The 50449-nt window shown below is 36.9% G+C and carries 45 protein-coding genes, 2 pseudogenes and 1 riboswitch (1 of these 48 cut by a window edge); of the genes and pseudogenes, 15 read left to right on the forward strand and 32 right to left on the reverse strand.

The window, feature by feature from the left end; genetic code table 11:
• The 3 genes from ACQKMD_RS03575 to ACQKMD_RS03585 form a co-directional block, all read right to left on the reverse strand.
• Nucleotides 1–86 carry the beginning of a thiolase family protein gene (locus tag ACQKMD_RS03575; RefSeq protein ID WP_427749536.1) on the reverse strand. Its footprint begins 1069 nt before the window's first position, so only the first 86 of its 1155 coding nucleotides appear in the window; its start codon is at nt 84–86; the stop codon falls past the left edge of the window.
• Between the two features lie 11 nt (nt 87–97).
• Entirely contained in the window at nt 98–1609 is a 1512-nt protein-coding gene (locus tag ACQKMD_RS03580; RefSeq protein WP_427749538.1) for a class I adenylate-forming enzyme family protein, read from the reverse strand.
• A gap of 254 nt (nt 1610–1863) precedes the next feature.
• Nucleotides 1864–2811, reverse strand: coding sequence for an L-threonine 3-dehydrogenase (locus tag ACQKMD_RS03585; protein ID WP_427749539.1), 948 nt, complete (start codon nt 2809–2811; stop codon nt 1864–1866).
• Between the two features lie 245 nt (nt 2812–3056).
• Here ACQKMD_RS03585 and ACQKMD_RS03590 point away from each other — a divergent pair, with 245 nt between their 5' ends.
• On the forward strand, nt 3057–3698 hold the full coding sequence (locus tag ACQKMD_RS03590) for a hypothetical protein (RefSeq protein ID WP_427749541.1): 642 nt from the start codon (nt 3057–3059) through the stop codon (nt 3696–3698).
• A 229-nt stretch (nt 3699–3927) separates the two neighbouring features.
• Here the strand turns inward: ACQKMD_RS03590 and ACQKMD_RS03595 are convergent, their stop codons facing one another.
• Complete coding sequence (locus ACQKMD_RS03595; protein ID WP_427749543.1) at nt 3928–4404, reverse strand: RDD family protein; 477 nt, start codon at nt 4402–4404, stop codon at nt 3928–3930.
• A 310-nt stretch (nt 4405–4714) separates the two neighbouring features.
• On the opposite strand from ACQKMD_RS03595, the gene ACQKMD_RS03600 reads away from it, so the two are divergent.
• Nucleotides 4715–5191, forward strand: a complete 477-nt coding sequence (locus tag ACQKMD_RS03600) for a hypothetical protein (RefSeq protein ID WP_427749545.1) — start codon at nt 4715–4717, stop codon at nt 5189–5191.
• A gap of 371 nt (nt 5192–5562) precedes the next feature.
• Here ACQKMD_RS03600 and ACQKMD_RS03605 read toward each other — a convergent pair whose 3' ends face one another.
• On the reverse strand, nt 5563–6432 hold the full coding sequence (locus ACQKMD_RS03605) for a polysaccharide deacetylase family protein (RefSeq protein ID WP_427749546.1): 870 nt from the start codon (nt 6430–6432) through the stop codon (nt 5563–5565).
• A 290-nt stretch (nt 6433–6722) separates the two neighbouring features.
• Between ACQKMD_RS03605 and ACQKMD_RS03610 the strand changes: the two genes are divergently transcribed.
• A complete protein-coding gene (locus ACQKMD_RS03610; RefSeq protein ID WP_427749548.1) occupies nt 6723–8210 on the forward strand; it encodes a WD40/YVTN/BNR-like repeat-containing protein in 1488 nt (495 codons plus the stop codon).
• Nucleotides 8211–8542: 332 nt separating this feature from the next.
• Here the strand turns inward: ACQKMD_RS03610 and ACQKMD_RS03615 are convergent, their stop codons facing one another.
• The 7 genes from ACQKMD_RS03615 to ACQKMD_RS03645 all read right to left on the reverse strand — a co-directional run bounded on the left by ACQKMD_RS03615 (nt 8543) and on the right by ACQKMD_RS03645 (nt 14504).
• Complete coding sequence (locus tag ACQKMD_RS03615) at nt 8543–8890, reverse strand: aconitate hydratase (protein ID WP_427749550.1); 348 nt, start codon at nt 8888–8890, stop codon at nt 8543–8545.
• Entirely contained in the window at nt 8883–9218 is a 336-nt protein-coding gene (locus tag ACQKMD_RS03620) for a YolD-like family protein (protein ID WP_427749551.1), read from the reverse strand. Before ACQKMD_RS03620 ends, ACQKMD_RS03615 begins: the two co-directional genes overlap by 8 nt.
• Before the next feature lie 13 nt (nt 9219–9231).
• Complete coding sequence (locus ACQKMD_RS03625) at nt 9232–10488, reverse strand: DNA polymerase thumb domain-containing protein (RefSeq protein WP_427749553.1); 1257 nt, start codon at nt 10486–10488, stop codon at nt 9232–9234.
• 419 nt (nt 10489–10907) lie between these two features.
• Nucleotides 10908–11726 carry a MetQ/NlpA family ABC transporter substrate-binding protein gene (locus ACQKMD_RS03630; RefSeq protein ID WP_427749555.1) on the reverse strand — a complete coding sequence of 273 codons (819 nt, stop codon included), beginning with the start codon at nt 11724–11726 and terminating at the stop codon, nt 10908–10910.
• 15 nt (nt 11727–11741) lie between these two features.
• On the reverse strand, nt 11742–12413 hold the full coding sequence (locus ACQKMD_RS03635; protein WP_427749557.1) for a methionine ABC transporter permease: 672 nt from the start codon (nt 12411–12413) through the stop codon (nt 11742–11744).
• Nucleotides 12403–13416, reverse strand: a complete 1014-nt coding sequence (locus ACQKMD_RS03640; protein ID WP_427749559.1) for a methionine ABC transporter ATP-binding protein — start codon at nt 13414–13416, stop codon at nt 12403–12405. Before ACQKMD_RS03640 ends, ACQKMD_RS03635 begins: the two co-directional genes overlap by 11 nt.
• A gap of 115 nt (nt 13417–13531) precedes the next feature.
• Nucleotides 13532–13636: riboswitch (SAM riboswitch) on the reverse strand.
• A gap of 79 nt (nt 13637–13715) precedes the next feature.
• Nucleotides 13716–14504 (reverse strand): carbon-nitrogen family hydrolase, encoded by a 789-nt coding sequence (locus tag ACQKMD_RS03645; protein ID WP_427749561.1) that lies wholly within the window; start codon nt 14502–14504, stop codon nt 13716–13718.
• A gap of 179 nt (nt 14505–14683) precedes the next feature.
• Here ACQKMD_RS03645 and ACQKMD_RS03650 point away from each other — a divergent pair, with 179 nt between their 5' ends.
• Nucleotides 14684–15847, forward strand: a complete 1164-nt coding sequence (locus ACQKMD_RS03650) for a pyridoxal phosphate-dependent aminotransferase (RefSeq protein ID WP_427749563.1) — start codon at nt 14684–14686, stop codon at nt 15845–15847.
• A 62-nt stretch (nt 15848–15909) separates the two neighbouring features.
• On the opposite strand, the gene ACQKMD_RS03655 is transcribed toward ACQKMD_RS03650, so the two are convergent.
• The 8 genes from ACQKMD_RS03655 to ACQKMD_RS03690 all read right to left on the reverse strand — a co-directional run bounded on the left by ACQKMD_RS03655 (nt 15910) and on the right by ACQKMD_RS03690 (nt 23994).
• A complete protein-coding gene (locus tag ACQKMD_RS03655) occupies nt 15910–17109 on the reverse strand; it encodes a glycine C-acetyltransferase (RefSeq protein ID WP_427749564.1) in 1200 nt (399 codons plus the stop codon).
• Nucleotides 17110–17380: 271 nt separating this feature from the next.
• A complete protein-coding gene (locus ACQKMD_RS03660) occupies nt 17381–18022 on the reverse strand; it encodes a YczE/YyaS/YitT family protein (protein WP_427749566.1) in 642 nt (213 codons plus the stop codon).
• A 124-nt stretch (nt 18023–18146) separates the two neighbouring features.
• The gene (ybaK, locus tag ACQKMD_RS03665) at nt 18147–18632 is read right to left on the reverse strand and encodes a Cys-tRNA(Pro) deacylase (RefSeq protein WP_427749568.1); all 486 of its coding nucleotides are present in this window, start codon (nt 18630–18632) and stop codon (nt 18147–18149) included.
• A gap of 14 nt (nt 18633–18646) precedes the next feature.
• The gene (locus tag ACQKMD_RS03670; RefSeq protein WP_427749570.1) at nt 18647–19183 is read right to left on the reverse strand and encodes a hypothetical protein; all 537 of its coding nucleotides are present in this window, start codon (nt 19181–19183) and stop codon (nt 18647–18649) included.
• 118 nt (nt 19184–19301) lie between these two features.
• Complete coding sequence (locus ACQKMD_RS03675; RefSeq protein ID WP_427749572.1) at nt 19302–21485, reverse strand: DNA topoisomerase III; 2184 nt, start codon at nt 21483–21485, stop codon at nt 19302–19304.
• Nucleotides 21486–21501: 16 nt separating this feature from the next.
• Nucleotides 21502–22095: a TetR/AcrR family transcriptional regulator gene (locus tag ACQKMD_RS03680; RefSeq protein WP_427749574.1), complete on the reverse strand. Its 594-nt coding sequence runs from the start codon at nt 22093–22095 to the stop codon at nt 21502–21504.
• A 323-nt stretch (nt 22096–22418) separates the two neighbouring features.
• Nucleotides 22419–22982 (reverse strand): NADPH-dependent FMN reductase, encoded by a 564-nt coding sequence (locus ACQKMD_RS03685; protein WP_427749576.1) that lies wholly within the window; start codon nt 22980–22982, stop codon nt 22419–22421.
• A 202-nt stretch (nt 22983–23184) separates the two neighbouring features.
• Nucleotides 23185–23994, reverse strand: a complete 810-nt coding sequence (locus ACQKMD_RS03690) for an NAD-dependent epimerase/dehydratase family protein (RefSeq protein WP_427749578.1) — start codon at nt 23992–23994, stop codon at nt 23185–23187.
• Between the two features lie 146 nt (nt 23995–24140).
• Here ACQKMD_RS03690 and ACQKMD_RS03695 point away from each other — a divergent pair, with 146 nt between their 5' ends.
• The 6 genes from ACQKMD_RS03695 to ACQKMD_RS03720 all read left to right on the forward strand — a co-directional run bounded on the left by ACQKMD_RS03695 (nt 24141) and on the right by ACQKMD_RS03720 (nt 30090).
• Entirely contained in the window at nt 24141–25220 is a 1080-nt protein-coding gene (locus ACQKMD_RS03695) for a PseG/SpsG family protein (RefSeq protein WP_427749580.1), read from the forward strand.
• A gap of 80 nt (nt 25221–25300) precedes the next feature.
• Nucleotides 25301–25489: an SE1832 family protein gene (locus ACQKMD_RS03700; protein ID WP_427749582.1), complete on the forward strand. Its 189-nt coding sequence runs from the start codon at nt 25301–25303 to the stop codon at nt 25487–25489.
• 480 nt (nt 25490–25969) lie between these two features.
• Entirely contained in the window at nt 25970–27532 is a 1563-nt protein-coding gene (locus ACQKMD_RS03705) for an ABC-F family ATP-binding cassette domain-containing protein (RefSeq protein ID WP_427749584.1), read from the forward strand.
• A 620-nt stretch (nt 27533–28152) separates the two neighbouring features.
• Nucleotides 28153–29040, forward strand: a complete 888-nt coding sequence (locus ACQKMD_RS03710; protein WP_427749585.1) for a YitT family protein — start codon at nt 28153–28155, stop codon at nt 29038–29040.
• A gap of 191 nt (nt 29041–29231) precedes the next feature.
• Nucleotides 29232–29636 (forward strand): transcriptional regulator Spx, encoded by a 405-nt coding sequence (spx, locus tag ACQKMD_RS03715; protein WP_053417987.1) that lies wholly within the window; start codon nt 29232–29234, stop codon nt 29634–29636.
• A gap of 25 nt (nt 29637–29661) precedes the next feature.
• Nucleotides 29662–30090 (forward strand): MarR family winged helix-turn-helix transcriptional regulator, encoded by a 429-nt coding sequence (locus tag ACQKMD_RS03720; protein WP_427749587.1) that lies wholly within the window; start codon nt 29662–29664, stop codon nt 30088–30090.
• 203 nt (nt 30091–30293) lie between these two features.
• Here the strand turns inward: ACQKMD_RS03720 and ACQKMD_RS03725 are convergent, their stop codons facing one another.
• Both ACQKMD_RS03725 and ACQKMD_RS03730 read right to left on the reverse strand, forming a co-directional pair.
• Complete coding sequence (locus tag ACQKMD_RS03725) at nt 30294–30866, reverse strand: RNA polymerase sigma factor (protein ID WP_427749589.1); 573 nt, start codon at nt 30864–30866, stop codon at nt 30294–30296.
• A 229-nt stretch (nt 30867–31095) separates the two neighbouring features.
• On the reverse strand, nt 31096–32349 hold the full coding sequence (locus tag ACQKMD_RS03730; protein WP_427749591.1) for a hemolysin family protein: 1254 nt from the start codon (nt 32347–32349) through the stop codon (nt 31096–31098).
• A 161-nt stretch (nt 32350–32510) separates the two neighbouring features.
• Here ACQKMD_RS03730 and ACQKMD_RS03735 point away from each other — a divergent pair, with 161 nt between their 5' ends.
• Nucleotides 32511–33893 carry a dipeptidase gene (locus tag ACQKMD_RS03735; protein WP_427749592.1) on the forward strand — a complete coding sequence of 461 codons (1383 nt, stop codon included), beginning with the start codon at nt 32511–32513 and terminating at the stop codon, nt 33891–33893.
• A 791-nt stretch (nt 33894–34684) separates the two neighbouring features.
• Here the strand turns inward: ACQKMD_RS03735 and ACQKMD_RS03740 are convergent.
• Both ACQKMD_RS03740 and ACQKMD_RS03745 read right to left on the reverse strand, forming a co-directional pair.
• Entirely contained in the window at nt 34685–35257 is a 573-nt protein-coding gene (locus tag ACQKMD_RS03740) for a nitroreductase family protein (RefSeq protein WP_427749596.1), read from the reverse strand.
• A 122-nt stretch (nt 35258–35379) separates the two neighbouring features.
• The gene (locus ACQKMD_RS03745; protein ID WP_427749598.1) at nt 35380–37203 is read right to left on the reverse strand and encodes a sensor domain-containing diguanylate cyclase; all 1824 of its coding nucleotides are present in this window, start codon (nt 37201–37203) and stop codon (nt 35380–35382) included.
• A gap of 96 nt (nt 37204–37299) precedes the next feature.
• On the opposite strand from ACQKMD_RS03745, the gene ACQKMD_RS03750 reads away from it, so the two are divergent.
• Nucleotides 37300–37884, forward strand: coding sequence for a glycerol-3-phosphate acyltransferase (locus ACQKMD_RS03750; protein WP_427749600.1), 585 nt, complete (start codon nt 37300–37302; stop codon nt 37882–37884).
• A gap of 85 nt (nt 37885–37969) precedes the next feature.
• Here ACQKMD_RS03750 and ACQKMD_RS03755 read toward each other — a convergent pair.
• Nucleotides 37970–38461: pseudogene (locus tag ACQKMD_RS03755) on the reverse strand (amidase domain-containing protein); the annotation flags it as partial.
• A 305-nt stretch (nt 38462–38766) separates the two neighbouring features.
• On the opposite strand from ACQKMD_RS03755, the gene ACQKMD_RS03760 reads away from it, so the two are divergent.
• Nucleotides 38767–39789 (forward strand): DUF2804 domain-containing protein, encoded by a 1023-nt coding sequence (locus ACQKMD_RS03760; RefSeq protein ID WP_427749602.1) that lies wholly within the window; start codon nt 38767–38769, stop codon nt 39787–39789.
• A 360-nt stretch (nt 39790–40149) separates the two neighbouring features.
• Here ACQKMD_RS03760 and ACQKMD_RS03765 read toward each other — a convergent pair whose 3' ends face one another.
• Nucleotides 40150–40869, reverse strand: coding sequence for a glycerophosphodiester phosphodiesterase (locus ACQKMD_RS03765; RefSeq protein WP_427749604.1), 720 nt, complete (start codon nt 40867–40869; stop codon nt 40150–40152).
• A gap of 174 nt (nt 40870–41043) precedes the next feature.
• On the opposite strand from ACQKMD_RS03765, the gene helD reads away from it, so the two are divergent.
• Complete coding sequence (gene helD, locus ACQKMD_RS03770; RefSeq protein WP_427749605.1) at nt 41044–43275, forward strand: RNA polymerase recycling motor HelD; 2232 nt, start codon at nt 41044–41046, stop codon at nt 43273–43275.
• 54 nt (nt 43276–43329) lie between these two features.
• Here helD and ACQKMD_RS03775 read toward each other — a convergent pair whose 3' ends face one another.
• The 3 genes from ACQKMD_RS03775 to ACQKMD_RS03785 all read right to left on the reverse strand — a co-directional run bounded on the left by ACQKMD_RS03775 (nt 43330) and on the right by ACQKMD_RS03785 (nt 45238).
• Nucleotides 43330–43467, reverse strand: coding sequence for a hypothetical protein (locus ACQKMD_RS03775; protein ID WP_427749607.1), 138 nt, complete (start codon nt 43465–43467; stop codon nt 43330–43332).
• Nucleotides 43468–43728: 261 nt separating this feature from the next.
• Complete coding sequence (locus ACQKMD_RS03780) at nt 43729–44337, reverse strand: GDSL-type esterase/lipase family protein (protein ID WP_427749609.1); 609 nt, start codon at nt 44335–44337, stop codon at nt 43729–43731.
• A gap of 37 nt (nt 44338–44374) precedes the next feature.
• Complete coding sequence (locus ACQKMD_RS03785) at nt 44375–45238, reverse strand: GNAT family N-acetyltransferase (RefSeq protein WP_427749611.1); 864 nt, start codon at nt 45236–45238, stop codon at nt 44375–44377.
• A gap of 113 nt (nt 45239–45351) precedes the next feature.
• Between ACQKMD_RS03785 and ACQKMD_RS03790 the strand changes: the two genes are divergently transcribed.
• Nucleotides 45352–46419, forward strand: coding sequence for an acyltransferase family protein (locus ACQKMD_RS03790; protein WP_427749613.1), 1068 nt, complete (start codon nt 45352–45354; stop codon nt 46417–46419).
• 56 nt (nt 46420–46475) lie between these two features.
• On the opposite strand, the gene ACQKMD_RS03795 is transcribed toward ACQKMD_RS03790, so the two are convergent.
• From ACQKMD_RS03795 to ACQKMD_RS03805, 3 genes and pseudogenes are all read right to left on the reverse strand, one after another.
• Entirely contained in the window at nt 46476–48299 is a 1824-nt protein-coding gene (locus ACQKMD_RS03795) for an ABC transporter ATP-binding protein (protein WP_427749615.1), read from the reverse strand.
• 13 nt (nt 48300–48312) lie between these two features.
• Nucleotides 48313–50025, reverse strand: coding sequence for an ABC transporter ATP-binding protein (locus tag ACQKMD_RS03800; RefSeq protein WP_427749617.1), 1713 nt, complete (start codon nt 50023–50025; stop codon nt 48313–48315).
• A gap of 209 nt (nt 50026–50234) precedes the next feature.
• A pseudogene (locus ACQKMD_RS03805) lies at nt 50235–50449 on the reverse strand (hypothetical protein); the annotation flags it as partial.

Consider the following 50449-nt stretch of genomic DNA (forward strand, 5'->3'; position numbering starts at 1 on the left):
AGTTCATCCGGTCTTGTATTACTAAGCGCACCTTTTCTGCGTCCAACAGCTGTACGTACTGCTGCAACTATTACTACCTCATTCATAGCTTTCACTCCTATTTCATTTCTTCACGTAATTGATATTTTAATATTTTCCCTGAAGCATTACGTGGTAATACTTTTGTATACAAAAACTTCTTGGGAATCTTATAAGCTGCTAATCTCTCACTACAGAAGCTTTTAATATCTTCTTCGTTTAGAGTTCGGTCATCCTTTGATACGATAATGCCTACAACGATTTCTCCCCATTTTTCATCTGGTATGCCTATTGTTGCAGCTTCTAAAATTTCAGGATGGCTATTTAAAACTTGCTCAACCTCAACGGAATAGACATTTTCGCCACCTGATATAATCATGTCCTTTTTACGATCTACTACGGTGATAAATCCATCATCATCAATCACCGCCATGTCCCCCGTTAATAACCAGCCATCTGAAAATGTACGTTGTGTTTCCTCAGGTTTACGATAATATTCTTTCATAATCGTTTCGCCCTTCATCACAAACTCTCCTATCTCACCTGTTTTAGCATCCTCCATGTTATCCGTAACAATACGGACGTTCGTTAAGTACATAGCCTTACCACCCGCGCCAAGCTTTGTTTTATGAGCTTCAGGTGTTAAGAAGATTCCCCCTGGCCCTGCTTCTGTAAGTCCACATAAATTATAAAATTGATCTGTTCCAAATAACGCAATTGCACGCTCTACAAGTGCTGGTGCCATTGGCGCCGCTCCATATCCACAAACACGTACGGATGAGAGATCATAATGATTTTCTTGTACATGTACCATGGCGTTGTACATAGTCGGTACACCGAAAAACACTGAAATCTTATGCTTTTCAATCTCCTCTAATGTCTTTACTGGATTAAAATCTCGATGAATAACATTAGAGGCACCGAGGTAAATAGCCGTTGTTAAAAATCCATTTAACTGTGCAGAATGGAAAAGTGGTGCTAAATGTAAAAATACATCATCTGATGACATCTTCTTCATCACTAAAAAATTCATGTTCACATTCATGATTCTCTGGTGATCAAATAGGGCCCCCTTTGGTCTACCAGTTGTTCCAGATGTATATAAAATCTCGGCATTATCCGTATTTAGTACAACCACATCCGGTTCAGCACAATTGGCACTAAAAGCTTGATTCCATGATAAATTCCCTTGAAGTTTCGCTTCATTTTGAACAATAATTTGCTCCAGGCCATTATGTCCTTTATTGGCCTTGGCTGTGATTTCTTCTAAATTGGCATCACAGAACAACATTTTGCATTCAGATTGTTCCAAAATATAAGCTACCTCAGGTGTTACTAAATAGAAATTTATAGGAACAACTACTCCACCAGCTTTCCAAATAGCATAGAGAGCAATTGCGAAGTGATCTGAGTTTTTCATAAATAGACCAACTTTTTCATCATGTTTTAAACCTAGTGCAATAAGACCATTTGCTAATTTATTTGCTTCTTCATTAAATTGTTGGTACGAATAAGATCTTCCTTCACAGGTTACACACATTTTATGTGGATGACGGTTTGCATTTAATACTAATGGCGTAGTTAAATTCATAGATTATCCCCTTTCAAAATGCGAATTATCAAACTTTTCTAATAACTTAACTTTACACAATTATACATGTAAGCGCTATTATAAAACTATTAAAAAGGAACATTTTCGAGAGGAAATATTAATTAGAAGAGAATAATTTCAAATCTAGCATCCCATTACAATATGCAGCTTTGTCTATTAAAATTCTTATCTTCACCAATAAAAAAAGCCGTATCTTCAATTAAGAAGATACAGCTCTATTAAATGCCTAACTATTAAGCAGTTTTAGTTTCTTTCTCTTGTAACTTTTTTAACATATCTGCTGTCATCGCATCTAAGTCGTATTTTGCTTTGAAACCCCATTCTTCTTGTGCAGCGCTTGCATCAATAGAATTTGGCCAACTATCTGCAATGGCTTGACGTATTGGATCGACTTCATAAGCCATTTTAAAATTAGGTATATGCTTGCGGATTGAAGCCGCAATTTCCTCAGGCTCAAAACTCATAGCTGTTACATTGAATGCATTGCGATGTATTAATTTCTCAGGATCCGCTTCCATTAAATCTACAATTGCTTGCAACGCATCTGGCATATACATCATATCCATGTATGAGCCCTGTGCGATATATGAAGTATACTTTCCTTCAGAAATCGCTTTATAGTATATATCAACCGCATAATCTGTTGTACCGCCACCAGGAGGAGTTACATAAGAGATTAATCCCGGGAAACGTACGCCGCGAGTATCTACACCAAAACGTTGGAAATAGTAATCACATAATAATTCACCTGCTACTTTGTTTACACCATACATCGTTGTAGGGCGTTGTAAAGTATCTTGTGGTGTATTGTTTTTGGGCGTAGAAGGTCCAAATGCACCGATTGAACTTGGTGTGAAAAATTGTAGATTTTGTTCACGTGCGACTTCTAACGCATTGACCAGTCCACCCATATTCAAGTTCCAAGCAAATAGCGGTTTAGCTTCTGCAGTTGCCGATAATAACGCAGCCATATGCATTAAAGTGTCTGCCCCAAAATCCTTCGCTATGTCATTCATGCGCTCTGCATCCATAACATCCAGCATTTCAAATGGCCCCTTTTGTGTAGCTGGCTTGCGAATATCTGTTGCTAAAATATTTTCTGTTCCATATGCTTCGCGCAGTTTAGATACTAACTCTGACCCAATTTGACCGCACGCACCGGTTATCATAATTTTCTTCATCTAAAAATCCTCCTCACCCAATAAACAATTGTATTTCCAGAAAATACATTCTTCTGTAGATTACAAATGTATTTACAGAGAATACAAATAACAATAAAAATACGTTGATTTATCAATGTTTTAATTGATTTCATTATACAATGTATGTTTCTAAAACACAATAACCGTTTTTTCACACAGGACAGCTAGTTCCCTGATACATTTATCAGTTATTTATTTTATAATGAATAAAAGGAGTGTCATCAATGCATTTATTTAATCTAACTATGATTTATTTAACCGCAATCATCATCTGTACATTCCTACTTATAATGGATGTACCTATAGTCGTTGTCTTCACCTTACTATTTATGTATGTTTTTACTCTTACAATGTTTCCTTACTACAACGCTTCGCTATGGTCCAATAACATTAGCAAAATTGATCGTTTTGTAACAAAGCATAAAACAAAACCTATATTCGCTTACCCATACGCAGTTGCACACGAAACCGTAACAGAACAAAAAATAAGCGTACAGAAAATACTTAGCAGTTATAAACAACAGGACACTCAACACAACTACCGCTCTTTACTAGCTATTCTCAACAAAGATTTCGAAACTGCTTTAGCAGAAGCGAAGCAACTTCAAAAAGAACCCATTCGCAGTTACACTATCGCACACATCGAAACGTTACTCGGCAACTTCGATACAGCAAAAGCACTCATACCTAACCTAAAAAAAGAATGGATGCCACATTCCATTGAAGGACTAATCGCCTATGAACAGCAAGATTTTCGGACATTTGAAAAAGAAGCACACGCCGCCATCACAAAAGCTAGAGGGCTACAAAAACATTTATTGTTTTATTCTTTTAAAGAAATGAAGGTAAGTTTCGAGGCAAAGTAAAAAACCACCCGGGGGAGGGTGGTTTTTTTAGGGATGGAATTTTTACATTCCAATGGGGAGTTGGTATAGTATTGGGCTTTTTGGATGAGTTTTATACATATTGTTTAAATTTATTTGTTTTAGTTGAAATTACCTCGTTAATTATTTTTAACTCCACTTTCTTCGAATGATTTTTAAGATTTTTTCATTTGGTTCTCAATATAACTACAAACAATTTTATAAAACCAACCTATCCATCACTACTTTTCACTAACCGGCAGTAGCTTATCCGCTTCCCAACATCAATTACATAAGTATTTGCAATTAAATCATGTAGGGCTCGTTTTCGCGGGTGGAATGCGGCGATTATGTAACCAAGACCAAGTAGAAGACTACTGAAGATTCGAGCAATATTTCGAATGATGCTGCGGAAAATAGAGATTGCATCGCCGTTTGTATCAACAATTTCTAAGCCGAGTACTTTTTTCCCGACAGTGCCTCTCCATGACGTTGTTGGTAGACCAACGAAATATAAGATACCAACTATGATGAGGAGCAAGCTATATAACGGGTGAGTCGTTAGATATAACTCATCTCCAAATACCATTTCAGATATAACTCCTTTTGGAACTTTTAAAATGACTCCAATTAGCGCTGTTATCACCATAACGACAGCTGTATCGATTATTGTTGCTAAGAAACGGATCCAAAATCCTCCATAATTCACTTCCACTTCCCCCTTATCTTTATTCATCTATGTCGTCGTTACTAACATATTTAAGCAATATTTTAGTTTAATGCACCCTTTGTTATTGCACAAAAAACCTATTATCATCCTATGTTTTTAGGGAATTTATATGAGTAAACATAAAATCATCAACTGGCATTGGAGCTATAATGATTTCAAGAGGAGAAGTTGCATTAATATTAGCTATAAAGGAACTCGAGAGTGATTTATTACCCGTTCAAATGGGGCTGAAGTTGCCTCAAAATGGACTGATATTTTAAACCAAACTCTTGTAGATGAAACTTACCCAGTGATACATCCAATTGGTCAGGAGACATTCTCGTTATATGCAGAGTTCACGACTGGGGTATTTGAGTATACCTTAGACATAGACGGGGCTACTACATTTATAAAAGAAAAAAACATTAAACCCATAAAGACTTCTCCATCGAATATAATTGAAGCTGTTGACCAAGGTAACATAAATAAAGACCCAAACCGAATAAAACCCAATCATAAAAATCCTGTAATGGTACTTCAGAGTCGATATTTAACCAACAACAAACCTTATTGTATCAATGGAAACCATCGTATATTTGAAGCATATAGAAATAATGATGAACAAATAGAAGTTTATGTTTTTAAAGATTTGGAGTTTGTTCCTTTCTTTTATGACGTTCTAAGTAAAGCAACATATTTTTTAGAAATTGATTACCATAATGTAGTTAATGATAAAAGATATTTATTGCATAACGAAAATGGTGCATTTGCAAATGAATTTAAGTAGATACGTTTCTTCAACTAACGAGGGCTTTAGCAAAAGATTATTGAGCTGTTCATACAGCTCATTTTTTCTTGTTCAACTAAATGGGCAGGTTAGTAGAACAAGAACAAGAAAAATAATAATAGCGACTATATAGAGTGTCAGTAATCAGTGATTGGGGTAGTGATATGGGGAAGAAAATATGGTTATTAATTAATGAGAGTTTGAGTGTCTTAAAAAAGAAGACATATTCCCTTTAGCGCGGGGAATATGTCTTCTTTGTCTTTTTTAATGCAATAGATGTGCTTTTTGTAAACATGTTGGTGGTACCCCATATAGTAATACAAAAAAAGCCTTCAAGAAAAAATATTAAAGGTAAATGTAAGAGATACATTCTATTTCTTAAATGGAATATTCAACAATTCTGGAACTGTGACGAATTCATAGCCTTGCTCTTGTAGTTTTGGAATAATTTGGTGAAGTGATTCGATTGTATTCGTTCGATCTCCACCCGATTCTGCCCCATCGTGCATGAGAATAATCGCACCTGGATGAATGTTGTCTACTACATTCGAAGCAATAACTTCCGGCGGGTCTTCCTGCCAATCCAACGAATCAACCGACCAGGCAATCACGTAATAGTTCATTTCCCTAAGCTTCTCGACTAATTCATTGTATAAGAAGCCATATGGTGGTCTAAATAATTTTGTCCGGTAACCAATAATGTCGTTAAGAGCATCTTCCGTTCTAGTTACTTCCCTCTCTAGGGTTCCGAGGTCGGATTCTTTGACAAGGTTAGGATGGGTGTAGGTATGGTTTCCGATTACATGACCCTCGTTTTGCATTCGCTTGACAATTTCAGGGTTAGCAACGGCTTTTGAACCTAACACGAAGAATGTTGCTGGTACATTGTACTGTTTTAATACATCTAATACATCATTTGAAAAACGTGGATCAGGACCATCATCAAAAGTTAAAGCAACTCGTTTTTGATCAGTAGGACCTTGTAAGAAAAATATTTCTGGATACCGTTGTTGTAAAATTCTTAGGTCAACAGGCTGCATAGGATCCCGCCCGGAATTTTCAGATCCTCCTTTAAGGTCAGGTACATCTTCTTTTGGATCATCTCGTAAGTCCGCTTTCAACCATTGCCTCGATACATCTGCCAAGGGTCCCTCATTCGCATAAACAGTCATGATATCTGTTATATGCAAACAAAATAAAAACCCCGTAACCAACAAACACTTGAATATTCGTTCTTTCATCCATTCATCTCCTTTTTATATTGATACCCGTTTTAGCGATGGCTATTCTAACCTGAATGTGTTTTTATTTCTCATAGTTGTTTAGCATAATAAAAACAGCTCTTCTTTCAGCAAATAAGAAGGTGCTTTTTGCTGAATTCCTTATATAAATGAACAATAAAATAGACGTTTTAAAAAAATCAGGTGGCTTTTTATTATTGAATTTAATATTAACAGCCGAATTTGGCTATGGGGTAATATCATTTGAAATGGGCAAACTACTTTAACTATTAAAATTAGGTGGCAAAAACATGAAAAACAAGCCAATTAACTTTATTTTGACTTTATACGTTTTGATATTTGTTTTATTTCCAACAGGGATACTGTTTACCGATACAAGTGCAGCTGGTCGTGAAGTAATCGTTTCAGATGGTGAAATTACGCTAAAAGAAGCGATTAACATTGGATTCCAGAGAGCAAAAGAATGGAATGTAAGCGCAACACTTACAAGTGTAAACAGTGTGGATGAAACGATGGGAGGCTCGAGAGGAGAAACAGGAAAACGCTTTAATTGGTTTATGACCTTTGTGGTTCCAGGTACAGATGATTTTGTACTAATTGGTATCTCAGAAAAGAAAATCACCTTGTTTAGACCGGGTAAACAATCTCAGGATCCAACAATACCCTACGATGAGATTAAGTTTGATAGCTCTGATGTTCTTCAACTAGCGAAGGATAAATACGGACTAAAAAAAGGAAAAAAATGGGCAACAGGATATCATTTTACACTTGATAGTATCGAAGGTAAACCCATTCTAACAGTGGTTGGAAATGATCGAGATAACCGTTTTACTCGAATTTCATTCAATGCCAAAAACGGAGATATAGTCAGTGCCATTCATAAATTGCCATACGGCGGAGGATTAATATCCAAACGTATTGGTACCGATACCGTAACAAAAAAGGGAATGGCGATTATGGGGGTTGTCGCTAGAAATAACAATTTAGTGGTATGGGGAGACAAAAAGCCAACACAATTTAGTACAAGCAAGCAACATTTTATTGAATTGAGTCATAACAATGGAGAAGCATGGACAGAACTCCAAGTTAATAATTATGTAACGCACGCGTGGTTTAATAAGAATGATCAATTATACGCAGCAACCGAAAAAGAATTATGGGCAGGCATTACATCAAAAAGTAAAGGAACAAAAATCCTTTCATTAGACCACAAGATTGAGCGCATTGATTATTCGATCAACAACCATATAGCCGTGATATCAAATGGAAATATTTACCGCACGAACAATCAAGGGGAGAGTTGGAAACAAGCCATTATACCTCAACCATTTTTTGTGGTTCAAATCTCGAATAATGGTGATTTGGTAGGATTAACAGAAGAAAGGAAGGTTTTGCAAAAGACAAATGATGGTTGGAAAGAGATAACTATGCCGAATCGTAATGATGAACCTAGTGATATGATAGTGATTAATAATAGGATATTTATTACAACAAAAAGTGGAATTTGGACCCGAGATCTTCAAGAGGGAAATTGGAGAAAAATTAAAGTTGATGAAGAGATAGTTAATTTCATTAAAAAAGGAGAGAAATTATTCGGATACACATATAGAGATGAAGCTATTTATTCCATCAACATAAAAGACGCAAGAAAACCTGAAAAAGTGTTTGATGCGGTTGATTTAGTCGTTATGGATGTGGATATCATAGGAGATACGTTATGGATTGCAACTATACCAGGTTATTCATGGGAAGAAATGACAATTCCGCAGAGACGATAAAAGTTTGCAGTGTATACCTATGAAAAAAACATTGTGAAGTATTGCACTTTAACTAACGAAGGCTTTAGCACAATAACTAAGGTGTTATTTTTGCAGCTTTTTCTCTTTTCTACTATTCAACAATCGGGCGCGATTGTGAAGGAACACAGATAGAAAATGATCAAACTTTTTTATAAAGCCGATATTTAAATCTGCTGTATAAGAATCCATTTTGATCAATCTTTTTTTCAAAATGGATTCTTTTTATTTATCGTTAAATACTGGTTTGTGGGGTATTTTTGATCAAGCTTTATTTCAAAGCAACATTTTTTAATAAACAGGCCTAATACCCGTCATTTGTTATTTCTTATATGATTAATCAACAACTTTTCCACTTGTGATTTAAGAGCTTGATTTGCATAACGAAGTACTACATCATTACCTGCAGTGGCAACTTGCACGTCACTAAAGTATTCATCTACTAGTTGCCAACCTACTACTCGTATACGTTTTTGTGCAAGTTCTCGTTTGAGGTTAAAATATTCTTGTCTTAGATCCTTTAGCAATGAATCCATCATTGGAAGAAATACCGTTTTCATTTTAAACTGCTCTAATTTACGATAGTCAACCTGCAATGATTTAAGTGCTAATTCCAACAAAAGATACTTATGAAGTAACTGTCTTTCGTCGGCTTTAATCATAATAATCAGCATCCAGTTGAGCTGATTGAATACTTTGGATTGAAATACTTTTCGTTTTAAGTAGTGTTTCAAGTATGAGTTCATTAGTATTAATCGATTTAATTATTCCAGTCCATTGTGTGATTTTGTAGTCCTTCCACACTTCTAACTTTATGTCCAATTGCTGATTAAAAGCTTGATCGATTGTTTTCTGTAGTTCTTCCAGTTCCCACTCAGCCAATTCTCTTGGCTGTTCTGTACGCCGCTCTTGTTTGTACTCTCTAAGAAGCTCCAAATGCTCCGGCAACATCATCGATGCCCATTTAATATTACCTCTGTCTTGTATCATTAATAAATCACTCCTATGCCAAATGACCACCAACTAAGCGGTCTCGATTAATAGCTGTACCAGCCTTCGTGAAAGAAACTGCTCTTAATATTGAGGTAGCTCCAAACCTGTTGCGTATTGCATCCATTGTAGGACCGATTATTTGACGCTGTGGCTTACGTTCATCAAATAAATCCAATTGAATGCTATGCTCTTTCTCTAAGTTGGATATTCGGACAGATAACTGCCGAGCTGGTTCACCTGCAAAATGTTTATCCAGCAATTCAATACAAGTTTTATACATCACAAGGGTTTCGCTTGTTGGTACTGCAATCGTTTTAGATCGATGGAATCCTTTGGTCATAGCGTTTCGACTATAAGAAAGACCAATACTAATTGTACGGCCAACATAACCTGCATCCCGTGTTCGCTTCATTACGTCCTCACACATTTCAAGGAGTACTACAGAGATTTCTTTACGTGTGTGGTAATCCCTCATCAGCATTTGGCCCTTCCCAAAACTTAAAGTTCCGTTTGTTAATAACGGCTCCCCTAATGTGGATAAATCGATTCCCCATGCATGGTGATAGAGTTGATTGCCCATTACACCAAAGCGCTTTTCTAATTCTTTTAGATCTGTATTAGCCAAACCACCGACTGTTTGTATCCCCATAGCATTTAGATTCACTTCCATCTGTTTACCAATTCCCCACATTTCAGAAAGGGGTCGAACTGGCCATAATTTCTTTGGAATATCTTCATACGTCCATTTAGCAAAGCCTGTTTTCTTTGCTTCAAGGTCTAAAGCTAATTTGGCTATTAACATATTTGGTCCCATACCTACTGCACTAGGTATATTAAATTGGTCAAGAATAGCCCTTTGTATTTCCTTAGCCGTTTCTTCAGGTGAACCCCAAAGCTTTTCAGTGCCGGTCAAATCAACAAAACTTTCGTCTATACTATACACATGTATAGCATCAACTGGGACGTAATTAGAGATCAATTTTGTAATCGTCATCGATATTTGAATAAAGAAACTCATTTTCGGCTCAAACAATCTAATGTCAGGATGTTTAGGTATTTCATAACGACGACTACCAGTTTTGATACTAAATTTTTCTTTCATTAAGGGGGAGGCAGCAAGCACTACGCTACCTGGTTGGTCAAAATTTGCTACTACTGCAACTGGAGTTTTTAAAACATCTAGTCCATGTAACATCGCTACGATACTGGCATAAAAGCACTTCATATCAATACATATAATGGAACGTTCAGGAAGGTTTTCATACATTAAATGATCCCTCGCTCTTTATAGACAACTGGAACAACAACAAGAACATTATCGAGAATAAAAGTACGCTATTGGCTACCTTAATTATTTTGATACACCTTTTCGTGATGACTCCAGACTTTGAAATGTACATCATATTTAATAACTGATTGTGTTGCATCGCTTTTATTAACTGATCTTTCATTTTTTTCACTCTCCCTCCACAACGAAAAAGAACGTTTGTTTGTATATATTATACGCACAAACGTTCTTTTTAGAATTGGTAATTTTTACTCAGTACTTTTAATGGATATCAAAAACTGATTTAAAGTCCTGTAATTCCCCAGTATCTCGGAAGGGAGGTGTAAGACTAAATTAGCTTTACATTATTAGTTCGAGCCCTCCAGTGCCTGTCGGGTCTGAACGAGCGCCTTCAGCATTTATTTCATCCAGTCAGGTTTTCCGAAGCCTTTGAATTCTTTGTCGATGATTTTTTCGAATTCTTCTGATTTAACGATTTCTAAGATGTCTTTAGCTAGTTGTGAGTCTTTATTTTCTTCTTTAACTGCGATAACGTTACGGAATTTATCAGGCATATTTTCTAAGAATAGTGCATCTTGTAGGTCAAGTCCTGCCGCAAGCGCAAAGTTTCCTGGGACACCAACAAGATCAGCACTTTCGATTGCGCGTGGTAGCCCTGCTGCTTCGATTGGTTGGAATACTAAGTTTTTAGGATTTTCAACAACATCTTTTTCAGATGCTTTTAGTTCTTCAATATTAGGATCAATTTTGATAAGTCTTTGTTCTTGTAATGATAGTAATGTACGTGCTGCATTTGATGGATCGTTAGCAATTGCTACTTTTGCGCCATTTTTAATATCATCAATTGACTTAAAATCTTTTGCAAAGAAGCCCATTGGTGCAGCCGGCACGTTAATTAGACCAACTAGTTTCATATTGTTTTGTTCATTAAAGTTTTCAAGATAAATTGAGTGTTGGAAAAGGTTTGCATCGATGTCACCAGAATCTAATGCTTTATTTGGTTGTACGTAGTCACTAAATTCAACAGGTTTTACTTTATAGCCTTTTTTCTCTAGTTGCGGAATGATTGCTTTATTTAACATGTCGCTATAAGGACCTGCAGTTGCGCCAATTTTAATCTCTTTTGAATCTTTTTCTTTACTTTCATCTTTGTTACCGCATGCAACTAAAGCTGTTGCTAATACGAATAATAACGCTGCTAGTAAAAATTTCTTCATTTTGAAATCTCCCCTTTATCGCTTATCGATTGCTTTTGAAATGGCATCGCCTGCAAGTTGGATAATTTGGACGATAACTATTAAAATGACAACTGTCGCAATCATGATTGTGTTGTCATAGCGGTAATAACCAAAGCGAATTGCTAAGTCACCAATCCCACCACCGCCGATAATACCGGCCATCGCAGAGTATGCGACTAAACTAATAACCGTCATTGTAATGCCTTGAATAATACCTGATTTCGCTTCAGGTAATAACACGTCTTTTACAATCATCCACGGTGTTGCACCGACTGCAATTGATGCTTCTATGACACCTTTATCAATTTCACGCATAGACGTTTCAACAAGTCTCGCGAAAAATGGGATTGCTGCTACGGATAATGAAACACTCGCAGCTACTGGCCCAATAGTATCCCCAACTAATATTTTGGTTAGTGGGAACAACGCTACTAATAGAATGATATAAGGAATGGAACGAACAAGATTGACAATAAACCCTAGAATTCCATTCAAAAAACGGTTTCGTAAAAATAAACCTTTGCTTGTAATAAATAAAATAATACCTAGTGGTAAACCGATGATTAGCGAGATGCTAAGTGAAATACCAATCATGAGTAATGTTTCACCAAATGCTTTCCATATATCTGGAAGCATACTAAGGAAATGTTCGAAATCAAATAACATCGTTAATCACCTCCACAAACGCACCGCGCCCTTCTAAATAGGAAACGGCTCTCTTCACATTATCCGGATGACCTTGTAGCTCCATTAGGAAAATGCCAAGCGGTTTTTCTTGAATATACTCAATAGTGCCGTGCAGGAAATTCCCGTGTACATCAAAGTTTTGAATCATATCTGAGATGACACCCTCACCAGCGACATCCCCTTTGAATAACACTTTAACCATCTTCCCTTTGACACCTTTAAGAATTGTTGGCGGAAGTTCAAATGATACAACACTACTGATAAACTCTTGGGTTAAAGGCTCAACTGGATTTGCAAAAATGTCATAGACAGAACCCTCTTCAATGACTTTCCCGTCTTGCATAACAACCATGCGATCACAAATTTCTTTGACAACATCCATTTCATGAGTAATCAGGACGATTGTAATATCAAACTCACGGTTGATTTTCTTCAGTAAGCGTAAAATAGAAACTGTCGTTTTTGGATCAAGTGCTGATGTTGCTTCATCACAAAGTAGTATAGATGGGTTATTTGCAAGTGCTCGGGCGATACCAACACGTTGCTTTTGACCGCCACTTAATTGTGCTGGATAGACATCGATTTTCTCAGCTAAACCAACCATTTCTAACAATTCTTTTACACGAGCTTTAATACGAGCTGGCGGTGTAGCTGCTGCTCTTAAAGCAAATTCGATGTTCTCACCGACAGTTTTTTGACTGATTAAGTAAAAATGTTGAAAAATCATACCGATTTTCAAACGAGCTTTTCGAAGTTGCTCACCTTTTAGCTTCGTTAAGTCTTGACCATTTACAACGATACTGCCACTCGTTGGTCGCTCTAATAAATTGATACAACGTAGAAGTGAGCTTTTCCCTGCTCCAGAGTAGCCTACGATACCGAAGACTTCACCTTTGTTGATTTTCAATGATACGTTATTTACGCCCGTAACCTTCCCTTTTTTTGTTTTATATATTTTCATAAGATTCTGAATCTTGAGCATATTGTATCCCTCAAATCTGTTTATATTATATAAATTCTATAGAATTACTAGGTATTTTCTATTAAAAAATACTTCTTTCAATTTTCTGAAAGAAGTATCGTAAATGTAAATTGGCGATTTATCTTCCAGAATGCACTCATTCTGCAGGAATTGGCACCTTCCCTTTTCAGGGGGTTGCCGGACGTCATAGGGCCTATCCCTCGGTCTCTCTAGATAAAGTTCAATATTCGTTTGTAAGTTATGAACTAAATATTACGGTGTAATAATCTAGTTGTCAAACACTTTTTTGAAATTCTGTATTATTTCAAAATATCTTTATATAATTCAGGTCGTCGATCATCATACACTGGAATTCTTTGGCGAATTTCATCAACTATAGAGAAATCGATATCGATAATCGCCATTTCTTCATCTTCTCCACCAGTCCATAATACTTCACCCCAAGGTTCAATAACCATTGATTGACCGTTGAAATTCTGTTTTTTATGGCTAATTCGATTTACTGCAATAACAAAACATTGGCTTTCAATTGCACGTGCTTGTAATAACGTTTTCCAATGATCAATACGTGGTGTTGGCCATTGTGCAGAAACAAAAATTACTTTTGCTCCGTTTAACGCGTGTAGGCGTAACCACTCCGGAAAACGAATATCGTAGCAAATAACACCAGCTGCTGGAATATCACCCAGCTCAAAGTTATTTTTCTTATCACCAGCTGATAAATACAAATGCTCGTCCATTAAACGGAAAAGATGTGCTTTGTCATATTCGCTGACAAGCTCCCCTTTATTGTTATAGACGTACATCGTATTGTAGAATTCACCATCTTTTTTTGTCGATACTGAGCCACCAACTATATGAATTTGCAGTTCTTTCGAAAGCTTTTGTAAAAAATCCTTCGTACGCTCCCCGTTTGGATCTGCTAGCTCTTCTAATTTCTTTAAAGCATAGCTAGAATTCCACATTTCAGGAAGAATTGCGAGTTCTGCTCCCTTATCCGCAGCCTCTCTAATAAATTTTTCAACGTTTGAAAAATTTTTTTCAATGTCCCCGAAGGCAACATTTAACTGTATACATGCAATTTTCATAACTCCACCACCTGTAGACATTTTCTTTAAAAAGTTATAATATTTCTCTTATTATTGCGACTATTTTATACATACGTCTATTTTATCCACAAAGTAGTTATTGTGTATAGAGTATTTAGCGAAAGTTTTTGTAGATAACAAATTTTCGAACAAAATAATTCAAGGGGGTTAGCTCAAAGATGGAATTTTCAACGAGATTACAGCAATTGCCGAAACAGTTTTTCGCAACATTAGTACAAAAAGTAGGTGCCGCAGTGGCGGAAGGTAGAGATGTCATCAATTTAGGACAAGGTAATCCCGACCAGCCAACACCTCCACATATTGTAAAAGCTATGCAGGATGCTGTTACTAATCCGCAAGCTCATAAATACTCACCATTCCGTGGCTTACCTGAATTTAAGGAAGCAATTGCTGCATTTTATGCGCGAGAATACGGTGTTGAAATTGATGCAAATACGGAAGTAGCCATACTTTTCGGCACGAAAATTGGCGTAGTCGAATTACCTTTAGCTATTATGAACCCTGGAGATTCAATGCTACTCCCAGACCCTGGTTATCCAGACTATTGGTCAGGTGTGGCACTAGCTGAAGTCAAGTTCGATACACTTCCGCTACTACCTGAAAACAACTTCCTACCTGATTACACAACTGTGTCAGATGAGGTAAAAAATCGTTCGAAACTAATGTATTTAAATTATCCAAACAACCCAACTGGAGCTGTTGCGAATTTATCATTTTTTGATGAAACTGTGCAGTTCGCAAAAGATAACGATATTGCCATAATGCATGACTTTGCATACGGAGCAATTGGCTTTGATGGTGAAAAACCAGTGAGTTTTTTACAAGCTGACGGAGCTAAAGACGTTGGCGTTGAGCTATATACTTTATCAAAAACATATAATATGGCCGGATGGCGTATTGGCTTTGCAGTTGGTAACGCCAAACTGATTGAAGCATTAAATTTAGTACAAGATCATCTATTTGTCAGCATTTTCCCTGCAGTGCAAGAGGCTGGCATTGCCGCACTTACTAACCCACAAGATTGCGTAACCGAGTTAGTGGCTATGTATGAAAGCCGCCGAAACGCATTAAACGTTGCTTGCGAACGTATTGGCTGGGCTGTGAAAGCACCAAAGGGGTCATTCTTTGCATGGCTTCCTGTACCAGAAGGTTATACAAGTGAAGAATTTGCTGATTTATTACTTGAAAAAGCTGATGTAGCAGTTGCTGCTGGTAATGGTTTTGGAGAATACGGAGAAGGGTACGTACGTGTAGGCCTGCTTGTTGATGAGGACAGGCTTCATGAAGCGATAAAACGTATCTCTAAACTAAATTTATTTTAAGAAATCACATTAAACAAATTGCCTAATAAAAAATGCTCAGCAAATCTGCTGAGCATTTAAAATTATGAAATTACCCCTAGTTCTTTACCTACTTTTTCATAAGTAGCTAAAGCCTCATCTAGCATTTCTTTTGTATGTGCGGCAGTTGGCATGTTACGCACGCGTCCAGTGCCTTTTGGTACAGTTGGGAAGACGATTGATTTAGCGTATACGCCTTCTTCAAAAAGACGAGCAGAAAATGCTTGAGTTAGTTTTTCGTCACCTATGATACATGGTGTAATCGGTGTTTCAGATGCTCCGATATTAAATCCAAGTTTTTTCAGACCTGCTTTTAAATAATCACCATTTTCCCATAGTTGATCACAAAGATCCGTTGAATCAATTAGCATTTGAACTGCCGCAGTAATTGCAGCAACATCACCTGGTGGTAAAGCTGTTGAGAATAAAAATGGACGTGAACGTACTTTTAACCAATCGATTAAATTCTTCTTACCTGCTACGTAACCACCTACTACACCGATTGCTTTAGACAGTGTACCGATTTGGAAGTCAATTTCTTTTTCTAAGCCGAAATGCTTCACTGTACCTTTACCTTTACCCGTAACACCTGATCCATGAGCATCATCTACATATGTAATAAGATCAAATTCTTTCGCAATTTCTACGATTTTAGGAAGTTTAGCGATATCTCCATCCATTGAAAATACACCGTCAGTGATGACCATCACTTTATTGTATAAGCCTGATTCAGTCGCTGCTTTTGCTTTAGCACGTAAATCATCCATGTCAGAGTGGTTAAACGCAATAATTTTTGCTTTTGATAAGCGGCAGCCATCAATAATAGATGCGTGATTCAATTGATCAGAAAGGATAGCATCATTTTTGTCCATAACAGCAGAAATAGCTGCCATATTACAGTTAAAGCCTGATTGGTATGAAATGGCTGCTTCAGTACCTTTGAATTCCGCTAGTTTCGCTTCTAATTTAACGTGAAGATCGAGTGTTCCATTGATTGTGCGGACTGCCCCAGCACCTACACCGTATTTTTCGATTGCTTCTTGAGCAATTTTCTTTAAGTTATCATTTGTTGCCAAGCCAAGATAGTTATTTGAAGATAGGTTGACCAAATTTTTGCCACGCACTTGAATAACTGAACCGTTAGGGCCTTCTACTGGATCTATTTCGTTGTATAAGCCTTGGTCGCGCAGTTGTTGCAAGTTGTCATCTACGAATGTGTTCAGTATGTTTGACAAGAATATCATCCTTTCAATTTCCGATAAAAATATTGTAGCATACTTCCATAATTATTTGTACATCTGAAAAGAACCGTTATAAATAATAAGATAAAAATCATTGAAATTACTACATATACTGTCCTTACAAGAAATACAGTTGTACACTCAGAAAAATTAGAATACTTATTTTCTTGTTGTATCTTGGTGAAAATGGTGCCTCATCAGTGTATTTTAATAAGTAATATCATCATTCTAGATTAATAAAAAATGAGCAGACAATTGTCTACTCATTTTCTACTTATTTCGTTAACTCTGAAAATGTTACTTGTTCTTCACCCATACATCTCAACAATAACTTACGATTGTACGCGAGTGAAAACTGCACAATAGGTCCTAGACCGAATGCCATAAGGACCGTACCAAGACCAACAGGACCACCAAGTAACCATCCTGCTACTGCAACAGTTACTTCCATAATTGTACGCGCTTTAGTAATACTTAGACCTAGCTTGTCCACAGCTAAAAGCATTAAGCTATCACGAGGACCAGCACCTAAATTTGTTGAAATGTACATTCCGCCACCTATACCTAGTAAAACAATACCTATAATGAAGCTAAAAAATTGTAATGCTAAATGATCCACATCAGGTAATAACCAGTTGAAGAAGTCAATGAATATACCGATGCTCAGCATATTGATAAAGGTACCTATTTTAGGTAATTGCCGAGTGCCAATTGCTGTAATACCTATAATAATAAGGCCTGTAATAATCGACCAGCTACCAATGGAAAAACCAAAGTTTTTGAATAGACCTATATGCAGCACATCCCATGAGCCTACCCCAAAGGTTTGTCCTTTAATTGTTAATGAAACACCGAGTGCAATGACGATAAGCCCCATCATAAAAAACACCCAGCGCAAACTATTTATTTTATTCACAAAAATCCTTCTTTCTACAGAAAAATGAAAAGCCCTCTACGCAAGAAGCATAAAGCGGCTTTTCAATGATAACTAAACTATTATAACAAAATACGGCCCTATTTAAAATACAACTATCCTAGATTTATATAATAGAGGCGAATTTAGCATTAATGACTTTTGCTAAGTCTGCTGGTTGAATGCAAATTTGCATACCTATTTTCCCAGCGCTAACAAAGATATGATCAATCGATTTAGCAGATTCATCTATGAAGGTTGAAAACAACTTTTTCATACCAATAGGTGAACAGCCACCTCTGATATATCCTGTAGTTGGCAATAAGTCTTTAACATGTAGCATTTCTATTTTCTTTTCTCCAACAGCCTTTGCAGCAGCCTTCAGATTGAGTTCTGCTGCTACTGGAATGACAAAAACGTAAAATTTTCCTTTGCCAGCAGTAGCAATAAGTGTTTTAAAAACATTCTCGACAGGTTGTCCAATTTTACCTGCAACTGTAATGCCATCGACTTGACCATCTGTAATTCCATATTCTGTCAGTGAGTATGGCACTTTTTTTTGATCTAATAAGCGGACTGCATTTGTTTTTTGTACTTTTGCATTTTTAGCCAAAACATTCACTTCTCCTAAGCAATACGATAAAAGCTAGGCTTTGTCACTCTAAATCCTGATTTCCCCATCTGTACATGATATGAATAACGAGAAATTGCTCGATCGAATAGACGCTGTTTAAGCCTTTGCTCTAATGTTTGTGTTAAATTTGTTACTTGCCCAAATTGATTAGTAGAATTTTCTGTTGTAACTTGTTGATTTACTTCGGTGATTTGATCACGATTTCGCTGGATTATCTCAGTTGCACCTTCAGCATTGCGTATATCTTCCTTCATAGGTTCCGACGTCTGTTCCATGTTATCCCTTGCTTTAGCACGGAATTGCTGATCCTTTTGTTGAAGCTCACGAATAGCAGCTTGGACTTCCGGCTGATGTTGTTTTTCCTTTTTACCCGTAAGCAAGTCCATTAGCTCTTCCAAAGCTGGATTCGACTTTGGTTGGAAATACTGTGCTGTTTTACGATAAGCATCTCCTGCATTCTTTTGCCTAAGAGTTCGTTTACGATTTTCAATTTCTGTATACTGATTGTTTAGTAGAGCAGCTAATTTCATGCAAATCACCTCTTTTCTAATATCATTATAGTTAAAACTATTTTAACACCGTTGTCTGAAAATTCAAAAGGTCATTATTCTCAAATATTTACAATATTTATTGGTAAAAAATACCCATTTATTCGTCTTTTGTTCCTAAAAGTTTCTTCAGTGCCTCTGCCATTGCATTGTTTTGTGGTTGATCATCTTGTTTTTTCATGTACTTTTGGACTTCTTTTTTAGAAACTTTTGTATTGCCAGTTTCCTTCTTACGCTTCTCAAATACAGACAATTTCTCACGATGGCCACATGAGCAAACGAAAATGCGTCCTTCTCCTTCACCACGAAGTTCCAATTTCTTATGACAAACTGGACAACGTGCATTCGTCACCATTGATACTTTTTTCTTGTGGCCGCAAGTTCGATCTTGGCAAACAAGCATTTTACCGCGTTTACCATTTACCTCAAGTAATAATTTCCCACAATCAGGACATCTTTTCCCTGTAACATTATCATGCTTGAACTTTTGATCGCTCTTTTTAATATCACTAACAGCCTTTTTAGAAAAATTAACCATGTTGTTAATGAAATCGCCTTTCTTTGCTGATCCTTTTGCAATTTTAGTTAATTGTTGTTCCCACTCAGCAGTTAAAGCAGGTGATTTTAGATCTGTTGGTACTAACTCTAATAACTGACGACCTTTGGAAGTAGCATAAAGGTCCTTCCCTTTTTTCTCAATCAAAAATGAATTAAATAACTTCTCAATAATATCAGCACGGGTTGCAACGGTACCGATACCACCTGTTTCGTTTAATGTTTTAATTAAATCCTTCGATTCGCCACTCATAAATTGGGATGGATTTTCCATTGCTGCAAGTAATGTTCCTTCATTGAAATAAGCTGGTGGCTTTGTATCCCCTTGTGTCATAGCGATGGCACGGATAGCGATTCTATCACCTTTAGTGTAGCTTGGTAGTGAACGCTCATCTGTGTCGTCATCATCATCTTGTTGATAAACACGTTTCCAGCCTTCATCACGAATTGTACGACCTTTTACTTTAAATACTTCATTGCCAACAGCTAACGTAACCGTTGTTTGATCATATTGAAATGGACCAAAGAAGACAGCTAAAAAACGTTTGACGATTAAATCGTATAGACGACGTTCTTTATCAGACAAATCTTGTAACATAGCCACTTCTTCAGTTGGGATGATAGCATGGTGGTCAGATACTTTTGCATTATCAATAACACCCTTTTGTGGTTGCACTGAATTATTACGCAATAAAAGATTCGCTGCAGCTCGGTTATCCCCAACAGCTGATGCTTTAATACGATCTTTTAAAGTGCTCTTCATATCATCCGTTAAATGCTTTGAATCCGTACGTGGATACGTAACAATCTTATGACGCTCATAAAGATTTTGCAGCGTTGAAAGTGTTTCTTTTGCAGACCAACTCCAGCGTTTGTGTGCTTCTTTTTGTAATTCAGTCAAATCAAATAATGTTGGAGCAGATTGACGTTTTGGGGAAGTTTGAATATCTTGAATAACCCCTTCAGTAACAGTATCTAATGTTTTTAGTAATTGTTCTATTTTATCCTTTTGGAAAGACTGTGATTGGTTATTTTGGCGGTCAAACCAAGTGAATTTTGTATCGTTTGTATGTGCTTGTAAGCCATAATACGTTTTTGGCTTAAAGTTTTTAATTTGTTGTTCACGTTCAGCAATCATTGCTAGAGTAGGTGTTTGTACACGACCTGTTGATAATTGCGCATTATATTTTACCGTTAAAGCACGTGTTGCGTTAATACCAACAACCCAGTCCGCTTCAGCACGAGCGACAGCTGCCTCATATAAATGTTCATAAGAACGACCGTCTTTTAAATTTTTGAAGCCATCTTTAATAGCTTTATCCGTCACTGATGAAATCCATAAACGTTTAACCGGTTTACGACATTTAGCTTTTTCTAGTATCCAACGAGCTACTAACTCCCCTTCACGTCCCGCATCTGTCGCAATAATAATTTGATTAACGTCTTGTCGCATCAATTGTGCTTTCACAGAATTGTATTGCTTGGTAGTTTGACGAATAGGTACGAGTTTAAATGGATTCGGTAAAATAGGCAAATCTTCCATTTTCCACTCTTTAAACTTTTGATCGTACTGTTCTGGATCTGCATGAGTAACTAAGTGGCCAAGTGCCCAAGTAACGATATATTGTGGCCCCTCAAGAAAGCCATTTCCTTTTTTCGTGCATCCTAATACACGCGCGATATCACGTGCTACAGATGGTTTTTCTGCTAAAACTAAGCTTTTTTCCATATAAATTCTTATCTCCTTATTTTAACGTTTGTAATTGTTCACGTAATACACGGTCAATAATTTCATGCGTAATTTTGTCTGGCAGCATAATGCAATGGTAGGATATCCCTTCAAGCAATCCATACAATCGGATGACTTCTACATCAATATCCAAATCTTCTCTTGCTTCTTTTAAGAAAATTAGCAATTCTAGCATCGTTCTCAGCATTTGATAGGAGTTTTCTAAAAGCTCCTGACATTTTGCACGAATAGCTTCATCTGCTAATGCTTTGGATGAAAACGATAGCCAAACCTCCATTTCTAATTTTCTATCTTCATCTAACGGCAAAAACTGCCGTAAGACTTCTAGTATATCGTCTGTTGTTGGACCCTTGCCAAATAAACGCATCACTTCAATCCGTTCATCCGATTTTTTTTGAATAAGTTCCATCGAATAAATTAGCAAATCACTTTGTGTTGAAAAATAGTGTCTTAAAGAGCCGACAGAAAGATTCGCTTCTTGTGCCACATTACGTACACTCGCATTTTCAAGTCCTTCCCTGCGAATAACTGACCAAGTTGCTTGAGCAATTTTTTCTCTTTGTATTTCAAATTTATTAATCTTTTCCATAATCTAATCATAACACATTTGATTTTTCCAATACATTCGTATTACTTTTCCGATACAGTCGTATTGTTTTTTGGTAAAGGAGATTTTTATATGCTTATTACAACAATTGAAGGGATTACTAGAAGAAAATTAAGGGAGTAATTGTAACATCCAAAATATTGGACATGATATTCTTGGCTCTTAATAGGAACTTGGGTGAGAAAATTAAATCGCATACAAAAATGGCGAAAACAGCACTTAAAGATACAACGATAAGTTTTTGTACATACGGTACAGCAATGAAATTTATATAAACTAAAAAGGAGTGGCAAAAGCCACTCCTTTTAGTGTTGGTCGATTGGTTCTTTTGGAAGATCATTACTTAGTTCGCAGTACTTCCCGAATACTCGTACTAATTCTTGTAATCGCTCAAGAACATTTTCATCGATAATGTTGTTATCTTTATCAAAGTGACTAGTATGTGTGTATACGTAGTTTGGAGTTACGAGTGCACGGAAGTAGTCGAGGATTGGTTTTAGTTGATTTTCTACAACTAAGTGATGTTGTTGTGTACCACCATTGGCTACAATTGAAACCGGTTTGTAGCGCATAGCTTTAGGATGTAGAAAATCAAATGTATTTTTTAATACTCCTGGAATTGATCCTTGGAAAATAGGTGTAGCTAAAATATAGCCGTCTGCTTCCTCGAATTTTTTCACCAGTGTTTTCATATCATTATTATATTGTTCAAATGGACGACCATCGACAAATTGATGTTCGAAGTCAGCTAGATGTAATAGTTCAAGCTCTAGGCTACCATCAAATTCTTTAATATATATCTCTATTTGTTTTAAAATTGCACCCGTTTTTCTTCCGATAATTGTACCGTCTACAAGTAAGATCTTCATAGATGTTACCTCCAATTCAAAATTCCTATCATTATTGTAACAAATGCAGATTCGATATATAAGGTGACAGGCACGATTTCGACACAATTTCAGTCTTTAGACGGAACAGAAAACTCATTCTTCGCCAAAACAAACTAAGCCATCATGCATTAGTAAGGTATTTTACTATATTTTGGTATTACCATTTAATCTCATCCATAGTTTATGGATTTTGCTGCTCATTGTTTAGTGGTTTATCTATTTTTTCCTCTTCTAGTATTTCTGTTTCAATGAAAATGCCTTGACGTTTTTCCCAATTAAAAACGGGTTCTTCATCGATTATTTCTTCATGTAGGTCAACTAATACATTTGACTTATCCATCATTAAAATTTCTGCAGAATCAAATACTCTGATTTTTTGTTTTGTATTATAAATGGCAACAGTATACATCGCTTTCGCTAATTTACTTGCAGAAATTGCACGGTATTTTCTAAGTGGACCAATGAATACAGGTTTCAAGATATTCATCGATACTCCGCCAATTTTTTCTGCTAGGCGTGGCTCCTCACGATCCCCCATTAATAATGACGGTCTAAAAATCGATAATTGAGGCAACTCTAGTGCGATTAAATTATGCTCCATTTTTCCTTTTACTTGATTGTAGTAGAATTTAGAATCTTCATTCGCTCCCATAGCAGAAATAACAAGTACATGTGGAATTCCACATTTTTTTGCAATCGATGCGATATTCACTGGATACTCAAGATCCACTCTTTCAAACATAGCCTTTGACCCTGCTTTTTTACGTGTAGTACCTAGGCAGCAGTAAAGTTCATGTGCAAATTTGAAATCTGTCTCTTCTAATTGATCGAACTGACGAATTTTCATTACAAGTTTAGGATGTTCAAAATTTAATTTGCGGCGAGCAATTACTGTAATCTCAGCGTACTCTTCACTCTCACAAAGGACTGCAACAAGTTCCTGTCCCGTCAAACCGGTTGCTCCAACGACAATTGCTGAACGCATCAACATAATTGTTCACGACCTTTCTTAAACTATATACCGTCCAAGAAAACGGATAGTTTAGCCTATGTATCTAACATTCTATTGATTTTACAGACATAATCATAAATTTTTCACCATAAGGTAGATAGATAAGTTGAAAGGATGGGATTTAAATGACTCATAACCAAACAGAAAATTATTCTAAAAAAACGATTGCATTTGCAGTTGAAGCTTCATCAAATAATGACCTATACCCTGTTGAAAGAATCGCAACACTTGTAAAGATGTTCAACGATGAAAAAATTCTAATTTTCATTAAGCAACCATCTGAGTTAGCCCTGAAAAAGCTAGCAGCGACGGGAATAGAACCGATTTCTTACCGCGATCAAAAACAGTTGCTTCAATATATATCTAAATTAAAACCTGATTTACTTGTACGCGATGGTATTAATACAGAGCTTGAAGATACAGAGAAATTAAAAGAAGTTGTTCCCGCTCTCGTGCATTTTGATGATTTTGGTGAGGGGGGTAAAGCAGCCGATTGCGTATTACACACACTTTATAGAGAAATCCGTGAAAAGGTAGACCCTCATTATTTAACAGGTCCCTCTTCATTTGTTGTACCTGAAACAATTGCAGCCATTACTACTATTGAAGATGAAGGAGAACGGCCTCATATTGTGGTTGCATATGAAGGCAGTGATCCAGAAAATTTAACGTATCGAACAATGCGCCACTTAATGCAACTACAAATTCCTGTACGTATCTCTGTATTAGTGGATCCTTCGTACGGACATGATATTGATGAATTGAAAATGATGGCTTTAAGCCGTAGGAATATTACCGTAATCCATGCGGATGATATGCTTGAAACTCTCCTTTCTCAAGCGCAAATCGTCATTTGTGCAGCAAGTTATACCCCTTATAAGGTTGCAGTTATAGGCATCCCTTGTATCGTTATCTCGCAAAATGAAACAGAAATCATGCATGCATTCCCTCGTGATCAGAACGGTTTTATTCAGCTTGGAAGTGGTCGCAAATTAAAACAATCTCACTTACAAAACGCTGTCATGGAACTACTTTTGCATGAAGCACGTCGCGACCGTGCCATTCGAAATCAAAAAAAGCTTGATCTACAAAGCAACAACCATTACATCCACTCTATGCTTACAAATTTTGCGCACAGAACACCAAAAGCACAGGCTTTTTTAGTACAAGATCACACCAAGAAAACGCCACGTATGATACAATAAGAAAAAAGCTGTGTTGAAATTTGTCACAGTTTCAGAATCAGACATCGCAATGGTCGAAAATTATATAAAGGAGTATTTTCATGCCTACTAAAGCCGAAATAGAATACCAAATATTAGAACTAAAAAGCGACTACATCCGTCAACAAGGTGACATCGAAAAACTCGATTCAGTAGGTAACGGATCAGCTGTTGAGCAGGCCGAAAAACGCCTAAAAGACATGGAGCAACAACTAGCCGAATTGAACAAACAACTCGCAGCGTTGTCATAACTGCGGGTTTTTTTTATTGTAAATGTTGATGCGGCCCTTTTAGCCCCGACAAGCACTAGAACTTTCGAATCGAAAATATCTTTTCAATTTTTTCGACCGAGAAAGTGGAAGTGACCTCGAGGGGCTGGCCGCTGAAGCTGGATATCTCATCTAAATGCCCAGGGCGCTCGTTCAGCTATGAGGTCGTTGGTAGACGGAAGCCAAAGTCGCTCTTGACTTTGAGTGCCCGGCTGAAACGACCCGAGCAGCTAGCGCCTGAAGCTGGAGATCTTTCTTAATGCTGAACACACCCACTTAAAGGAAGATAGCCTAAGTTCGCGACGTCTCTGTCGACGGCTACCTGACCAACATCCTGTTGGCCTAAAATCGAACTAATAAATATAACAAAAAATACGACTTGCCTTGTTTGCAATCATGCGATTGTAAACGAATATTTTTTTACAAAGTGCAGCTATCGTATTTTATATGGAGGACAAAAAAATGAGTATTTTAACAGTTGAAAATCTTGGCCATACATTCGGCGACCGTACGCTTTTTAAAGATGTATCGTTCCGTATTGTAGAAGGCGAACATGTTGGTCTTGTTGGAGCCAACGGTGTCGGTAAATCTACATTAATGAGCATCATCACAGGACAACTAATCCATGACCAAGGTAAAGTTGAATGGTTACCAAACACACATTACGGTTATTTGGATCAACATACTGTATTAACACCAGGTAAAACAATGCGCGAAACTTTACGCGATGCCTTTTTACCACTTTACCAAAAAGAAGCCGAAATGAACGAAATCACAGGCAAAATGGCTGAAGCAACACCTGAAGAACTTGAAGAATTATTAGAACAAATGGCAGAAATTCAAGACGCTTTAGATGCTGGAGATTTTTATACATTAGATATGAAGATTGAAGAAGTTGCACGTGGACTTGGTTTAGATGCAATCGGACTTGAGCGTGATGTAACAGCACTTTCTGGTGGTCAACGTACAAAATTATTACTTGCGAAACTTCTATTAGAGAAGCCGAAAGTTTTATTACTGGATGAGCCTACCAACTACTTGGATGAAGAGCATGTTACTTGGCTTTCAAACTACTTAAAAGGCTATCCACATGCATTCTTCTTAATTTCACATGATACAGAATTTATGAATGGCGTTGTCGATGTTATTTTCCAATTAGAATTCTCGAAACTAACTCGTTATACTGCAACTTACGAGAAGTTCCTAGAACTAGCTGAAATTAACAAACGTCAACATATCGATGCTTATGAAAAGCAACAAGAATTCATAAAAAAACAAGAAGGATTTATCGCAAAAAACAAAGCACGTTATTCTACAACTGGTCGCGCTAAATCTCGTCAAAAACAATTGGATCGAATGGAACGTATCGACCGCCCAGAAACTGCAGCAAATCCAAAATTCAGCTTTAAAGAATCACGTAGCTCAGGTCGTTACGTTGTAGAAGCTGAAAATCTGTTAATTGGCTACGACAAGGACAAGCCATTATTACCACCACTTACTTTTGAAATCGAACGTGGCGAAAAAATCGCTCTTGTTGGTATGAATGGTGTTGGTAAATCAACATTACTTAAAACAATGCTTGGCAAAGTCCAGCCTCTTGGTGGTAAAGTAACTCGCGGAGACTTCCTCTTCCCTTCTTATTTTGAACAAGAGGTTAAAGCAGGTAACATTACACCGATTGAGGACGTTTGGAATGCATATCCTAGCATGGAACAAAGCCAAGTGCGTGCCGTTCTTGCATCAACTGGTTTGAAAAATGAGCATATTTCTCGCCCATTAAGTCAACTTAGTGGTGGAGAACAAGCAAAAGTTCGTATTTGTAAATTAATGATGGATGAAAGTAACTGGATGCTATTCGATGAACCGACAAACCACTTAGACATTCATGCAAAAGAAGAACTAAAACGCGCTATGAAAGAATACAAAGGCACAATCATCCTAGTCAGCCACGAACCTGAATTTTACGAAGGCCTAGTAACAAAAGTCTGGGACGTAGCAGAATGGTTCTCAACTGGACATCAATAATTAAATGCTGAAGGCGCTCGTTTAGCTGTGAGGTCTTTGGAAGGCGGAAGCCAAAGTCGCTCTTTGACTTTGAGCGCCCGACTGAAACGACCCGAGCAGCTAGCGCCTGAAGCTGGATATCTTTCTTAATGCTGAATACGCCCACTTAAAGGAAGATAGCCTAAGTTCGCGACATCCTGTCACAACGGCTATCTGACCCACTTCCTGTGGGCCTCCGACAAGCACTGAAACTTTTGAATCGAAAACATCTTTTAGTTTTCGACCGAGAAAGTGGAAGTGACCTCGAGAGTCTGGCCGCTTCAGCTGGATATGCTAGTTAAGGTAGGCAACCTAAGTTCGCGAAGCCCTGTCGCAACGGTTGCATGACCAACATCCTGTTGGCCCAAGGCGCCCGTTTAGCTGTGAGGTCTTTGGAAGCGGAAGCCAAAGTCGCTCTTTGACTTTGAGCGCCCGACTGGAACGACCCGAGCAGCTAGCGCCGAATGTTTAATACTTCTCTAAATACTAAAACTCCGCCAAAGCGGAGTTTTTTCAAATCCTAAACAATTACCTTGATTTCATAGCTACCCCTTGAAATCAGTAACATATCGTGTGAGAATTACAATAAGGAAGGTGTTTTTATGGATTCAGACAAGAAAGCTAAAATTGTACAAAGGAAGAAAAGTAAACTAAAGAAAAATGCAATCAAACTAATCTTTTTAACTATAGGTGCACTCATCATGGCTGTTGGGTTGGAAATGGTACTCATTCCAAACAACTTAATCGATGGCGGCGTCACAGGTATTGCTATTATGGCCTCTCACCTTACAAGTCTTTCACTAGGGCTTTTCCTATTCCTCTTTAACTTACCATTTCTATATTTAGGCTATAAACAAATTGGGCGTACATTCGCCTTTTCAGTCGCTTATGGTATCGTCGTTTTATCAATTGCGACTTCATTTATGCATAATTCATCAGCATTCACAAATGATACCCTATTAGCTACAGTTCTTGGTGGTATATTACTAGGAATTGGTGTTGGGATTGCAATTCGAGCTGGCGGTTGCTTGGATGGTAGTGAAACGTTAGCCATTTTATTTAATAAAAAATTGCCCTTCTCTGTAGGACAAATAATTTTATTCATGAACTTATTTATTTTAGGTAGCGCAGGCTTAGTATTCGGTTTTGATCGTGCTATGTATTCTCTTATTTCGTATTTCATTGCATTCAAAACAATTGACCTCGTTTCTGAAGGTTTGAACCAAACGAAATCTATCTGGATTATTAGTGATGAAGCGGATGAAATAGGAGATCAAATTATGTCTCGCTTAGGTCGAGGGATCACGTATTTAAATGGACAAGGTGGCTATTCTAAGGATGATAAACAAGTGATTTTCTGTGTTATCAGCCGTTTAGAAGAAGCCAAATTAAAAAATATTGTAGAAGAAGTTGACCCATCTGCATTCCTTGCTTTCAGTAACATGACTGAAATTCAAGGCGGAAATTTTAAGAAAAAAGATGTTCACTAAATTACTCATACTTTCAAAATCCACTGGACATAATTAGTACAGTGGATTTTTTATTTTTGTACAAAATAAAATTCAAAATTTCTTCTTTAAACATTAATTTTACTTATTTTCCACATTAAAGCCATTGACTTATATATATCTTACTTGTAAGATATAAGTATAACAATCAGTATAGAAAGCGGGATAAATATATGGCTGTTACAATTTTCACTCAAACGAGCTGTACTTCATCAAAAAAGGCTTTACAGTGGTTAAAGGAAAACAACATTTCTTTCACTGAAAAAAGAATTACGTCTGATCAGTTAACATTGCCTGAATTTAAATTGATTTTAAGCATGACTGAAGATGGTACAGACGAAATTATTTCTACAAACTCTAAAGATTTCAAAAACTTAAATTGCGATATTAATCAACTTTCTATTCAAGAACTATATGATATTGTAAAAGATCATCCTAAAATGCTACGTAGCCCGATTTTAGTTGATGAAAAACGCCTACAAGTCGGCTATAATGATATGGATATTCGTCGCTTCATCCCACGCAAGGTGCGTGCTTATGAGCTTTACGAAATGCAACGTCTTTCACTAGAAGGCTGAATGAAACATTTTGGAGATGAGTAATATGAATGATGCTAGAAGAGAAAGCATTTCTTCACTTTTTGAAGTAGTTGCTTCTTTAGAGCGCAAATGGGCAAATGAGTGGAATAGCCAGAACAGTCTGGGCTTTTCTAAAACTCATATTTTAATACTAGATCTTCTAAACAACGAAGGTCCAAAACGCCCTTCTGCTATAGCTGAGAAACTTCAAGTGACAACAGGTGGCGTTACTGTGCTAACTAGCAAGCTAATTAAGGCCAACCTTGTTAAAAAGACTCAAAATGAAACAGATCGTCGTGCCTCTCAACTCGATATTACAGATACTGGTAGAGAACTCCTATCAACGGCACATCAACATGTAAATGAAATAATCGAAAAAATGTTTGGCATGCTCAGCGAAGATGAAATTCATACTCTCCGTAAGATTTTCTCTAAATGCTTATTTGGTTCATAACAACCACTAACACAAAAGTATTGTGTTAGTGGTTTTATTTTGGACAAAATAATGGTCACGTCCAATAGTTGGTTTAACATACTGTCTACCTTACAAAAATAGCTACCCAAACTTGGATAGCTATTACCTTATATATTTACCGTTTTTCAAGGCGGCGATCTCTGTTTAGATTGTCCGACTTTTGATTAACGGACAATTATTAATTAAGCAGGCATGATTGCCTCAACTGAAGATTGATCAGCCATCATCATTTCTTTTAGACGTTGTTTCGCACGGAATAAACGAGATTTAACGGTACCGATTGAAACTTTCATCAATTCTGCAATTTCAACAAGAGAGTATTGATTTACATAGAAATATACTAGTGTCGTGCGATAAATAGCATCTAGTTGACCAATTTTATCTTGCACAATTTGAGCGATTGCATCTTGCTCAATAACTTCCTCAGTAGATAGTTCATTGTTGGGAACCAAATCTAGAACAGGAACGTCTAAAGTATCAGGTTGGTTCATCATGTATTTACTGCGACGAACATTTTTGCGATAGCGGTCGCGGAAAGTGTTCATACAAATTGTAGTTAACCAAGCTTTAACGTGATCTACGTCAGCTACATAAGATTCATAACGTACAACTTTCACCCAAACTTCTTGCATCAAGTCTTCTGCCTCTGCTTTATTGCGAGTTAGTTTTAGACATAAGTGATATATATAACGGTTGTATTCCTCGTAAACTGTTTCAAGAGTTGTATTTGTATTTGTCATTGTTTTAGTATTCATTTTCATTACCTCCGATTCGTGTCTTGCTTTGTTAAACCTATTGTCGCAAAAACAAACCTTTCACTCTATCGGATTCTCTTTCAATTTTATTACATTCATGTAAGGTTAGCATATAAGTCTTGTAATCTATCTTCTAAAACGTTGATATATCAACGTTCTATACTGAAAAATTACATTACAAAAGAAAAATCCTATCCAAATTCTTGGATAGGATTTTATTCATCTTCAATTATTCTTCGTCTTTATTAGGTTCGACTGGCTTTTTGGTAATCGTTAATTTTACGATACGATTATCGTCCATTTCATTTACAACGACATGTAAATTTTCATAATTGAAGAATTCATTTTCTTCTGGAACATGAACGCATTGTTCAAGAACAAAGCCACCTAAAGTATCATGGAGTTGTGGTATATCTACTTCAAGAATTCGATTTGCCTCGACAATTTCAAGACGACCATGACAGACAAGTTTAGTTTCAGTCACTTCATAAATGAGTGATTCCTCTGCCTCATCTGATTCATCCTCGATTTCTTGTCCAATCATTTCTTCTATTATATCTTCATGCGAAATAATCCCAAGTGTCCCACCATATTCATCTAGAACTATAGCTAAATGCTTTTTCTTAGCTAACATTAGTTTGAATACTTTTTCTACACTGATATTCGATACTACAAATAACGGTTCGCGATCTATGAAATCATCAAGCGTTTTCGAAGGATCTAATGTCCATTCAATAAATTTCTTTGAGTAGAACATGCCGACAATGTCATCCATACTTTCATCATAAACCGGATAACGAGTAAACGAATATTCCAAAATCGTTTCGCGTACCTCTTCAAACGTTGAATGGATAGATAGTCCGACAACTTCTGTTCTATGAGTACCGAGAACATCAGATACATCTTTATCAGGAAAATCCATAACACCTTTAAGACGCTCTGATTCATCGAAAGCAAATGTTCCTTCTGTAGAAGCAATGTCTACCATCGTTCGAAGCTCTTCTTTCGTCAGTATCGCTTCTTTCACTGCCCCATTTGAAATGATTTGGATAAAAGTATTCGTAAAGCTTTGGATAATCCAAGTAATTGGTCGCAGAATTTGTACTAGCAAAGCAATGATTGGGGCTACCATATAAGCAATACGATCTGCAAATGTAACAGCGATTGTCTTTGGAAGAACCTCTCCAAATATAATGATAATGACTGTCAAAACTGTTGTAGCTATTGAAAGTTGCCAACCATGTCTAAGTGCAATGATAGTTAAAAACGTTGGTAGTAGTATATTCGCTATGTTATTACCAATTAAAATCGTTGTAATCATGCGGTCCGGATGCGAAATGAGCAAAAACAGTTTTTCAGACATGCGATCTCCTTGCTCAGCACGCAACTGGACCTTCATCCTATTAATAGCTGTTAACGCTGTTTCGCTTCCTGAAAAGAAAAATGACGCCATCAAACATATGATTAAACCTATAAACTCCAACTAAACTTCCTCCTGTTAATAAACGAATTCCCTATATTTTTATATAGATAATATACCATATTATTGATATTCTACCTCTCTTCAAGTGTGCCTTTCTAAATAATTGTAGGGATATGCTATAATTATTTTTATTATCGAATATTTCGAAATGAGGGATAATTATGAATAGTATAGACCGATATTTCACTACCAAACGCGAAGAACATTTAGAAGAATTAAAACAATTTTTAGCTATTCCTAGTATTAGTTCTTTATCTGAATACAAAGAAGATATGAAAACAGCCGCTTCCTTTTTAGGAGATGCTATGAAAAAAGTTGGCTTAGAAAACATAACAATTAATGAAACTGGTGGCCACCCCGCCGTCACTGCAGATTGGTTACACGCTAAAGGCAAACCAACTGTTTTAGTATATGGTCATTATGATGTACAACCTGTTGACCCTTTAAACCTATGGGATAGCGAGCCGTTTAAGCCTGAGATTCGCGACAATATTTTATATGCACGTGGATCAAGTGACGATAAAGGGCAAGTGTTCATGCATATTAAAGTCATTGAAGCTTTAATGCAAATAAAAGGTGAGCTACCCGTTAACGTGAAATTTTTAATCGAAGGTGAAGAAGAAATCGGTAGTAAAAACTTACCAGCTTTCGTTGAGAAGCATAAAGATTACCTAACAGCAGATTTAGTTTTAATTTCAGATACAGGCCTTTACGCTCCCGGGAAACCAGCAGTTTGCTATGCTTTGCGTGGATTAACTGGCGTACAAATAGATATTCGCGGAGCTAAAGGTGACCTACATTCTGGACTTTATGGAGGCGGTGTACAAAATCCAATACATGCCTTGGCGGATATTTTGACATCCTTCCATGATGAAGATGGCACTATCTCAGTAGAAGGCTTTTATGATAATGTTCTTCCACTGACTGACGAAGAACGTGCAGCGTTTCGTGCTTTAGACTTTGACGAAGAAGGTCTCAAAGAAGAAATTGGTGTGAGCGAATTATTCGGCGAAAAAGGATACTCATATCTAGAACATACATGGGCGCGCCCAACACTAGAAGTAAATGGCGTATTTGGCGGTTTCTCTGGAGAAGGTATTAAGACGGTTTTGCCTGCAGAAGCCGGTGCAAAAGTAACTTGTCGCCTTGTTCCTAATCAAGACCCTGAAGAAATCGTAGAAAAACTACGTGCACATATCGCTACTCACAAGCCAGCTGGTGTTGAAATTACAGTTACTGAATTTGATAAAGGTAAGCCATTCATTACACCAATGAATCATCCACTAATTCAAGCTGCTGGCCGATCTTACGAAAAAATATATAATACACCTACAGCATATATTCGTGGTGGTGGTTCAATTCCAATCGTCGCGGCATTTGATGAAATTCTAGGAACGCCAGTAATCCTGATGGGCTTCGGACTTTCAACCGAAAACTTCCATGCACCAAATGAGCACTTCCATCTAGAAAATTACGACAAAGGACTTCGCGTCATCTGCGACTACTACTATGAAGTAGCTGCAATTGATAAGGATACCCTATAAGTAAGAAATTATATTAATCCGCTCCTTTTAATATATAGGGGCGGTTTTTTGATGAGAAAAATCGACATAACCTGAAATTAGTACTTAATTCGCATTACTTGAACCCCTCTTTTGCATTGCTTAAAATCGCATTTAACCTACTCATCTCTCCTTTTGCGTCATTCGAGCTCTGATTTAACCTATTCGCTCTCTTTTGCGTTACTCGAGCTCTCATTTATCCTATTCATCTCTCCTTTTGTGTCACTCGAGCTCTCATTTATCCTACTCATCTCTCCTTTTGCGTCATTCGAGCTCTCATTTAACCTACTCATCTCTCCTTTTGCGTCATTCGAGCGCTCATTTAACCTACTCATCTCTCCTTTTGCGTCATTCGAGCGCTCATTTATCCTATTCGCTCTCTTTTGCGTCACTCGAGCGCTCATTTAACCTACTCATCTCTCCTTTTGCGTCATTCGAGCTCTCATTTAACCTACTCGCTCTCTTTTGCGTCATTCGAGCGCTCATTTATCCTACTCGCTCTCTTTTGCGTCACTCGAGCTCTCATTTAACCTACTCGCCTCTCCTTTTGTGTCATTCGAGCTCTCATTTAACCTACTCGCCTCTCCTTTTGCGTCATTCGAGCTCTGATTTAACCTATTCGCTCTCTTTTGTGTCTTTCGAGCTCTCATTTAACCTATTCATTAAATTCCTAACATCTCATCTGATCCTTGAATCAAAGAAATCCCACATACGTTTAGTTAACGAATGTGGGATCTCTGATACCATAGAAGAACTATGGTTCGTATATAATTCTATTCTCCAAAAATCGTTACAATTTCTGTTGCTAATTTACGTGGTTTATCTTTTGGTACAAGATCGTAGTAACCTAACTGTAACATGGCTATAATGCGTTCACCGGGTTTAATGCCCATTGGCTCGCGGAATTTTGGATTATCTAGCCAAGCAGGAGTTTTCCAGCATGCACCGATTCCTTTATCCCATGCAAGTAATTGCATATTTTGTATGAAGCTACTTGCTGCAGCAAAGTCTTCTAAACGTTCTTTTTGTCGAGCATCTTCTGGAACGGCTACAAATGCATAGGCACCTGGTAATGAGAATTTACTCATTTTACTTTGAAGTTCATCTTCAGTAAGCTCTTTCCAGTTCGGTACAACGAACTCACGAATAAGGTCTTTTAATGGTTCTAACTCGGGACCGCATGCCACAACTAAACGCCAAGGCTGACGGTTACCGTGATTAGGTGCCCATACTGCGTCATCTATTATAGACATTAAATCTTCGCGATCTATTGGTTGCCCATTAAACATTTTAATGGAACGGCGTTGTGTAATTGCCTCTTTTACGGTTAATGATTGTTCCTTCATTTCCATCACTCCTACTCTGTTAATCTTCATAATTTGGCAGTTAGTTCATCATACGAGATATGTATGCATCACTATCCACCATACCATATTCATTAAAAAAAACAAAAAATGACATCATTTAATTATAAAAAGTTCGTTTGATTGCGACCGTTATTTTTTGATTTATAAAGTGCTTGGTCGGCTGTTTCGATGAAGGCACTTACTATTTCAAATAAATGCATAGATGTCGTAGTGCCTCCGATGCTAATGGTCGCAAAATTCATATCGCTTCTGCCTTTATGTTCAAATTTAGCATTTTCAACTGAACTGCGTATTTTCTCAGCAAGTATCATCGCCTCACCCTCATCCATTTTACTAATAATGATAGCGAATTCTTCTCCACCATAACGACAAATAACACCTTTTTCTGCGACAATATCTTTCATTATATTCACTGTATGGCAAATAAGATCGTCACCTTTTAGATGACCATATGTATCGTTATATTTTTTGAATTCATCAATATCAATCATAAGTAATGTTAGTGGCCACTTGTCTTTGTAACTTTCGCGGAAACAGATTGGCAGACGGTCGTCAAAATAGCGACGATTATTAATACCGGTTAAACCGTCTAGTTCAGTCAATTGCTTCAATCGCTCATTTTTTTTCTGTAGTTCTAATGTTCTTTCATGAATCTTTTCGTCAAGTGATGTATTTAACGTCATCAATTCATTACTAAGTAATTCAGACTCATGGAATTTTTTTGCGTAATTGCGACTTAAATTGAATGCTTGCAAAATGACGTAGAAGAAAAACCCAAAAATTGAAAGCATAAGTGTATCTATTAGACCCTTTGCAAACAAATAATCGTTCAATACCGTTATGAAAAATAACAAATTCGCTATTAAATTCATTAGAGAAGTGGGTCTTTTATTTACAACAGCCCTCACTAATATAATCGTTATGAAAATCATAAGTATAAAAGCAAGGGGAAATACGGCAAAGAATAGAGGTATAAAAAAGCTTGGTGGTGTTACCCAAATTAGTAATAGTAGTGGCATGGTTATTGCCATAACTATATAAACAGTCTTCTTACCCGCTTCTTTTGGAAATAGTCGATAAATAAAGACCATATATAGAAGAACGGCACCATAGATTAATGAGTACTCTATCTTTTTTAGTAAAAACCAAGACAAATATGAGAATTGCATTTGTAAGAGCATCGGTCCTAGGAAAAGTGAATGGGTCACAATAAATAGACTCAACAAACCAAAATAAAGAAAAGGTCGTTCAGTTTTCCTATAAAAAAACACAATTATATGGTATATCCCTATAATAATTACACTGCCATTCATAAATAACAAAGCAGCTTGTTGATCTAAATGGTAATTGACTAGTGCATTCGCTTGGCCAAATAAAATATCTTTACTTGGACCACCAACAATGTCTTCAAAATCAGAAACTTGTAAAACAACCAAAATCTTCTCTGAGTTGGGAATAAAATAGCCAATTCTAGGGGTAATAGAAGGAGTAGATGTATCTTTAGAAGTACCTACAGAACCACTTGATGAAATGACCCTTCCATCGACAAATAAGGTGTAGGCGCTTGATTGGAAATCTGTAGAAAGCGCAAATGTATAACTAACCTGCTCTTTAGGAATTTGCAAATAGAAAGCAAATGTTCCGTAGCCATTATCACTCCCTAATTGATCATTCCAAGTGCTTGGTAAATATCCCTTATCTAAATTCGACGTTTTTACCCGCCTCTCTATCTCTTTATTAGATAGTATTTCTTGAGTAAAAAATAGCCATTCACCACGTAATGGAATTACGGTACTCTCTGTTAAATCTGCATTCTTGAGTACTAATAAGCCGTTTTTCATGTGGTAGTTAGTTTCATAATCGATTAATGAACAACCACTGAGGATGAATACAAATAATAGTAGTAATACACTTATTTTTCTCAATTATACTCCTCCAAAAATTTGATAATAGGTTAAAAAAGGGTTGTTTTCATAGTGGTTTTTCCTACATACTGTAAAAAAGAGTCTGGAGGATTTGGTATGTCTTATTTGACGATTTGTTATTGGCTAGTAAGTTACTTAGTCGGTACTTTCATGACTGCATGGTGGATCGGTAAATGGAAAAACATCGATTTACGTGAACACCGCAGTGGAAATTTAGGTGCTAGGAATGCTGGTGCAGTTATTGGTAAATATGCATTCTTCGCGACCTCCCTTGGCGACGGTGGCAAAGGGATACTTATTGTTTTACTCGGTTACTTTTTGAAAGAAACTCAATTCACAATTGCAGTCGCTGGAGCCCTTGTTATTATCGGACACTTATTTCCTATTTGGTTAAAGGGTAATGGAGGTAAAGGAATTGCAACATTTGTGGGTGTTGCGCTTGCTTTTAATCCCCTTCCATTTTCAGCTTTTGTAGTAGGTTTTTTAATTCCCTTTCCGTTCTTAAAAAGCGCAACATTAAGTATGATTTTTGGATATTTATGTTATATCGGATGGATTATATACAGCGGATGTTTACCAGTTGCTTGGCCAATCGTTCTTATTATTCTAATCATTCTTTACAAGCATCGCTCTGACATTATTGAGTCCTATCAAGAAAAAGCTTGGCAATCGAAAAGATAACAAAAAAGCATCAATTTAATAGCCTGCTTTTTTTGAAAACACAGCAAACCCGACCTATTATCCATTGAATAGGTCGGGTACTTTATTATATTGGTAATATAACATCTTCTATGTGAAAAAAGTAGTATTTCATATTCGGTGTATAGGCACTCGAGTCTTTATATTCCCATGGTCGATGAAAGCTATTGAATGTGTGGGCATTCACATGAGGTACACCATCTTGAATACTTGTAACGATAACAGAATGATCTATTCTTCCATCACCTTGGAAATCGAAAAAAATAACATCTCCTAGCTCTAAGTCATAGGCAGATGCAACTCGCTTTCCCCTCAGTCCCTTCTTTGAAGTTTCTAAATACCATCGCAATGAATGCGATGTACTCCAACTAAAACTCCAATTACCTCCTTTTAGCCACCAGCCCTCCGATCGGTTTGGCGATCCCCACATCGGTCCACCGCCTGCAAAAAGACATTGCGATATATAATTCGTACAATCCACCTCAAATCGCGGAAATGCTGGATTGTAGCTGTCCCACCATTTATCGGCGTAAGCGACAGCTGCTTGTCGATTGTAAACCGCTCCATCACACCTCCTTAGTCATGTATATGCCTTGCCCTTGTTGAATATCTCTGGTATTGCAAAAGATTATATACAATAGTCATCTTGTCATTTAAAGTCGTTTACACGAAAATTATCTATTTATAAAGAACCTCAAATTATTACTCAACTTATTACATTTCTATGATATTTGTCAGTGCCTTTACATTTATACAACAATTGCAATATTCCTTATTTGATTCGCCCAAAATAAGTCAAAAATTTGGTACAATGAAAACAACTTATTTATTTCTCCTATTTTACGTTTGAAAGGGTGTTTAAAATTGTCACAGCACGCAGAAAAAGAAATTGTTGAGTCGACATTATTATGCGATAAGAAGGGTAATCTAAATCCCGCTGCCATAGGATTCGCTCGAAAACCGATTATCAATAGTAATTTGAAAGGCCATTTCATGCGTAAAAAGAAATGGAATTATTGGTGTGTTTTCGGAGATGAAATTATGTTCTCTGCAACAATTAGCCATTTAGATTATGCTGCTGTTTGTTTCGTCTATTTCCTTGATTACGAAACGCAACGTTACTTTGAAAAGACGATAACAATTCCATTGGGCAATAAAGTGAAAATGCCTACAAACGTATTAGAAACTGTAAATTTCATTCATGAAGATATGAAAATCCAGCTGCTATACGCGCAAAATGAAACACAAATGACTGTCACTATACCTGATTTTGATGGCGATTTACTACATGCAGACTTAACAATCAAACACCCTGTAAACGACGACTCTCTAAATGTGGTTATCCCTTGGAATCGCCAAATATTTCAATTCACCGGAAAACACCATTCATTACCAACAAACGGTTACGTTAAAATAGGAGAAAAACGTTATAATTTTCAAGAAGAAGAGTGTTATGCAGTACTCGACTATGGTCGTGGCATTTGGCCACGTGAAGCAACTTGGAACTGGGCTATGGCTTCCCAAAAATGGAGAGATCACCGGATCGGCCTAAACTTAGGTGGTCAATGGACAGATGGTACCGGCATGACGGAAAATGCTATATTCCTAGATGGTAAAATGACTAAAATCCATGAAGATGTCATCTTCGAATACAATACAAAAGATTTTATGCAACCTTGGCATATTAATTCTAAATTCACGGATGACGTTCAACTTACTTTCACACCTTTCTTTGAACGTATCGCTACAACAAATGCCAAAGTTATAAAATCTGAAGTTCATCAAATGGTCGGCTATTTCAATGGCCACGTCCGATTAGACAGTGGCTGTTACTTACCTATCCAACAACTACTCGGCACCGCAGAAGAACATTTAGCTAAATGGTAAAAAGGACAGCCTCCTATTTGATTGAGAGGCTGTCCTTTTATTTTGAGGTACGCTAGAGATATGATGGGATGGTGGGAGTGGATTGTTTTTAGTAGCGATAATCTTTCTCCGAGTAGCGATAATCCTCCCTCGAGTAACGATAATTCTCCTGGAGTAGCGATAATTTTCCTCGAGTAGCGCTAATCTCCCCCAGTAGCGCTAATCTTTCCTCGAGTAGCGATAGTCTTTCGATAATTCTCCTCCCAGTAGCGCTAGTCTTTCCCCGAGTAGCGATAATCTCCTCGAGTAGCGCTAATCTTTCCCGAGTAGCGCTAATCTTTCCCGAGTAACGCCAATCTTTCCCTGAGCACATATAATTCATCACCTATTCCCATGCAAATGCATTTTCTCAGGATAATCTGTAAAAACAGCCTCGACTCCGAGTTTTTTCATCAAGTCATAATCTTCTATTGTATTCACTGTATAAACGCGAACTATATTACCTCGTTCAATTGCTGTTTTAACGGCTTCGCGCTTAGCTGCTACTAATGAAACATGTAATGCATCCGTGCCCAGCATTACACCATACTCATGTAAGTTCACTAATATTTTCATGAATAATGCCCCTACTTCATTCTGTGGTGCTTTTTTCAATACTCGTTCGACAATTTCATGATCAAATGATGAAAAGACAACTCGGTCTAACATATCATTTTTTTCGAGCATGGCTATTACATCATCTTCTATTCCCTGATATAAAAAGACATCCGTTTTCAATTCAATATTAATCATATGATGAGTCGTTTTGAAAATGTCCAATACCTCCTGCAGAGTCGGAATCTTCTCTCCTACAAATTGTTTGCCTTTCCACGACCCAAAATCGTATGAGCGTAGTTCTTCAAATGTCATATCACGGATATAGCCATCTCCATTTGAAGTGCGATTGATACGTTCATCATGATTAATCACGAGAACGCCGTCTTTTGTACGTTGGACATCTAATTCAACACCATATATGGGTAATCCTGCAGCTTCACGGAAAGAGCATAGTGTATTTTCGGGAAAATCACCTGAAGCACCACGATGTGCAAATATTTTCATAAATTATTTCCTCCAAAGATATATTCGTTAACTTTATGCTACACTTTCTAAATTTTCCAGACAATTGAAAACTTTTACTTGTACTCTCTGAATTCATGTAGTAATATTTATCATTGCTATCAAAACCCCAACATCTTCAACAGGACGCAAAATTGCCAAATTGGAGGACTGTAAATGACACAGAAGCATCCCGATTTTGAACAAGAAGCTCAGCGCCTGGCTTACACAAAACATTATATGCTAAAACTCTTAGAAGAATCCAAACGTGACCTACAATCAGCACAGGACAGTATTCGAAAATCGATGTCTGATTTAGAATACCTAGATTCAAGTTTAAGCTACCTCAATATTTTAACGAATGCTCGATTTTTTGAAATGGCACGTGATCAAAAAGAAGGACTTGAAGCAGTTAAGCAAAAACCTTATTTTGCCCGTATAGACTTTCAAAAGGAAGGCGAACCTGCAGAGAAACTATATATTGGTAAAACCTCTCTCTTTGATCGTGAAACGCAAGAGCCTATCATCGTCGACTGGCGTTCTCCTGTCGCAAACGTATACTATGACGGGCGCCTTGGTGACCTTACTTATAAAGTACATGACGAAGAATACAATGGGCACCTCTTTTCAAAACGACAATATAAAATTGAAGAAGGCAAGTTATTAGATGTCCAGGATATTGATCTGACAACTAATGATGAACTGTTGCAAGACGCGCTCGCTGGTAAAGCTGATGTACGACTGACTGAGATTGTGTCAACGATTCAGGCTGAACAAAACGATGTTATTCGTGCTCACTTAAAACAACCAATACTCGTCCAAGGTGCTGCTGGATCAGGAAAAACGACTATTGCACTCCATAGAATCTCTTATTTCTTATATACCATGGGTGAACATTTCAACGCAAAAGAACTTATGATTTTAGCACCTAACCAACTGTTTATCGAATATATTGGCGATGTTTTACCTGAGCTTGGTGTCGATCAAATTTGCCAAACGACCTACTCAGATTATGTGCAAAAAGCAACTGATATTAAGCTGAAAATCCAAAATCCAAATGAACAACTTGAAAAACTTGTGAGCGAAGACACGATCGATTCAACAGTATTATGGCTGACCAGAATGAAAGGTTCCCTTGCTTATCGAGATGTTATGGATCGCTATTTAAAAAGAATCGAATCCGAAATAGCTGACCAATTCGAAGACGTTTATATTGAAAAGTATCGTATCTTAACAGGATCACATTTAAGAAAACTTTTTTTAAAAGACTTTGCCTATATGCCAATTGAAAAGCGAATCGACCGTATTAAAGCTGTTCTTCAAAATTATGTAAGACAAAAGAAAAAGCAAATACTACTTTCCTTAAATAAAAGATATGATGACATTTTGGATAAGGCATTGTTCGGTATTCAAGATGCAGACAAACGAAAACAAACAGTGACAAAATGGATTGATGAACGTGATGTACGTATTCCAGCTGTTGAAAAACAGGCTAAGTCTACTTGCTCAAATTATATGAAGCGCTTTAAAAAGCATAAAATAAAAGCATTGTATCGTGAGTTTTTGACGAATTATGATTTACAAAAAGAGTTATCTCCCGAATGGTCGGAAGCGGAGAATGAGCAATTTATCAACGCTCATATGAAAGAAACTTGGGCAATAGAAGATTTGGCTGCCATCTTCTATTTGCATGCTAAAATTAAAGGAGTCAACGAAAGATGGAAAATGCGCGTTGTTTTCATCGATGAGGTGCAAGATTACAGCTTATTCCAGTTAGCGGCTTTAAAAGAAGGTCTTGAAACGGATATGTTCACTATGGTAGGCGACTTGGCACAAGGAATACATAGCTACCGCTCCTTAACGGACTGGACGCCCGTACGCGAACTATTCCCTCGCGCTACTTATAAAACTTTGCAAAAAAGCTATCGTACAACAATTGAAATTATGGCTATTGCAAATGAGATCTTATCGAAAATGGGTGAAGATTTACCACTTGTAGAACCGGTTGTCCGCCATGGTGATGAACCAACTTTCCATGAGATGAAAACAATTGACCCATTAGCAATTGAAGAAATTCATCAACAAATTAGAGCAAAAGGGCATCGTTCCATTGCACTCATTTGTAAAGCAACTGACGAAGCAATGAACTATACAAAGACATTGCAAAATGCCGGCGTATTGGCACAAACCTTATCTGAATCATCTGAGATAGATCAAGAAGCGCTTCTTGTCATACCAAGTCATTTAGCAAAGGGTCTAGAGTTCGATGCAGTTATAGTAACATCTATCGAAAAACCGTTCCGTGACGTAGCACTTGATCGTAAGCTTTTATATGTAGCGGTTACTCGTGCTATGCATGAACTACATTTAGTTGGTTCTTCACGCAGTGCGTTTTTATTAGAAGAATAAAAATAAAGAGGCATTCCAAAAGTCGATTGCAAACCGACAATTGGAAGCCTCTTTTTATTTCCTCGCAGAGAGAGGATAATAATTTTGTTTTTTTGAAAAGATATTCATAATCTTTCGGAAGATGCCCTTTTTCTCTTTTTTTAATTGCATTTCGTTTTTTACATCGACTTTTCCTAGTGCAGGTAATCTCATTGTAGATCTCCCCTTTGCGATGGTTTTTGTACTTTCTTAACATTACCATTAGTTTATGATTATTATCGACTAATTATGTATATTTTTAGAAAAGTTTATTATTAATTCTGAATTTTTAGATGAAATTACAAAAAATAAATGATTTAGATCATTATGACACTAAAACTGTCCTTATATAGCTTATCGTTTTAAGCACTTCTTATAATGCCTTTGCAAATTAAAAATACCAAGCAAACCACGATTCGCTTGGTATTTTTTGTATTATTTAAAGATATTCAAAATTCTTTGGATGAAACCTTTCTTACTCACATCTTTCATTTTTTTAATTTCTGCTACTATCTCATCCGACAACAAGTCGTAACCTGCCTCTCCGAAATGTAAGCCATCATCTTTTATACCTACTAAAAGCTCCTTGTAATTTGGCTTATTGTAGAGAATTTCAAAAAAATCGATGACATGACATCCTGTTTCTTCTGCAACATCTTTGACTGCTTGACCATATTCTTTCAACCTCTTATTTTTACGGTTTGGTTGTAATGATTCATCAACCGGTGGAGAGGTAATAAGAATTGTGCGATTAGCTCCAATTTGTTGAACAAAGTAACGGATATTAGACTTAAACGTGCCAATTGGTATTAATTTGTGCTTTGCAGAATCATTCCCTCCAAATAATACCGTAACGACATCAGGTTTTTTTGATAGTACATCCTTCTTAAAACGAACTCTAGCTTGCTCCGTTGTATTACCAGATACTCCAGCATTAATAAATTGATGCTGTTTCATTTTCAGCTTTAACATGGATGTTAAAACCGGTTTAGGATAGTTTTCTTTACGTGCTGTAATGCTATCTCCAAAACATATGATTTTCATCTAATAATCCCCTTATGCTATTTATCTATTCATGAATTTATTTTTTCGCAAAATAATCCACCTGCTGTATTTTCTCAAATCCTGCTCGTTCATAAACAGTTAGTGCTTGCTCATTTTCAATCTCAACATCAAGTAAAACTGTCGATTGCTCTTTTTTGACAGCAATATTTTTGACCCATGCTAACAGCGCAGCTCCTATGCCTTGACGGTGGAAATCAGGATGTACTGCTAGTGCAGTTACCCATTGGATGTCATTCTCTTCAACGGACGTCACTGTACCAACGACTAGCCCATCTTTTTCTGCAACCCATAATATGCGACCTTCTCTTGAGGTATTCTCAGCAATTAGATTGTCTGTTTCTTCTGGTAAATCATTAAATCCAGACTCAAAAATAGTAACAAGTGCATCGCGCTCCCCATTATATAAGCGAATCGTTAAATCACTAGGAATATCTGTATACTCAGCACCTGCTCGTAGTGTCGCTTCTGAAAAACTATACTCATAGCCTTGTGCTTCGATGAAATTACGCCCCTCTTCACCGTTTAATGTTAGTGCTAATTCACCAACAGTACTGCGCTCAGTAAACCCAGTTGCAATGCTCTCAACTAGTAGTTTACCTATACCCATTCCACGATACATAGGAGTTACAACTGCTGACCATTCAAATGTATTGAAACCAAACGGATCAACTGCACTAGCTACACCGACTAATTCGTCTTTGTCATCATCATAAGCAAGCACTAGAAAGCCATATGCCTCAGGATTGCACCAGCTACTCTCGTTCATCACAATTTTGTATTTTAGTTTATCTTCAAGTTCAGATTTTTGCAATAACTGTAAAACTTCCTCGTAAGTTTCACCATCAATAGGATATGTTGCTTTCATTATAAAAATATTCAAATTGAAACCACCTCATTGTAATTGTTTTGTCATCTAAATGATAACAAATTATCAAATTAGGCGACTACCATTTGGCTTTTACGGGTATTGAATATCGAAATGGAGGTTTTACAATGACAAAAAAACGATTAGCTTGGGTTGATGTGACTAAGGGGTTTTTAATGATTTTAGTAGTAGTTGGTCATTTTCCTGGAGACTTGGATCACCCACTTTTACAATATATCTATTGGTTCCATATGCCAGCGTTCTTCGTGTTGAGTGGATTATTCTTCAAACCGATTTCAAAGGACGAGCCTATTCGTAAAGCTGTTAAAAAGCGATTTATGCAATTGATGATTCCATACCTATTCTTCCTATTGCTTATTACATGCATTCGTTATGTATTAGCATTCGCTTATGGAAATACCGATATTTCATGGTATGTACAGGATTTTAGTACGCTCATTATTGGTGGGCGTTATGCACGAGGATCTTACGGTGTATTCTGGTTTACAACGGTCTTATTCTTTACTTATTTATTATTCTTATTACTAACAAAATATTTAAGCCGATTCTATCAATTTAGTATACTTACACTATGCTATATTATCGCTCATATCCAAAGCTACTTTATAATAGATGTTATTGGAGGAGCATCTGATAAAACTTCGCAAACTATTCCAATGCTATGGAATTTAGATATTACGCTTATAACAGTGGTCTACTTCGCCATTGGCTATTATGCAAAAGATTTACTTTTACACATACAGTTACCCCTCTGGACAGTTTGTACAATTAATGCTCTCTTAGCAATGCGATTAACTTGGGTTGATCAATTTGACTATCACTTAAGTTTGAAGTTTATCCATTACAATCATGCGCTATTGGATCTTATCATTCCTTTTATTTTTATCATTGCAATTTTCGGGATATTCCAATTCATTACGCGCTTCACACCATTTAAAGCCTTCCATTTTATCGAAATGCAGTCAGTCACTATTATGTATATGCATATTTCAGTAGATAAACAAATGAATAATTTTTTTGATTACGGTCTCATTGGCTATACCGTTCTATGTCTGGGTATATCTATCACAGGCTCTATAGTTATAAAGAAATTCATCCCATATGGATTATTCTTCATCGGAGATATTCATGCAAAACGCCCTCTTCTCTTTAAGGGAAAATTATTTACCACGTAAACAAAAAGGCATTCATCCATATGAAATGGGTGAATACCTTTTCTTTCTACCAACAGTTATGCATTGGATTCTTCTAACATTTTATAATATATCCCCTGTTTATCAATCAACTCCTGTTGATTGCCTGCTTCAATAAGTTCACCTTGTTTCATGACAAAGACGATGTCAGCTTGTCGTACCGTATTCAATCGATGTGCAATAACAAAGCTTGTACGCCCTTGCATTAAACGTTCTAGAGCTTCTTGGATTTTCAACTCTGTTACCGTATCAATACTACTCGTCGCTTCATCTAACAATAGGATTACAGGGTCTGCTACAAGTGCTCTTGCTATAGATAATAACTGCTTTTGACCTTGGCTAATTTCAGCACCATCAGCAGACAGAAATGTATCATAACCATTTTGCAATTTCATAATGAAATCATGGGCATTAGCTTTACGTGCGGCTTCTTCCACTTCTTCATCTGTTGCATTTAACTGACCATATCGAATGTTTTCCCTCACCGTTCCTTCAAATAAAAACGGATCTTGTAAAACAAATGCCATCTGACTGCGCAAATTTTGACGTGACAGTGCTTGAATAGGTGTACCATCAATAGTAATTTCACCTTTATTTACTTCATAGAAACGTGCGAGTAACTGTAAAATAGTCGTTTTACCAGCCCCAGTAGCACCTACTAAAGCAGCTGTTTGCCCTGCTTCTACATGAAAGCTAACATTTTTTATCGTATGTGCTTCATCTGTTTGCTCATATTTGAACGAGACATTGTTGAACTTTACGTCACCTTGTAGTTGATGGGTGATCTTGTCTGAAGCTAAATCCTTCTCTTCCTCTTCGTTCATAATCCCAAAAACACGTTCTGCACCTGCAATTGCAGATAATACATTATTAAACTGGTTCGCTAAATCGTTTAAAGGGCGCGTAAACTGACGTGCATATTCTGAGAATATCACAATCGTCCCAATTGTAACTTGGCCCTTCAAAGCTAATAAACCACCAACTCCTGCAACAATGGCAAAACTTGCATTATTTAATAGGTTCATGACCTTTGGAATACCACCTGAGTAAACATTGGACCAAAAGCCAACTTGTCGTAACTTAGTGCTTTTCTCTGCAAATTCTTCAATCATACGCTGCTCCTGAGAAAATGCTTTAACAATTCGTTGTCCTGAAATCGACTCCTCAATCATCCCATTTAACGCACCTAATGCTGTTTGCTGTTCTTTAAATAACTTACCAGTACGGCGTGTAATCCATCTTGTAGCAATGAACATAACTGGAATAATGATCATCGTCAATAATGTTAATAGTGGACTCATTGAGAGCATAACAACTAGCGTCCCGACTAATGTTAAAACACTTGAGAATACTTGAATAAATGTACTATTCAAGGTCGAACTAACATTCTCAATATCATTTGTCATGCGACTCATTAACTCGCCATGTTGACGCTTATCAAAAAATGTAATTGGTAGCTTTTGCAACTTTGTAAATAGAGCTGTACGCATACGATAAATTGTTTGTTGTGCAATACCAATCATCCAATAATTTTGGAGAAACAAAGATAATGACAAACCTAGATAGATCGCGATCAAACCAAATATTAGCTTAGACAAGCCTGCAAACTGAGTTTTCATAATGTGATTATCAATAATTTTACCAATTAAATAAGGACCTAGTAATGAGAATACCGAGCTCGCTACTACCATTAGTAAAACAACAATTAATAGTGCACGTTGTTCATCAACAATTCGCCAAATATGGCCTAGAGTTGAACTCCAATTTGTTGCACGGTCCACCTTCTTCTTTCGTTGCCTTTGAATATCTTCTTTCGTCAAAATATTTTTATAGCCAAAAGGTTCTCGAATCGATTTAAGCATTATCATCCACCTCCTATCCTTGTTGTGATGTAGCAATCTTTTGATACAAAATAGAATTCTCCATCAACTCTTTATGGGTACCAAATGCTGAAACTAATCCGTCTTCTAGTAGCAAAATACGATCAGCTTCCTTTGCCGTAAGAATTTTCTGTGTTACAACTAGCATTGTTGCCTCTTCACTCTCCAGAGCGTTCCATAGTGCCGATTCCGTTTTAACATCTAATGCACTCGTACTATCATCTAAAATTAAGAATTCTGGCTTGCGTATTAATGCCCTAGCAATTGATAATCGCTGTTTTTGCCCACCTGATAAATTTACTCCTTTTTGACCAACTCTAGTTTCATAGTCATTTGGAAAATGCGTAATTGAATCATGGATTTGTGCTTGAATTGTTGCTTCATGCACCTGTTCGACCGAAGCAGCTGTTTTACCCCAGGTCACGTTATCGCGGATAGAACCTGTGAATAACAATGCCCGTTGTGGTACATAACCAATTGCTTCACGTAACTTTTCTAATGGCCAGTTTTTCACGTTTTGCCCATCCACAATGATATCTCCAGAAGTTGCATCGTAAAAACGAGGTAATAGTTGTAGCAATGTCGATTTACCTGAGCCAGTCGCGCCCATAATCGCTAGTTTTTCACCTCGGCCACATTCAAAGGAGACGTTACGCAATACAAATTCATCCATCTGTGGATATTTAAATGATACATTTTCAAAACGAAGAGTGCCGTGTTGTCGAACTTTTAACTGCTCTTTCCCCTTCTCTTCATTCTCTAAGCCTTCATCAATTAACAATACTTCCTCCATACGATCCGCTGATGCTTTCGCTCGTGAAATAAAGACGATAATAAATGAAAACATTGAAAATGCACCTGTCATACGCAGTGCATAGTTAACAATCGCTACAAGCTCACCGATTTGTGTTTCTCCTTGCTCAATTTTACCCGCTCCAAACCAAAGAACGACAAGTAAGCTAACATTCATCACTAAAAGCAATATTGGCTGAATATACTCCATCGTTCGTAACGCTTTTGAGGTATCTATCTTTAAAGAATTGGCTACTTTTTCAAACCTACTTGCTTCATACACGCCACGCAAATAAGCCTTTACTAAACGCATCGCTTGTAAATTCTCTTGAATTACACGATTGACTCGGTCAACACGCTTTTGTACCGCTGAAAAATATGTAATCCCTTTGCGAACCATTGCAAATAAGTAAATGGCTAAAAACGGTGCACCTATCACAAGATAAACGGCTAATGATGGCTTCACATAAAACGCCATTATTAAACTACCAATCACAACAAGAGGCGTACGTAACATGACACGTAAACTCATGAATAAAACTTGTTGCACTTGTGACACATCACTTGTTAAGCGCGTAATAAGTCCTGCCGTTGGAAACTTCAAAAACGTCGTCATTGTAAATGATTGTACTTTTTTAAACAATGCATTTCGTAAATCAAAGGCAAAGCTTTGTGATGCATGTGCTGAAAAAAATGAATTCGTAATACCTGCAAAAAAGCCTAGGAAAGCTATTAACATCATTATGCCACCCCATAACCAAACAGTTGCAGGATCTTGTAAAACGATTCCATCATCAATGATTTTCTTAATAATTAATGGCTGAATTAGCTCGACAGCAAGCTCGACAAGCATGAGTGAAATAGCGATAAAAGCAAACCATTTGTATGTTTTTATGTATGAAAACATTGTCTTCACGGTATAACCTCCTACATTCATTTCGTCTCTCGAAATTTATTTAATTGTTTCTTATTATGCCATAAAATAGCCATAGTCTGTGCAATAAAAACTCGAAATATTTAGATGAATAATATTAAGAATATTTTTTACTCAAATGAATCAATTTCATAAATCGTATTTTTTTAGAGCACAGACTACTCCCATAGTGCAAAATCTATTTTTAAAAATTAAGCTACGTTTGGTTGTTCACGTAAAACTTGGTTGATACGATCGACTGCTAGTTTGCTCGCGTTGTAAATCAGTGTAATCAATTGGAAATGACATTTTGCTTTTTTCCCAGAGCGATGGGCTGTGTGTATTTGAGCGTTTCATACTGCTTATCATAACTATCGTAACGATAACTATGTTCGCGTACACATGTCGGTGCGAAATGTTCATCGAA

Source organism: Viridibacillus sp. NPDC096237 (assembly GCF_050278625.1).
In the GTDB taxonomy this organism is placed as follows: Bacteria; Bacillota; Bacilli; order Bacillales_A; family Planococcaceae; genus Viridibacillus.

Bases quoted from the DNA above. Each gene is read 5' to 3' on its own strand.
- ACQKMD_RS03580 (WP_427749538.1), bottom strand. From the start codon at position 1,609: ATGAATTTAACTACGCCATTAGTATTAAATGCAAACCGTCATCCACAT.
- ACQKMD_RS03585 (WP_427749539.1), bottom strand. From the start codon at position 2,811: ATGAAGAAAATTATGATAACCGGTGCGTGCGGTCAAATTGGGTCAGAG.
- ACQKMD_RS03590 (WP_427749541.1), top strand. From the start codon at position 3,057: ATGCATTTATTTAATCTAACTATGATTTATTTAACCGCAATCATCATC.
- ACQKMD_RS03605 (WP_427749546.1), bottom strand. From the start codon at position 6,432: ATGAAAGAACGAATATTCAAGTGTTTGTTGGTTACGGGGTTTTTATTT.
- ACQKMD_RS03610 (WP_427749548.1), top strand. From the start codon at position 6,723: ATGAAAAACAAGCCAATTAACTTTATTTTGACTTTATACGTTTTGATA.
- ACQKMD_RS03615 (WP_427749550.1), bottom strand. From the start codon at position 8,890: ATGATTAAAGCCGACGAAAGACAGTTACTTCATAAGTATCTTTTGTTG.
- ACQKMD_RS03620 (WP_427749551.1), bottom strand. From the start codon at position 9,218: ATGATACAAGACAGAGGTAATATTAAATGGGCATCGATGATGTTGCCG.
- ACQKMD_RS03625 (WP_427749553.1), bottom strand. From the start codon at position 10,488: ATGTATGAAAACCTTCCTGAACGTTCCATTATATGTATTGATATGAAG.
- ACQKMD_RS03630 (WP_427749555.1), bottom strand. From the start codon at position 11,726: ATGAAGAAATTTTTACTAGCAGCGTTATTATTCGTATTAGCAACAGCT.
- ACQKMD_RS03635 (WP_427749557.1), bottom strand. From the start codon at position 12,413: ATGTTATTTGATTTCGAACATTTCCTTAGTATGCTTCCAGATATATGG.
- ACQKMD_RS03640 (WP_427749559.1), bottom strand. From the start codon at position 13,416: ATGCTCAAGATTCAGAATCTTATGAAAATATATAAAACAAAAAAAGGG.
- ACQKMD_RS03645 (WP_427749561.1), bottom strand. From the start codon at position 14,504: ATGAAAATTGCATGTATACAGTTAAATGTTGCCTTCGGGGACATTGAA.
- ACQKMD_RS03650 (WP_427749563.1), top strand. From the start codon at position 14,684: ATGGAATTTTCAACGAGATTACAGCAATTGCCGAAACAGTTTTTCGCA.
- ACQKMD_RS03655 (WP_427749564.1), bottom strand. From the start codon at position 17,109: ATGATATTCTTGTCAAACATACTGAACACATTCGTAGATGACAACTTG.
- ACQKMD_RS03670 (WP_427749570.1), bottom strand. From the start codon at position 19,183: ATGAAATTAGCTGCTCTACTAAACAATCAGTATACAGAAATTGAAAAT.
- ACQKMD_RS03675 (WP_427749572.1), bottom strand. From the start codon at position 21,485: ATGGAAAAAAGCTTAGTTTTAGCAGAAAAACCATCTGTAGCACGTGAT.
- ACQKMD_RS03680 (WP_427749574.1), bottom strand. From the start codon at position 22,095: ATGGAAAAGATTAATAAATTTGAAATACAAAGAGAAAAAATTGCTCAA.
- ACQKMD_RS03685 (WP_427749576.1), bottom strand. From the start codon at position 22,982: ATGAAGATCTTACTTGTAGACGGTACAATTATCGGAAGAAAAACGGGT.
- ACQKMD_RS03690 (WP_427749578.1), bottom strand. From the start codon at position 23,994: ATGTTGATGCGTTCAGCAATTGTCGTTGGAGCAACCGGTTTGACGGGA.
- ACQKMD_RS03695 (WP_427749580.1), top strand. From the start codon at position 24,141: ATGACTCATAACCAAACAGAAAATTATTCTAAAAAAACGATTGCATTT.
- ACQKMD_RS03700 (WP_427749582.1), top strand. From the start codon at position 25,301: ATGCCTACTAAAGCCGAAATAGAATACCAAATATTAGAACTAAAAAGC.
- ACQKMD_RS03705 (WP_427749584.1), top strand. From the start codon at position 25,970: ATGAGTATTTTAACAGTTGAAAATCTTGGCCATACATTCGGCGACCGT.
- ACQKMD_RS03710 (WP_427749585.1), top strand. From the start codon at position 28,153: ATGGATTCAGACAAGAAAGCTAAAATTGTACAAAGGAAGAAAAGTAAA.
- spx (WP_053417987.1), top strand. From the start codon at position 29,232: ATGGCTGTTACAATTTTCACTCAAACGAGCTGTACTTCATCAAAAAAG.
- ACQKMD_RS03720 (WP_427749587.1), top strand. From the start codon at position 29,662: ATGAATGATGCTAGAAGAGAAAGCATTTCTTCACTTTTTGAAGTAGTT.
- ACQKMD_RS03725 (WP_427749589.1), bottom strand. From the start codon at position 30,866: ATGAATACTAAAACAATGACAAATACAAATACAACTCTTGAAACAGTT.
- ACQKMD_RS03735 (WP_427749592.1), top strand. From the start codon at position 32,511: ATGAATAGTATAGACCGATATTTCACTACCAAACGCGAAGAACATTTA.
- ACQKMD_RS03740 (WP_427749596.1), bottom strand. From the start codon at position 35,257: ATGAAGGAACAATCATTAACCGTAAAAGAGGCAATTACACAACGCCGT.
- ACQKMD_RS03750 (WP_427749600.1), top strand. From the start codon at position 37,300: ATGTCTTATTTGACGATTTGTTATTGGCTAGTAAGTTACTTAGTCGGT.
- ACQKMD_RS03765 (WP_427749604.1), bottom strand. From the start codon at position 40,869: ATGAAAATATTTGCACATCGTGGTGCTTCAGGTGATTTTCCCGAAAAT.
- helD (WP_427749605.1), top strand. From the start codon at position 41,044: ATGACACAGAAGCATCCCGATTTTGAACAAGAAGCTCAGCGCCTGGCT.
- ACQKMD_RS03775 (WP_427749607.1), bottom strand. From the start codon at position 43,467: ATGAGATTACCTGCACTAGGAAAAGTCGATGTAAAAAACGAAATGCAA.
- ACQKMD_RS03780 (WP_427749609.1), bottom strand. From the start codon at position 44,337: ATGAAAATCATATGTTTTGGAGATAGCATTACAGCACGTAAAGAAAAC.
- ACQKMD_RS03790 (WP_427749613.1), top strand. From the start codon at position 45,352: ATGACAAAAAAACGATTAGCTTGGGTTGATGTGACTAAGGGGTTTTTA.
- ACQKMD_RS03795 (WP_427749615.1), bottom strand. From the start codon at position 48,299: ATGCTTAAATCGATTCGAGAACCTTTTGGCTATAAAAATATTTTGACG.